General features: G+C 44.5%; 66 protein-coding genes (2 of these 66 running past the window's edge). 59 read left to right on the plus strand and 7 right to left on the minus strand.

What is annotated here, in order from left to right:
* From B5D59_RS01230 to B5D59_RS01345, 25 genes are all read left to right on the plus strand, one after another.
* Positions 1-77 carry the final stretch of a hypothetical protein gene (locus tag B5D59_RS01230; protein WP_078816557.1) on the plus strand. 346 nt of this gene lie to the left of the window's left edge, so only the last 77 of its 423 coding nucleotides appear in the window; its start codon lies beyond the left edge, outside the window; it ends in the stop codon at positions 75-77.
* A 75-nt stretch (positions 78-152) separates the two neighbouring features.
* Complete coding sequence (gene aroQ / locus B5D59_RS01235; RefSeq protein ID WP_009496801.1) at positions 153-599, plus strand: type II 3-dehydroquinate dehydratase; 447 nt, start codon at positions 153-155, stop codon at positions 597-599.
* Positions 596-1654, plus strand: a complete 1059-nt coding sequence (locus B5D59_RS01240; protein WP_078816558.1) for a M24 family metallopeptidase — start codon at positions 596-598, stop codon at positions 1652-1654. The genes aroQ and B5D59_RS01240 overlap by 4 nt, the downstream gene beginning before the upstream one ends.
* A gap of 22 nt (positions 1655-1676) precedes the next feature.
* Positions 1677-2234, plus strand: a complete 558-nt coding sequence (gene efp / locus B5D59_RS01245; protein ID WP_009496799.1) for an elongation factor P — start codon at positions 1677-1679, stop codon at positions 2232-2234.
* Positions 2235-2346: 112 nt separating this feature from the next.
* Positions 2347-2556 (plus strand): hypothetical protein, encoded by a 210-nt coding sequence (locus tag B5D59_RS01250; RefSeq protein ID WP_009496798.1) that lies wholly within the window; start codon positions 2347-2349, stop codon positions 2554-2556.
* Entirely contained in the window at positions 2556-2933 is a 378-nt protein-coding gene (locus tag B5D59_RS01255) for a SpoIIIAC/SpoIIIAD family protein (protein WP_009496797.1), read from the plus strand. The genes B5D59_RS01250 and B5D59_RS01255 overlap by 1 nt, the downstream gene beginning before the upstream one ends.
* A 39-nt stretch (positions 2934-2972) precedes the next feature.
* Positions 2973-3872 carry a stage III sporulation protein AE gene (locus B5D59_RS01260; RefSeq protein ID WP_176132467.1) on the plus strand — a complete coding sequence of 300 codons (900 nt, stop codon included), beginning with the start codon at positions 2973-2975 and terminating at the stop codon, positions 3870-3872.
* A 16-nt stretch (positions 3873-3888) separates the two neighbouring features.
* Positions 3889-4056, plus strand: a complete 168-nt coding sequence (locus tag B5D59_RS18090) for a hypothetical protein (RefSeq protein WP_176132468.1) — start codon at positions 3889-3891, stop codon at positions 4054-4056.
* 73 nt (positions 4057-4129) lie between these two features.
* Complete coding sequence (locus tag B5D59_RS01265; RefSeq protein WP_009496794.1) at positions 4130-4555, plus strand: stage III sporulation protein AG; 426 nt, start codon at positions 4130-4132, stop codon at positions 4553-4555.
* On the plus strand, positions 4542-5093 hold the full coding sequence (locus B5D59_RS01270; RefSeq protein ID WP_009496793.1) for a SpoIIIAH-like family protein: 552 nt from the start codon (positions 4542-4544) through the stop codon (positions 5091-5093). The genes B5D59_RS01265 and B5D59_RS01270 overlap by 14 nt, the downstream gene beginning before the upstream one ends.
* Before the next feature lie 302 nt (positions 5094-5395).
* Positions 5396-5905 carry an acetyl-CoA carboxylase biotin carboxyl carrier protein gene (gene accB, locus B5D59_RS01275; RefSeq protein ID WP_009496792.1) on the plus strand — a complete coding sequence of 170 codons (510 nt, stop codon included), beginning with the start codon at positions 5396-5398 and terminating at the stop codon, positions 5903-5905.
* Positions 5906-5918: 13 nt separating this feature from the next.
* Positions 5919-7265, plus strand: coding sequence for an acetyl-CoA carboxylase biotin carboxylase subunit (gene accC / locus B5D59_RS01280; RefSeq protein ID WP_078816560.1), 1347 nt, complete (start codon positions 5919-5921; stop codon positions 7263-7265).
* A gap of 16 nt (positions 7266-7281) precedes the next feature.
* On the plus strand, positions 7282-7668 hold the full coding sequence (locus B5D59_RS01285; protein ID WP_009496790.1) for an Asp23/Gls24 family envelope stress response protein: 387 nt from the start codon (positions 7282-7284) through the stop codon (positions 7666-7668).
* 340 nt (positions 7669-8008) lie between these two features.
* The gene (nusB, locus tag B5D59_RS01290; protein ID WP_009496789.1) at positions 8009-8383 is read left to right on the plus strand and encodes a transcription antitermination factor NusB; all 375 of its coding nucleotides are present in this window, start codon (positions 8009-8011) and stop codon (positions 8381-8383) included.
* Positions 8384-8473: 90 nt separating this feature from the next.
* Positions 8474-9340 (plus strand): bifunctional methylenetetrahydrofolate dehydrogenase/methenyltetrahydrofolate cyclohydrolase FolD, encoded by an 867-nt coding sequence (gene folD / locus B5D59_RS01295; RefSeq protein ID WP_040758111.1) that lies wholly within the window; start codon positions 8474-8476, stop codon positions 9338-9340.
* A gap of 137 nt (positions 9341-9477) precedes the next feature.
* Positions 9478-10827: an exodeoxyribonuclease VII large subunit gene (gene xseA / locus B5D59_RS01300; protein WP_078816561.1), complete on the plus strand. Its 1350-nt coding sequence runs from the start codon at positions 9478-9480 to the stop codon at positions 10825-10827.
* A 2-nt stretch (positions 10828-10829) separates the two neighbouring features.
* Positions 10830-11072 carry an exodeoxyribonuclease VII small subunit gene (locus B5D59_RS01305; protein ID WP_009496786.1) on the plus strand — a complete coding sequence of 81 codons (243 nt, stop codon included), beginning with the start codon at positions 10830-10832 and terminating at the stop codon, positions 11070-11072.
* The gene (locus tag B5D59_RS01310; protein ID WP_009496785.1) at positions 11065-11949 is read left to right on the plus strand and encodes a polyprenyl synthetase family protein; all 885 of its coding nucleotides are present in this window, start codon (positions 11065-11067) and stop codon (positions 11947-11949) included. Before B5D59_RS01305 ends, B5D59_RS01310 begins: the two co-directional genes overlap by 8 nt.
* Before the next feature lie 186 nt (positions 11950-12135).
* Complete coding sequence (gene dxs, locus B5D59_RS01315; protein ID WP_078816562.1) at positions 12136-14034, plus strand: 1-deoxy-D-xylulose-5-phosphate synthase; 1899 nt, start codon at positions 12136-12138, stop codon at positions 14032-14034.
* Entirely contained in the window at positions 14031-14852 is an 822-nt protein-coding gene (locus tag B5D59_RS01320; RefSeq protein ID WP_009496783.1) for a TlyA family RNA methyltransferase, read from the plus strand. The genes dxs and B5D59_RS01320 overlap by 4 nt, the downstream gene beginning before the upstream one ends.
* A 477-nt stretch (positions 14853-15329) precedes the next feature.
* Positions 15330-15779, plus strand: a complete 450-nt coding sequence (gene ahrC / locus B5D59_RS01325; RefSeq protein WP_009496782.1) for a transcriptional regulator AhrC/ArgR — start codon at positions 15330-15332, stop codon at positions 15777-15779.
* Between the two features lie 17 nt (positions 15780-15796).
* Positions 15797-17503, plus strand: a complete 1707-nt coding sequence (gene recN, locus B5D59_RS01330; protein WP_040758110.1) for a DNA repair protein RecN — start codon at positions 15797-15799, stop codon at positions 17501-17503.
* A gap of 109 nt (positions 17504-17612) precedes the next feature.
* Positions 17613-18569 carry a SpoIVB peptidase S55 domain-containing protein gene (locus B5D59_RS01335; RefSeq protein WP_078816563.1) on the plus strand — a complete coding sequence of 319 codons (957 nt, stop codon included), beginning with the start codon at positions 17613-17615 and terminating at the stop codon, positions 18567-18569.
* Between the two features lie 231 nt (positions 18570-18800).
* Entirely contained in the window at positions 18801-19595 is a 795-nt protein-coding gene (spo0A, locus tag B5D59_RS01340; RefSeq protein ID WP_009496779.1) for a sporulation transcription factor Spo0A, read from the plus strand.
* 914 nt (positions 19596-20509) lie between these two features.
* Positions 20510-21073, plus strand: coding sequence for a tyrosine-type recombinase/integrase (locus B5D59_RS01345; protein WP_078817002.1), 564 nt, complete (start codon positions 20510-20512; stop codon positions 21071-21073).
* 275 nt (positions 21074-21348) lie between these two features.
* Here the strand turns inward: B5D59_RS01345 and B5D59_RS01350 are convergent, their stop codons facing one another.
* A complete protein-coding gene (locus B5D59_RS01350) occupies positions 21349-21564 on the minus strand; it encodes a helix-turn-helix domain-containing protein (RefSeq protein ID WP_078816564.1) in 216 nt (71 codons plus the stop codon).
* Between the two features lie 170 nt (positions 21565-21734).
* Here B5D59_RS01350 and B5D59_RS01355 point away from each other — a divergent pair, with 170 nt between their 5' ends.
* From B5D59_RS01355 to B5D59_RS01435, 17 genes are all read left to right on the plus strand, one after another.
* Positions 21735-22037, plus strand: coding sequence for a hypothetical protein (locus tag B5D59_RS01355; protein WP_078816565.1), 303 nt, complete (start codon positions 21735-21737; stop codon positions 22035-22037).
* A gap of 21 nt (positions 22038-22058) precedes the next feature.
* Positions 22059-22292, plus strand: a complete 234-nt coding sequence (locus B5D59_RS01360) for a hypothetical protein (protein WP_078816566.1) — start codon at positions 22059-22061, stop codon at positions 22290-22292.
* Between the two features lie 273 nt (positions 22293-22565).
* Complete coding sequence (locus B5D59_RS01365; protein WP_078816567.1) at positions 22566-22760, plus strand: hypothetical protein; 195 nt, start codon at positions 22566-22568, stop codon at positions 22758-22760.
* Between the two features lie 216 nt (positions 22761-22976).
* Positions 22977-23231: a helix-turn-helix domain-containing protein gene (locus tag B5D59_RS01370; protein WP_078816568.1), complete on the plus strand. Its 255-nt coding sequence runs from the start codon at positions 22977-22979 to the stop codon at positions 23229-23231.
* Between the two features lie 459 nt (positions 23232-23690).
* A complete protein-coding gene (locus B5D59_RS01375) occupies positions 23691-24230 on the plus strand; it encodes a hypothetical protein (RefSeq protein WP_078816569.1) in 540 nt (179 codons plus the stop codon).
* Positions 24231-24792: 562 nt separating this feature from the next.
* Positions 24793-25029, plus strand: coding sequence for a helix-turn-helix transcriptional regulator (locus tag B5D59_RS01380; protein ID WP_078816570.1), 237 nt, complete (start codon positions 24793-24795; stop codon positions 25027-25029).
* 4 nt (positions 25030-25033) lie between these two features.
* The gene (locus tag B5D59_RS01385; RefSeq protein WP_078816571.1) at positions 25034-25984 is read left to right on the plus strand and encodes a hypothetical protein; all 951 of its coding nucleotides are present in this window, start codon (positions 25034-25036) and stop codon (positions 25982-25984) included.
* Between the two features lie 153 nt (positions 25985-26137).
* Complete coding sequence (locus B5D59_RS01390) at positions 26138-26320, plus strand: hypothetical protein (protein ID WP_078816572.1); 183 nt, start codon at positions 26138-26140, stop codon at positions 26318-26320.
* Complete coding sequence (locus B5D59_RS01395; RefSeq protein WP_078816573.1) at positions 26310-26513, plus strand: hypothetical protein; 204 nt, start codon at positions 26310-26312, stop codon at positions 26511-26513. Before B5D59_RS01390 ends, B5D59_RS01395 begins: the two co-directional genes overlap by 11 nt.
* Positions 26514-26530: 17 nt before the next feature.
* Positions 26531-27253: a hypothetical protein gene (locus B5D59_RS01400; RefSeq protein ID WP_078816574.1), complete on the plus strand. Its 723-nt coding sequence runs from the start codon at positions 26531-26533 to the stop codon at positions 27251-27253.
* Position 27254: 1 nt separating this feature from the next.
* Entirely contained in the window at positions 27255-27476 is a 222-nt protein-coding gene (locus B5D59_RS01405; protein ID WP_078816575.1) for a hypothetical protein, read from the plus strand.
* Between the two features lie 133 nt (positions 27477-27609).
* Positions 27610-27831, plus strand: coding sequence for a hypothetical protein (locus B5D59_RS01410; RefSeq protein ID WP_078816576.1), 222 nt, complete (start codon positions 27610-27612; stop codon positions 27829-27831).
* Positions 27832-27890: 59 nt separating this feature from the next.
* Positions 27891-28175, plus strand: a complete 285-nt coding sequence (locus B5D59_RS01415; RefSeq protein WP_078816577.1) for a hypothetical protein — start codon at positions 27891-27893, stop codon at positions 28173-28175.
* 181 nt (positions 28176-28356) lie between these two features.
* The gene (locus B5D59_RS01420; protein WP_176132469.1) at positions 28357-30591 is read left to right on the plus strand and encodes a tape measure protein; all 2235 of its coding nucleotides are present in this window, start codon (positions 28357-28359) and stop codon (positions 30589-30591) included.
* A complete protein-coding gene (locus B5D59_RS01425; RefSeq protein ID WP_078816579.1) occupies positions 30591-31001 on the plus strand; it encodes a DUF2577 family protein in 411 nt (136 codons plus the stop codon). The genes B5D59_RS01420 and B5D59_RS01425 overlap by 1 nt, the downstream gene beginning before the upstream one ends.
* A 53-nt stretch (positions 31002-31054) precedes the next feature.
* The gene (locus tag B5D59_RS01430) at positions 31055-31567 is read left to right on the plus strand and encodes a hypothetical protein (RefSeq protein ID WP_078816580.1); all 513 of its coding nucleotides are present in this window, start codon (positions 31055-31057) and stop codon (positions 31565-31567) included.
* A complete protein-coding gene (locus tag B5D59_RS01435; protein ID WP_078816581.1) occupies positions 31528-31968 on the plus strand; it encodes a phBC6A51 family helix-turn-helix protein in 441 nt (146 codons plus the stop codon). Before B5D59_RS01430 ends, B5D59_RS01435 begins: the two co-directional genes overlap by 40 nt.
* 200 nt (positions 31969-32168) lie before the next feature.
* Here the strand turns inward: B5D59_RS01435 and B5D59_RS01440 are convergent, their stop codons facing one another.
* Together B5D59_RS01440 and B5D59_RS01445 are read right to left on the minus strand one after the other, a co-directional pair.
* Positions 32169-32810 carry a hypothetical protein gene (locus B5D59_RS01440; RefSeq protein ID WP_078816582.1) on the minus strand — a complete coding sequence of 214 codons (642 nt, stop codon included), beginning with the start codon at positions 32808-32810 and terminating at the stop codon, positions 32169-32171.
* 458 nt (positions 32811-33268) lie between these two features.
* Positions 33269-34303 (minus strand): tyrosine-type recombinase/integrase, encoded by a 1035-nt coding sequence (locus tag B5D59_RS01445; RefSeq protein WP_078816583.1) that lies wholly within the window; start codon positions 34301-34303, stop codon positions 33269-33271.
* Between the two features lie 536 nt (positions 34304-34839).
* On the opposite strand from B5D59_RS01445, the gene B5D59_RS01450 reads away from it, so the two are divergent.
* Together B5D59_RS01450 and B5D59_RS01455 are read left to right on the plus strand one after the other, a co-directional pair.
* A complete protein-coding gene (locus B5D59_RS01450; protein ID WP_078816584.1) occupies positions 34840-36402 on the plus strand; it encodes a flagellar assembly protein A in 1563 nt (520 codons plus the stop codon).
* Positions 36395-37114, plus strand: a complete 720-nt coding sequence (locus B5D59_RS01455; protein WP_078816585.1) for a glycerophosphodiester phosphodiesterase family protein — start codon at positions 36395-36397, stop codon at positions 37112-37114. The genes B5D59_RS01450 and B5D59_RS01455 overlap by 8 nt, the downstream gene beginning before the upstream one ends.
* A gap of 19 nt (positions 37115-37133) precedes the next feature.
* Here B5D59_RS01455 and B5D59_RS01460 read toward each other — a convergent pair whose 3' ends face one another.
* Positions 37134-37376: a DUF2627 domain-containing protein gene (locus tag B5D59_RS01460; protein ID WP_078816586.1), complete on the minus strand. Its 243-nt coding sequence runs from the start codon at positions 37374-37376 to the stop codon at positions 37134-37136.
* Positions 37377-37580: 204 nt separating this feature from the next.
* Between B5D59_RS01460 and B5D59_RS01465 the strand changes: the two genes are divergently transcribed.
* The 9 genes from B5D59_RS01465 to B5D59_RS01505 all read left to right on the plus strand — a co-directional run bounded on the left by B5D59_RS01465 (position 37581) and on the right by B5D59_RS01505 (position 49174).
* Complete coding sequence (locus tag B5D59_RS01465; RefSeq protein ID WP_078816587.1) at positions 37581-38678, plus strand: Leu/Phe/Val dehydrogenase; 1098 nt, start codon at positions 37581-37583, stop codon at positions 38676-38678.
* A gap of 115 nt (positions 38679-38793) precedes the next feature.
* Positions 38794-40221 (plus strand): dihydrolipoyl dehydrogenase, encoded by a 1428-nt coding sequence (gene lpdA, locus B5D59_RS01470; RefSeq protein WP_078816588.1) that lies wholly within the window; start codon positions 38794-38796, stop codon positions 40219-40221.
* Positions 40222-40234: 13 nt separating this feature from the next.
* Positions 40235-41239, plus strand: a complete 1005-nt coding sequence (locus tag B5D59_RS01475; protein WP_009496773.1) for a thiamine pyrophosphate-dependent dehydrogenase E1 component subunit alpha — start codon at positions 40235-40237, stop codon at positions 41237-41239.
* Positions 41239-42222, plus strand: coding sequence for an alpha-ketoacid dehydrogenase subunit beta (locus B5D59_RS01480; protein WP_009496772.1), 984 nt, complete (start codon positions 41239-41241; stop codon positions 42220-42222). The genes B5D59_RS01475 and B5D59_RS01480 overlap by 1 nt, the downstream gene beginning before the upstream one ends.
* 18 nt (positions 42223-42240) lie before the next feature.
* Positions 42241-43566 (plus strand): dihydrolipoamide acetyltransferase family protein, encoded by a 1326-nt coding sequence (locus B5D59_RS01485; protein ID WP_009496771.1) that lies wholly within the window; start codon positions 42241-42243, stop codon positions 43564-43566.
* A 152-nt stretch (positions 43567-43718) separates the two neighbouring features.
* Positions 43719-45392, plus strand: a complete 1674-nt coding sequence (locus tag B5D59_RS01490) for a methylmalonyl-CoA mutase family protein (RefSeq protein WP_078816589.1) — start codon at positions 43719-43721, stop codon at positions 45390-45392.
* Positions 45385-47541, plus strand: coding sequence for a methylmalonyl-CoA mutase (gene scpA, locus B5D59_RS01495; protein WP_078816590.1), 2157 nt, complete (start codon positions 45385-45387; stop codon positions 47539-47541). Before B5D59_RS01490 ends, scpA begins: the two co-directional genes overlap by 8 nt.
* Before the next feature lie 32 nt (positions 47542-47573).
* A complete protein-coding gene (gene meaB / locus B5D59_RS01500; protein ID WP_009496768.1) occupies positions 47574-48623 on the plus strand; it encodes a methylmalonyl Co-A mutase-associated GTPase MeaB in 1050 nt (349 codons plus the stop codon).
* Between the two features lie 110 nt (positions 48624-48733).
* Positions 48734-49174: a BrxA/BrxB family bacilliredoxin gene (locus B5D59_RS01505; protein WP_009496767.1), complete on the plus strand. Its 441-nt coding sequence runs from the start codon at positions 48734-48736 to the stop codon at positions 49172-49174.
* A gap of 232 nt (positions 49175-49406) precedes the next feature.
* Here the strand turns inward: B5D59_RS01505 and prli42 are convergent, their stop codons facing one another.
* Positions 49407-49502 (minus strand): stressosome-associated protein Prli42, encoded by a 96-nt coding sequence (gene prli42, locus B5D59_RS18095; protein ID WP_150103610.1) that lies wholly within the window; start codon positions 49500-49502, stop codon positions 49407-49409.
* Positions 49503-49628: 126 nt separating this feature from the next.
* Between prli42 and mce the strand changes: the two genes are divergently transcribed.
* The 6 genes from mce to rnz all read left to right on the plus strand — a co-directional run bounded on the left by mce (position 49629) and on the right by rnz (position 55710).
* Positions 49629-50036 (plus strand): methylmalonyl-CoA epimerase, encoded by a 408-nt coding sequence (gene mce, locus B5D59_RS01510; protein WP_078816591.1) that lies wholly within the window; start codon positions 49629-49631, stop codon positions 50034-50036.
* A gap of 3 nt (positions 50037-50039) precedes the next feature.
* Positions 50040-51587 carry an acyl-CoA carboxylase subunit beta gene (locus B5D59_RS01515; protein WP_009496765.1) on the plus strand — a complete coding sequence of 516 codons (1548 nt, stop codon included), beginning with the start codon at positions 50040-50042 and terminating at the stop codon, positions 51585-51587.
* Between the two features lie 188 nt (positions 51588-51775).
* Complete coding sequence (locus B5D59_RS01520; RefSeq protein ID WP_078817003.1) at positions 51776-52903, plus strand: M20/M25/M40 family metallo-hydrolase; 1128 nt, start codon at positions 51776-51778, stop codon at positions 52901-52903.
* 47 nt (positions 52904-52950) lie between these two features.
* Positions 52951-53424, plus strand: coding sequence for a chemotaxis protein CheW (locus tag B5D59_RS01525; RefSeq protein ID WP_245799411.1), 474 nt, complete (start codon positions 52951-52953; stop codon positions 53422-53424).
* 131 nt (positions 53425-53555) lie between these two features.
* A complete protein-coding gene (locus B5D59_RS01530) occupies positions 53556-54746 on the plus strand; it encodes a DNA polymerase IV (RefSeq protein ID WP_078816593.1) in 1191 nt (396 codons plus the stop codon).
* 16 nt (positions 54747-54762) lie between these two features.
* Positions 54763-55710: a ribonuclease Z gene (gene rnz / locus B5D59_RS01535; protein ID WP_078816594.1), complete on the plus strand. Its 948-nt coding sequence runs from the start codon at positions 54763-54765 to the stop codon at positions 55708-55710.
* A 41-nt stretch (positions 55711-55751) separates the two neighbouring features.
* Here rnz and proC read toward each other — a convergent pair whose 3' ends face one another.
* Positions 55752-56561 (minus strand): pyrroline-5-carboxylate reductase, encoded by an 810-nt coding sequence (gene proC / locus B5D59_RS01540; protein ID WP_078816595.1) that lies wholly within the window; start codon positions 56559-56561, stop codon positions 55752-55754.
* A gap of 90 nt (positions 56562-56651) precedes the next feature.
* A protein-coding gene (locus B5D59_RS01545; RefSeq protein WP_078816596.1) for a TFIIB-type zinc ribbon-containing protein crosses the window boundary here: on the minus strand, positions 56652-57376 show its 3' portion. The gene runs 388 nt beyond the window's last position; the window shows 725 of its 1113 coding nt (coding positions 389-1113); its start codon lies beyond the right edge, outside the window — the gene reads right to left on this strand; its stop codon occupies positions 56652-56654.

A 57376-nucleotide genomic window follows, 5' to 3' on the forward strand; every position in this document is an offset into this window, starting at 1 on the left:
TCCCATTTGCTTGTCTACTCGCGATGGTCGTCCGATTTGTTATCGGCACATCCGTCTATATGAGAAAAACGTTTTAAAACAGAAATAGAATTAGTTTGTCAGCCTAACTCATTGTGCTAAAATAGGAAGGAAAATGAGTGGGAGGGAATTAGATGGAACTGTTACTGTTAAATGGTCCGAACTTGAATCGTTTGGGCAAGAGAGAGCCTGATATCTACGGGGCGGAGACATTGGCAGATATAGAAGCAAGAATTCAGCGGTTGGCTGACGAATCAGATATAGGACTGTCTTGTTTCCAATCCAACGTAGAAGGAGAACTCATCAATCGGATCCACGATGCAGAAGATGCGGGAATTGACGGAATCATCTTTAATCCAGGTGCGTTCACACATTACAGCATTGCGCTCCGGGATGCTATTGCATCCATATCTGTTCCAGTAATCGAAGTCCATATCTCAAATATACATACCCGCGAAGAGTTTCGTCATACCTCTGTCATTGCGCCGGTTGCGGCAGGGCAGCTTTGCGGATTTGGTACAGCAGGATATGATCTCGCCTTCCATGCATTTCTGCTAAAACGAGAGGGGAGAACGTCTTGAAAATTGAACAACTGCGCAAACTGTTAGAAGAACAAGAATTGGATGCATTACTCATTACGAGCCCTTACAACCGCCGCTATATGACCAACTTTACAGGTTCTGCGGGATCCGTGATCATTTCTCGCAACGACGCCGTTTTCATTACAGATTTTCGTTATATGGATCAAGCGAATACTCAGCTTACAGGCTATCGTATCGTGCAGCATACAGGAACGATGATTCAAGAAGTCGCCCATCAAGTGAAAGAAATGAAAATCAGCAAATTAGGGTTCGAAAAAGAGCATCTTAGCTACAGTCAATTCCAAATGTATGATGAACATGTAGATGCACAACTAGTCCCTGTTGCCGGCCTGGTGGAAAAACTTCGTCTGATTAAGACACCGGAAGAAATTGAAATATTAAAGCAAGCTGCCGCCATTGCGGATGCTGCGTTTGTTTATATTTGCTCCGTCATCAGAGCAGGAAAAACAGAACTGGAAATCGCCAATGAATTGGAGTTTTTTATGCGCCAGCAAGGTGCAACATCCTCTTCATTTGACATCATTGTCGCTTCGGGCGAAAGAGGGGCTTTACCACATGGGGTTGCTTCTGATAAAGTGATTGAGAATGGTGATTTTGTTACAATGGACTATGGTGCGCTCTATAATGGATATATTTCTGATATTACCAGAACAGTATCTGTAGGCCAGCCTTCTGCTAAACTAGTAGAGATTTATGATGTGACATTGACCGCACAGCAATTAGCGGTTGAAAATATCAAGCCTGGCATGACAGGGATTGAAGCAGACGCAATTGCTCGCGGTTACATCAAGTCAAAAGGCTACGGAGATGCATTCGGTCATTCAACGGGTCATGGGATTGGCATGGAAGTCCATGAAGCACCCGCCTTATCGTACCGCTCAGAAACGGTCTTGGTGCCGAATATGGCCGTGACGGTGGAGCCGGGGATTTATTTGCCTGGGATCGGCGGTGTTCGGATCGAGGATGACATTCTGATCACTGAAACGGGCAATGAACGATTGACTAAGTCTACAAAAGAACTGCTTATTTTATAATCGATTAATTGGAGGAATACGAATGATTTCAGTAAACGAGTTTCGTACAGGATTAACAATTGAATTTGACGGTGATATTTGGCGTGTTATGGATTTCCAACACGTAAAGCCAGGGAAAGGCGCAGCATTCGTTCGTTCGAAATTGCGTAATCTTCGTACAGGCAACGTCAATGAAAAGACGTTCCGTGCAGGTGAAAAAGTAGAAAAAGCACAGATCGATAACCGTCGTATGCAATATCTATATGCCAATGGCGATGAGCATGTTTTCATGGACAATGAATCGTATGAACAGCTTGAACTTGCTTCTTCACAGCTTGAATATGAATTGAAATTCTTGAAAGAGAATATGGAAGTGCATGTCATCTCTTATAAAGATGAAGTGCTCGGGGTTGAATTGCCGAGTACTGTAACATTGGAAGTAGCAGAGACTGAGCCTGGTATCAAAGGCGATACAGCGAGCGGTGGTTCCAAGCCGGCTAAAATGGAGACTGGATTAGTTGTACAGGTTCCGTTTTTCGTCAATCAAGGCGATAAGCTGATCATCAATACAGAAGAAGCAGAATACGTTTCACGCGCATAAAGCGATCAAACATACCCGAAACACACGAGAAAAGCTCTCGTGTGTTTTTTTGCGTCTTGTCATATCGCCCGCACGCTATTCATACAGTGGACCATGGAGGAGGCGTAGCGGGATGGAATTGAACGATTTATTGCGCATCGCCGGCGTCGGATTGGTGATTGGTGTTTTGCATGTGTTTTTTGAGCAGACAGGAAAGAAAGAATTTTCATTTTTTCTATTTTTCCTAGCGTATCTTTATATTTCGATTGAATTGCTGATGTTTCTTCGCGTGTTTTTCACGGAAATTACAGAATTCTTCAGCTGGTTGTCGATGGCGATGTAATGGCGGTCATCTTTCAACTGTTTATTGTCTACATCTTGTTGCTCTTATTATCTTTTGCCGCTCCCGCATTGCATCCGATTCTCTATACGACGCTATTTTTGCTTACGGCAGTGTATGTTCTATTTACATTTTTAGTGCCTTTTGCTACTTCTGTCCTGTCACTAGTCGAGAAGGTGCCGGTCCCTTACACCACCTTATTAGTTGTCAGCGCGGGACTGTACTATATGGGTGAGCTACTGGCACTTCAAATGAAAGATGAGGGATACGGAGCGTTTGCGCGGTTATTTCAGACGGTCATGAAAATCGTGATTCTGACGCTTTGGTTTCCGTCCATTAAACAATTGATTGAAACCATTCACGCTTTGATTCCTTGGTAGGAGGATCGGAAACTACTACAACGAATGGACGAGACGTCTATGCCTGATTTTCTGAATTCCATAATCGCCGAAGTATTAGGACCTTTTTTCCTGCTAATGGTCATGTTACTGATCACGTTACTAGTCGATTTTTTTCTGCCGGCGTTCCAAAAATGGACGAGGTTTGTGCTGCTTCTCCTCGTTTTACTTTTACTGATGGAACCGGCAACCGAAAGCTTTCGACAAATCCAACTCATCACCCACTCGATCGCTTCTTTATTTCTCGGAATGTATCCACTTATCGCAGCAATGATTTTAGCATCAGGCGCTACGTTCAGTGTGGTGAATTTCCAGCCTGCGATGTTGTTGTTTGCTCAAGGTGCTGTAGTCTTTGCGGAAAAGTTTTTGCTGCCGATTTTATCGACGGCGCTGTTACTGGATATCCTTACTCGGTTGATGCCTGAAATCGTTTTTACTAGGATGGCAGATTTACTGAGAACATCGTTGCTTGCGATAGTCTCTGCTATGGTAGCGGCCTATTCGATTTTTATTACAGCTGGCGGTGCGTTGACTTGGACATTGTCCGGTACATTAAATGAACCGATAAAGGAGTTGATCCGCCAGAATATCCCGCTGATCGGTTCACTTTTGACGGATACACTCGGCTCAATCGGCCGCTATTCTTCCGGTGCAACCGCCTATATAAGCATCTGGCTGTTGCTTTCCATTTGGACAGTAGCTTTGTTGCCGGCATTGAAGATATTATGTACTGCTTTCTTATTCAGATGGACTGCGGCGTTAATCGAACCATTTTCTCAAAAAGAAGTATGCGGATTACTTGATGATATAGGACGTACTCTTTTTGTTCTCTGCGCTATATCTTTTCTCATTTCATTTGCGTTCATCTATACGACGATCTTTATCGTAACGTTTATTAAAATGATGACGCTTGGGAAGTGAGGAGGGGGTAACTCTGATGCATCTGTTTCTAACCGGTCTTGCAAACCTGGTGTTGCTTGCGTTGATTCTCCAATTGTTAGCATCGGAGGAAATGGAGAAAGCCTTTGTTCCGTTAATTAAATTAGCGATTGGATTGTGGATCTTACAATTTTTTTTACAGGCTGCAGGTCATAAGTTGTTTTAACTCTACATACTATGCAAATGTAGAATCCCATTTGGTAACTGAATGAAAGCCACTATGAGATGGTGATGGAAACATGCAAAAAACAAAGAAAAAATCCCAAATGTTGTTAGTCGGTCTTATGATGATTGTATTTGGCATCTTGTACATCACCAGCACGGAAAGTCTAGGAGGGGAAAACCGAAAAAAAGAAGAGCAGCGTCTGCAATCCACATTAGAAGAAACGCTTGAACAAATGGAGGGACTAGGGAAAGTTACGGTTTACTTTCATTATGACGAGAGAGAAGTCGAGAGTTCATTGGCTGGGTACTTTTCGATCTCCGACACTCAGGCTAAAAATGAATCTAAGTTAAAAGGCCTGCTCGTTGTGGCGGAAGGAGCCGAAGATCAGGCTGTGCGAAACGAACTCTCACAATTACTAGCCAACGTCCTTCAATTGCCTGAACATCGTATTGTTATCGTGGAAATGAAGAAAAGGGGGAATCATCTTGAAAGCAAATAAACGAACAGTTTGGTTTTTAACATTACTCAGTCTTGTAGCAGTCATCTCCATCTACTACGTCAAAAAAGAGGCACCTATGCCGTTTGATGGAATCGCGATCTTCACGAAAGAAACAAAAGATGCGACGAAGTTACTGGAGAAAGAAGGTAAAACGGATGAAGTGAAACCAGTCTTTGCCGAATCGTATATCTTCCAGGATATGCGAATGGAAGTACGAAACGAGCGCAGTGAAATGGTGGAGCAGTTAACCGCAAAAATGACTTCCTCCGACTTTACAGCAGAAGAAAAAAATGAAATCTTTGATGAGATTGCAGAATTGCGCAAAGTAAGCTCCACAGAAGCTTTGATGGAAATGCAAATCAAAGCACTGGGCTACCCGGAAGTATTTGTCCGAGGAGAGGAAGAACGTGTAAACGTTACAGTCCTATCAAATGAAGAGCATTCACCTCAAATGGCGGATGAAATCACTCAATACATCATGTCAAGCTGGGATGGCGCGCAAACTGTCAAAGTGGATTTTGCTGAATCAAAAGAATAAACAGTTCAACCAGGGGCCTCGATGGCTTCTGGTTTTTATCTTTATTCAGCAGAAAACTCTCACTGAACAATAGAATGCAGGATAAGATCGCTACATCCTGCGTCACGCAGACCTAATCACAATTCAAAAACTGAACGCAATAAAGTCACGATGTTATTGATCATTTAGTAAAGTGTATGTTAGAAATAATTGGGACTTTTCTTTGATTAATGAATAAAATACGATTTTACTATTCCAAATTTATAGTAAAACGTCTATCATAGTAGAAGATAGGAAGAATAAAATAGTCAGGAGAATCAGTTATGTTGAAAATTCAAGAAATTCGAGAAATTATCAAACTAATCGATCAATCATCCATCCAAAAGTTCACGTTCGAATCGGACGGTGGAAAAATTAAACTAGAAAAAAGTTCTGGGGAAACGCTTACAGTGGTTTCTGATGCTCCGTTAGCAGCTCCAGCTCCACAGGCAGTACCACAAGTTGCGGCTCCAGTTGCAGCGCCAGCAGCTCCGGCTCCTGCAGAAACACCAGCACAAGCATCAGCACCTGTTGAAGTAGCAGAAGATGCATCATTGCACAAAATTACTTCGCCAATGGTTGGTACATACTACCAAGCTTCTTCACCTGACGCTGCTCCATATGTTAAAAAAGGCGATAAAGTCACAGCTGAATCCATTGTTTGTATTGTAGAAGCTATGAAACTATTTAATGAAATCGAATCCGAAGTATCCGGGGAAATCGTTGAAGTGTTAGTGCAAGACGGTCAACTTGTAGAATACGGACAACCTTTATTCCTTGTTAAAGAGAATTAAGGGGGACTGACAAATGAAAAAAGTATTAATTGCAAACCGAGGAGAAATCGCAGTACGGATTATCCGTGCTTGTAAAGAACTGGGCATTCAAACAGTGGCAGTTTATTCAGAAGCCGATCAAGAGGCGCTGCATGTCCAACTGGCCGACGAAGCTTACTGCATCGGACCTCGCTTATCAACTGACAGCTACCTGAATTTCTCGAATGTCATCAGTGTAGCGAAAGCAACTGATTGCGACGGGATCCATCCAGGCTATGGGTTTCTCGCGGAAAATGCCAGCTTCGCAGAATTATGTGAAGAAGTGAATATTGAATTCATCGGACCTACATCTGAAGCAATTTCGAAAATGGGTACGAAAGATGTAGCGCGAAACACGATGCAAGAAGCAGGCGTTCCGATTGTTCCTGGTTCTGACGGAATCGTGGATGACGCAGATCACGCTTTAAAAGTTGCAAAAGAAATCGGCTTCCCTGTTATCATCAAAGCTACAGCTGGCGGCGGGGGGAAAGGAATCCGTGTCGCACGCGATGAAGAAGAACTTGTAAAAGGCGTGAACATCACGCAAAAAGAAGCTGCTGCAGCATTCGGTAATCCAGGGGTCTATCTTGAAAAATACATCGAAGTTTTCCGTCATGTAGAAGTACAAGTATTAGCAGATAAATTCGGCAACACGATTCACCTCGGAGAACGTGATTGTTCGATTCAGCGCCGTATGCAAAAGCTAGTCGAAGAAGCGCCATCTCCAGCTTTGACTCCGGAGTTGCGTAAGCAGATGGGGGAAGCTGCTGTCAAAGCTGCTGAAGCCGTCAATTACCGCGGTGCAGGTACAGTAGAATTCATTTTCGACCATATCAATCAAACGTTCTATTTTATGGAAATGAATACGCGCATCCAAGTGGAACATCCTGTTACAGAGATGATTACTGGTGTCGATTTAATCCAACAACAGTTGAAAGTAGCCTCTGGCGAAAAACTATCGATCAAACAGGAAGATATCCAAGTGAACGGCTGGTCGATCGAATGCCGTATAAATGCTGAAAACCCAGAAAAGAATTTCATGCCTTCACCTGGTCAAGTGACTATGTACTTGCCCCCTGGCGGTTTTGGAGTACGTGTGGATTCAGCTGTTTATCCAGGGTATGCGATCCCGCCATTTTATGACTCAATGGTCGCGAAATTGATTGTACATGCCGATACGCGCGAGCAAGCGGTCGCTCGGATGAAACGTGCATTGGATGAATTCGTAGTTGAAGGTGTAAATACGACGATTCCATTCCATTCTAAATTAATGGATCATGAAGTATTCCAATCCGGTGACTTTGATACGAAGTTTTTAGAGAAATATGACGTCATGAATTAATTGGAGGAGAAGTGTAATGGCTGATAAAACAAATCCATCGTTTGTCGGAATGACACCGTCTGGAGATGCTGCACTTGGACGTGTCCAACTCGCGCCTGAAGTACTTGAAGTCATCATAGGCATTGCCACGGCGGAAGTCGGTGGTGTTGTTGCCACTCAAGGGAATTTTGCGACAGGAGTTGCGGAAAAACTGGGTAAAGTGATGTATGGTAAGGGTGTGAAGACCGAGTGGGCAGATGAAGGACTGAAGATCGATGTGTATTGCATTATCGAATATGGCCATTCAATTCCTGCAGTTGCGGCAGAAATTCAAAATGAAGTTCGCCAAGCGATCTATCATATGACTTCACTTACTACTCATGAAGTGAATGTTCATATTACGGGCATTCAATTCGATGAATAATCTATAGAAAAGTAAAAGGGGCTATCCTGAAAGAAATATCTTTCAGTGATAGTCTTTTTTATGTGATTCAGAAGAGTAGGTAGCGCAACGCACATTTCCTGACGATATCGACTGTCACGAGTTAGTTGTAAAAAAGCATTTCTTGCAGCCGGAAAATAGCCGTCTGCAAGTCAGGTGAACATATCGGGCAGCCTCTTTTTTCCTTGATCTGCATCTATTCAAAGTTCTTTGTCTCTAAATCGCAATGGTTCGCACAAAATCACAGGATTCTACTAGTTCTTTTCGTGGCTTTTGTGCTATCATTAGGTTTTGAAGATGCGCGGCAGAGGAGATAAGAAATATGAAACGACGAGAAGCACGTGAAAAGGCAATTCAAACGCTGTTTCAGCTGGACAATAGTGAAATGAATGTAGACGAAGCCATCGGATATGTAGTCGATGCGCCTCTTAATACGTTTTACGAACAATTGGTTCGAGGCACAGCGGAAAACTTGACGGAAATTGATAACGAAATCACAAATAAATTGGAAAACTGGTCGATTGACAGACTGCCGAAAATAGAACGTACGGTTCTGAGGCTTGCTGTTTACGAGCTCCTGCACAATAAAGAAGTTCCTGACCGAGTGATCCTAAATGAAGCGATTGAATTGTGTAAAACATTTGGAGACGAAAAGTCCGGTCGTTTTGTCAACGGTGTATTATCTAAATTCAACTGATTTCGGCTCACTTCCCATATGAAGTGAAGTATGCACGTTAGAGCTCGATCAACTTTCAATACAAATAACAAAATGTTTGGTGGGAAAATCATGTCTAGTAAAAAAATTGATGGAAAAGCAATTGGACAAGAAATCCGAGAAGAACTGAAAGAACAAGTGGCTTCTTTAGTGAAACAGGGCTATCAACCTGGACTAGCTGTTATTTTAGTTGGAGAAAATCCGGCATCTCAGACGTATGTTAAAAACAAAGAAAAATCCAGTATCGAAGCAGGCATGAAATCTGAGCTGATCAAATTGCCTGATACGGTTTCTGAAGAAGATCTTTTAAAAGAAGTAGAAAAATTGAATCAAGACGATTCGATCGATGGGATTCTTGTACAACTTCCATTACCGAAGCATATCGACGAAAACAAAGTCATTCGCGCCATCAGTCCTGAAAAAGACGTCGATGGTTTCCATCCGATGAACGTCGGCAAAATGCTGATCGGTCAACAAACGTTTCTGCCATGTACACCATATGGCATCATGCAATTGCTCGAACGCTCAGGAGTAGAAATCGCGGGCAAACACGCTGTCATCATCGGAAGAAGTAATATCGTAGGCAAGCCGATGGGACAGCTGCTGTTGCAAAAAGACGCCACTGTCACCTATTGCCACTCACGCACAAATGATCTTAAAAGCTTCACGAAACAAGCGGACATTTTGATCGTTGCCATCGGCATGGCAAAATTTATCACAGGCGATTACATTAAAGAAGGTGCTGTTGTCATCGACGTCGGCATGAACCGCGACGAAAACGGCAAACTTTGCGGAGACGTAGACTACGCATCTGCAGAACAAGTAGCCAGCGCCATCACTCCAGTCCCAGGCGGAGTAGGCCCGATGACCATCACTATGCTATTGAAGAACACAGTAGAAAGTGCAGAAAACAAATTGAATTCCCGGACTAAGAACTAAGAATCATGTAGTTTTATTGTCTTTTCTTAAATCAAAGGTGCATAATCAAAATAAATCAGCACTCATTTCAGTAACTTTAACCGAGAGACGCCAATCCCAGGCGCCTCTCTATACATAAAAGGGCAGGTGACAACAACATGTCCAATCAAACTTTTTTAACCGTTCAAGCGCTAACAAAATACGTCAAACGCAAATTCGACGCAGATCCACATCTGCGAAACGTCTATGTAAAAGGAGAACTCTCCAACGTCAAGCTCCATCCATCTGGGCATATCTATTTTACGTTAAAGGACGACAAAACGAGAATTCAGGCAGCTATGTTCCGCTCGCGTTCCAATACACTCCAATTCAAACCTGAAAACGGCATGAATGTATTGATAACAGGAGATGTCACGGTCTATGAAACTGCCGGGTCCTACCAATTATACGTTCAAACGATGGAGCCAGATGGGATTGGGGCTCTTTATCTAGCCTTTGAACAGTTGAAAAAGAAGCTGCAGCAAGAAGGACTCTTTGAAGCCAGGTTCAAACAACCCATCCCACAAACCCCTCAGACGATCGGGATAGTCACTGCAGAATCCGGGGCGGCTCTGCGAGATATGTACTCTACGATCACCCGCCGCTTCCCGATGACTAAGATGTACTTGTTTCCTGCATTAGTTCAGGGACGTACTGCAGCGCCATCTATCGTGCAGGCAATCGAACAGGCAAACAGAACAGCGGATATCGATGTATTATTAGTCGGCAGAGGAGGAGGATCCATAGAAGACCTATGGGCCTTTAACGAAGAAGAAGTCGCACGGGCGATCTTCTCCAGCAGAATTCCGATCATCAGTGCGGTAGGACACGAAACAGACACGACAATAGCGGACTATGTCGCAGATCTTCGTGCACCGACGCCGACTGCTGCTGCTGAAATGGCGGTTCCAGATCAATTGCAATTATTTCAGCATCTGAAGAATCAGCAGCGTTCCATGTATCTAGCTGTCCAAACATTACTCAGACAGCAAAACAAGCGTTTAGAAACCGCACGGTCTGCCTATCCTCTACAATATCCTGATCGATTGTATCGGCCATTTATAGAAAAAATGGACAATCTGGAAGAACGACTACGGCGCAGCGGCAACACATTGATCCAGGAAAAGCGGATGGTTTTCGATAATTTATATGCTGGTCTGCAGTACTACACACCTATTCGCCGCATCCAGCTCGAACAACAACAGACAAAACAGTTGGCAATGCGAATGAATCGTGCCGCCGAGCAGAACGTCAAACATCAGCAACAACGTTTTATCTCGCTCACACGCATGATGCAAGCACTAAATCCACTGCAAGTAATGGAAAGGGGATTTTCGATCGCCTATCAGGAAGATGAAGTCGTCAAATCGATTGAAAACCTTTCTGTTGGTGAGAAAATGACCGTACAAATGTCAGATGGGTCAGTTCAAGCTGTTGTAGAAAACATAATTCCGAAGGAGGTCAAGTAGGGATGGCAGAAGAAAAAGAAATGCAATTTGAACAAGCAATGCATCAATTAGAAGAAATTGTGCAAAAGTTAGAGGCTGGGGAGGCTCCCCTGGAAGATACAATTACATTGTATAAGCAAGGGATGGAGCTCTCTGCCTATTGTCAAAAGAAATTGCAAAACGCAGAGAAACAACTGATTCGAATGATTGATCAAGATGGAAAAGAAGCTCCATTTGATCCGACAGAAGGTGAATCGAATGAATGAGAAATTAAAAACGTTTATGGATGAAAAAATCCCTGAAATCGAAAGAGAATTGACGAATCAATTGGCAAAGTCGGATATTCCCGATATTTTGCATGAATCGATGACGTATTCCATACAAGCAGGCGGTAAAAGAATTCGGCCTTTACTAGTCCTAGCTGTTTTATCAGACTTACATTTGGATTCTGCAGATGCATTAAAAGTTGCTGCTTCTGTTGAATTGATACATACATACTCATTGATACATGATGACCTGCCTTGCATGGATGACGACGATTTCAGAAGAGGGAAGCCGACCAACCATAAGAAATTCGGAGAAGACGTGGCTACATTGGCAGGCGATGCGATGCAAGCTTTGGCATTCCAAGCATTGGCAGACCTGCGGGAAACACCGCCAGCTGCCGCAATTGAATTGGTCGGTTTATTGGCAAAAGCTTCCGGCGCTCAAGGCATGGTAAAGGGGCAAGTTCTGGATATGAAGGGCGAACAGCAAGTATTGCCTTTAGCTGATTTAGAAGAAGTACATCTGCATAAAACAGGTGCATTGTTGGCATATTGCATCGATGCGGGTGCAGTTTTAGCCGAAGCGACGGCTGACCAAAGATTCCAGTTGGCTCGTTTTTCTCGAAATATCGGTCTTGCCTTCCAAATTCAAGACGATATATTAGATGTCACGGCTACAACTGAACAGCTGGGTAAACCTGCAAACAGTGATATGACGAGTGAGAAATCGACCTATCCATCCTTACTTGGAATCGAAGGCGCACAAACTCAGTTAAAAGCACGTCATGAAGAAGCAATCAATGCCTTGCGTTCGATTGATTTGGAGCATTCTATATTGCATTTGTTGGCGGACTATATTATTGAGCGAAATAAGTAGAACGAGACCATTATATTTGTCACCGGCGATCTTACTGTTATAATGTAGAAAACAAACAGTAAACTCAATGTCTGGGTAAAAAAAGTTCCCTTTTGGAAGTCGCACGCAACACGTATAAGACGGTTCATGCGATTGATTGTGCAGGAATAGAAAGAATTACTTACTTGATGAAGGTGTGTGATCACGATGGATCTTACAACGATTACAAATCCATCTTTTATTAAAGAGCTCGATAAAGAACAATTACAGGGATTGGCGGCAGATATCCGCAGTTTCTTAATTGAAAATTTATCGGTGACAGGCGGTCATATCGGACCCAATCTAGGTGTCGTTGAATTGACGATCGCCTTACATCGGATTTTTGACAGTCCGACTGACAAAATTTTATGGGATGTTGGGCACCAATCATATGTCCATAAAATCTTGACAGGTCGTGCCGGAGAATTCGATACTCTTAGAAAATATAAAGGATTGAGCGGTTTCCCGAAAATGTCGGAAAGCATTCATGATGTGTGGGAAACCGGTCACAGTTCAACATCTTTGTCTGCGGCCATGGGAATGGCTGTTGCGAGAGATATTAAACATGAAAAAAGCTATGTAATTCCGGTCATTGGAGACGGAGCGCTTACCGGTGGTATGGCACTGGAAGCATTGAATCATATCGGTCATGAGAAGACGAATATTACCGTGATTTTAAACGACAATGAAATGTCCATTGCTCCGAACGTTGGTGCGTTGCATTCCATTTTGGGTAAGTTACGTACGGCTGGAAAGTACAACAATGTTAAAGACGAGCTGGAATTTATTTTGCGGAAAATACCTGCGGTTGGTGGAAGAGTTGCAACAGCTGCAGAGCGTGTAAAAGACAGCTTGAAATATTTGGTCGTCAATGGTGTGTTTTTCGAAGAATTAGGGTTCACCTATTTAGGTCCGATTGACGGACATGACTTTACCGAATTAGAACGTTCACTGCAGTATGCAAAGAAAATGGAAGGACCGGTCCTGCTTCATGTGATTACGAAAAAAGGAAAAGGCTACAGTCCGGCTGAGATGGATAAAATCGGTACTTGGCACGGCACGGGTCCTTATAAGATCGAGACGGGTGATTTCGTAAAGTCTCCGGCGAAAGGTCCAGCATGGAGCGCGTTAGTGTCTGAAACCGTTCGTAAGCTTGCGAGAAAAGATCGACGGATTGTTGCAATTACTCCTGCTATGCCTGTAGGTTCAAAACTTGAGTCTTTTGCGGCAGAATTTCCGGATCGCTTTTTTGATGTCGGAATCGCTGAACAGCACGCGACGACAATGGCGGCTGGACTTGCAGCAACAGGAATGAAGCCGTTCTTGGCTATTTATTCTACGTTCCTGCAACGCTCCTATGATCAGATGCTGCATGATATTACAAGACAAAAATTGAATGTCTTCATCGGAATTGACAGAGCCGGTTTAGTCGGTGCAGATGGTGAAACACATCATGGGGTCTTTGATATCGCATTCTTGCGTCATATGCCGAACTTGGTCATTATGATGCCTAAAGACGAAAACGAAGGTCAGCATATGGTGAAGACGGCGATCGAGCATAATGAAGGTCCAATCGCTATGAGATTCCCTCGTGGAAACGGTTATGGCGTTCCAATGGATGAAGAACTCCACACCATTCCAATCGGTACATGGGAAGTGTTGAAAAAAGGTGAAGAGGCGACCATTTTAACATTCGGTACGACAATTCCAATGGCGTTTGCAGCAGCAGAGCAAATGAAACAGCAGGGGAAAAATGTATCGATTGTCAATGCGCGCTTCATTAAACCACTTGATACCGATTTATTGGATGAATTATTCAAACAGGGCAAGCCGATCATCACAATTGAGGAAGCTGTGCTTGCGGGCGGCTTTGGCAGCGCGGTTCTGGAATACGCGGAAGAAGTGAATCACACATCTACGATTATTGAGCGAATTGGTATTCCGGATGAATTCATTGAACATGGAAATGTCGATGACTTATTAATGGAGATCCACATGACGCCGGAACATGTCGCAGAAGTCACGATGGAAGCTATTAAAAAGGCTGCAGAAAGAGAAACCGTATGAACCCTTCGATAAAAAAAGAACGTGTAGACATTTTACTGGTGGAACGCGGCTTGATCGCATCTCGTGAACAAGCAAAACGTTCCATCATGGCAGGTCTCGTCTACTCCGATTTGACAAGAATTGAGAAGGCAGGAGAAAAAATTTCTGTCGATGCGCCTTTGACCGTTAAAGGACCTGTTATCAAATATGTAAGTCGGGGCGGCTTGAAATTAGAAAAGGCATTGGAGTCTTTTCCTATTTCTGTGAAAGGAAAAATCGTTTTGGACATCGGCGCTTCCACTGGCGGTTTCACGGATTGTGCCCTACAGAACGGTGCCGCTCATTGCTATGCTTTGGATGTCGGCTATAACCAGCTTGCTTGGAAAATTCGACAAGATGAACGAGTGACTGTTATGGAACGAACGAACTTCCGCCATGCAACAGTTGATTTATTTTGCGAGGGCTTGCCTGAATTAGCTACCATCGACGTATCGTTTATTTCTTTATCTCTGATTTTGCCTGCGCTAAAGAAAATCATTGTGCCGGGCGGTCAAGTTGTTGCTCTCGTGAAGCCACAATTTGAGGCGGGGAAAGAGAAAGTCGGAAAAAAAGGAATCGTACGTGAAACGGCTACACATCTAGAAGTTCTTGAAAAAATTGCGCATATGGCGGTTGCTGAAGGGTTTTCAGTAAAAGGAGCGACGTTTTCTCCTGTTACGGGTGGAGAAGGGAATATAGAGTTCTTGTTTTATTTAGAAGCAGAAGATCCCTCTACGTCACTTTTTACATCAGAAAACTTCCATCAATTAGTCAAAGAGGCACATAACGAATTAACATAACGCGCAGAGAGTTGCGCGTTTTTTACATGCTATGTATAATTTTAAGTTAGGTCAGGTCAGGCATGTTGGTTAACCAATAATTCAGATAGTTATTTTTGAAATATGCATAGTAAATGCAGCAAGTGAGTCCTTTTAACAAGTGAGTACAGTATGGGTGTAGCTGTGGGATTTGCGCTCCAGACGGTACGCTTTCCGGAGGGCGTGGCTTGAGCCTCCTCGTCCGCTGCGTTACCTGCGGGGTCTCAAGGCACACGCTAATCCTCCCGGAGTCGACCGTCTTCCGCTCCAATCCCTAAATTGCATAAGCTAGGCAATATTATTTTCATTTGTAATTAGGAAAAACCTGTTCATATACTTGTCGTGCCTTTTCCAAAACAGCACACGAATTAGTTTGCTGAATTCGAAGTGAAGGGCCTTTAAAATAGTTGATCAACATGTTAGAAGTTAGGTATAGAAGAGAATCGGAGTGATTGAAAATTGAACAAAGGACAGCGCCATCTTCGGATCAGAGAGATTATTACGAATAATGAAATCGAGACGCAGGATCAACTGGTAGACAGTCTGAAACATGCAGGAGTAGATGTGACACAAGCGACTGTATCTAGAGATATAAAAGAATTACATCTAATTAAAGTACCTTCGCCTTCAGGCAATTACAAATATAGTCTCCCGCCTATTCATCGGTACAACACAGAAGAAAAGTTAAAACGAATGCTGGAGGATGCATTTGTCGGTATCGACAGCGCAAGTCATTTTATCACGTTGAAAACGCTTCCCGGCAACGCGCAAGCTGTCGGTTCGTTAATTGATAATTTGGATTGGGAAGAAATGCTTGGGACGATTTGCGGCGATGATACATGTCTGATCATTTGCCGGGAAGAATCGATGACCGATTACGTAAAAGATAAATTATTAGCAATGCTATAAGTGAGGTGAATAGTTCTTTGTTAAGCGAACTTTCGATAAAAAACTTTGCCATTATAGAACAACTTGAAATCACATTTGAAGAAGGCTTGACCGTTCTGACAGGTGAAACAGGTGCCGGAAAGTCAATCATTATTGATGCAGTGCAATTATTGGCAGGTGGGAGAGGCTCGCAGGAGTTTATCCGACATGGGACGACAAAAGCTGAACTTCAAGGGATGTTCACAGTTGATGTCAATCGACAGGCTGTGATGGACAGATTAGAAGAATTCGGTATAGAAGCAGAGGAAGGCGTCGTCATTTTGCGCAGAGACCTGAACGTAAATGGAAAGTCAGTTTGTCGTGTCAACGGCAAATTGGTGACCATAGCAATCTTGCGTGAGATTGGTGGTATGCTTATTGATATTCATGGGCAGCACGAGAATCAGGAATTAATGAATGAACGCCGCCATATTCATTTACTTGATTTTTATATTGGAGAACCAATTGAGCGTGCTCTGTCTACATATACCGAGATTTATGATAAATATAAAAAACTTCAACAGCTCATCGCTGCGAAAACACAGGATGAACAGCAAATCGCTCAGAAAATTGATCTTTATTCATTTCAACTGGAAGAGATCGATGCTGCAAATTTGGTTATTGGAGAAGAAGAGGAATTAGAGGCTGAACGCGTGAAATTGCAGCATTTCCATCGACTCTTTGATCGCTTGAATACTTCCTATGAGGCAATTGCCCTGGAATCTCATGGTTTGGATTGGGTTGGTAATGCGATGAGTGATCTGGAAGAAGCAGCATCGATTGACACGGAATTGGTACCGTTGTCGGAGACTGTGAATTCTTCATTTTATTCACTGCAAGATGTTTCGCATGATTTAAAACGGCTGATCGACAGTATGGAATTTCAGCCAGATCGTTTGAATTTTGTCGAAGAGCGTTTAGCGTTATTTCTGACATTAAAAAGAAAATATGGAAAATCGTTAGAAGAAATTTTATTGTATCGGGATAAAATTGCCGATGCACTTGATCAATTGGTGAATCGTGACGAAAGATTGCATCAAAACCAAGAATTATTAGCACAATACGTAAAAGACTTGGAAATAGAAGCGAATGAATTATCGATTATTCGAAAAAAAGCTGCGCTTCGTCTTGAAAAAGGAATAGAGGAACAACTGAAACAACTTTATATGGAAAAAGCAACATTCAAAGTGCAAATTCAACAGAAAGAGCCGAAACAATTTGATGCGAACGGTTTTGATGAAGTGGTTTTCATGATCTCCACCAATTTAGGAGAACCGTTAAAACCACTTGTAAGAGTAGCTTCAGGCGGCGAATTATCACGAATGATGCTGGCGTTGAAAACCATATTTTCTCAGCATCAAGGCGTGACGTCCATTATATTTGATGAAGTCGATACGGGTGTAAGCGGAAGAGTAGCACAATCCATCGCAGAAAAAATTGCAATGATTGCCAGTCACTCCCAAGTCCTTTGTATTTCGCATTTACCGCAAGTTGCCGCGATGGCAGATCATCATTATTTAATTAAAAAAGATATCCATGACGGCCGAACAACAACAGCGATTCATGATGTCATGAAGACAGAGCGGACAGAAGAATTATCTCGAATGTTGTCGGGTGCTGAAATCACACCTTTGACACTTCAACATGCAGATGAATTATTGACGTTGGCCAGCCAAAGGAAACAAGCTTTTCGTAAAGATATTTAGTTAAATTATTCCCTAACCAATTCAATTTACACGCATTGTTTATTTTACCCTTTCATACTTTCCGGGCGATCGGACATACCAAAGGTATCTTTCGTTGAGGAGGTGAATCATGGGATGGAATAAATCAATTAAGACTTTTTTGGCCACACTTCTGATGCTCTACATGCTGCCTGTAATTGCCAATGCCGAAGAGGAATTCCTTATTCCGATGGGGGATTCAATCGGAATCGAGATGGATTTAAGTGGGATTTACGTAACAAGCGACATTTTGATTGGTCAGGAACAATGGCTGAAAAAAGGGGATATCATTCAAGAATTGAATGGAGAAGAAATAAAGCAACTCGTCCATTTTGAACGGTCGGTGCAAAAGCATGATGCTGCTACGATGAAGATAAGCATTATGCGTAATGGAGAAAAGCAAACACTCCAGGCAGATTTGCAGCTCATTAAGCGCGTCACGCCTTTTTTGAAAGACCGGACTGAGGGGACAGGCACCCTGACGTATGTGGATCCGAAAACCGACACATACGGAGCGCTAGGCCATCAAATTATCGACAGTACGCTCGAATCGCCTCCTTCTTTTGAAAAAGGCGCGATCTATTTATCGGAAATTAATCAAATCAAGAAAAGTTCGCCAGGTTCCCCAGGTTATAAAATCTCTTCGATTGTAGATCCAAATAATTTGCTTGGGAATATTCGGATCAATAATGTTTATGGGATTTTTGGCAGTTGGAAAAATGCTTACAGTAAAGTGTTGGCAGAACCACTTGAAATTATGCAGCCTCTTGACCTAACGGTAGGTCCTGCAGAAATTTATACGACTGTACAAGGGTCGACCGTAGAAAAATTCACTATCCAAATCACGAAGATAGAAGAAGAACAATTCCAAATCCTGATGACAGACCAAAAGTTGTTGAAAAAGACTGGCGGCATATTACAAGGCATGAGCGGAAGTCCTGTGATCCAGAATGGAAAATTTGTCGGTGCAATCACTCATATGTTTGTCGATGAGCCGGAAAAAGGGGCCGGTTTGTTTCTTAAAACGATGAGAACGAACGAAAAGTGACAAAACTGCCTATGCAAAGTTTTTGCATAGGCAGTTTTCCATCCTATGTGCTGCCTGTTGAAAATAAAAAAGAAAAACGTCGAAATACATAGAAACCATCGTACAGAAGTATCAATTTGAACGAAATTAAAAGTTAAAGTAGAAATTGCCAGAAATTTCACTTACGATGATAAGAGGGATTCAACGAATGCTAGCATTTTTGCTCAGATATTATTTCAGGGGGAATGGATAATGGATAACGTTAAAATTGCGATTGTGGATGATAATAAAGAGTTGGTCAAAACGATGGTGTCTTATTTTGAAAAACATCCGGAGATTGAAGTGATCTGGACAGCGAATAATGGACAAATATGCTTATCGATGTTGGAGCAAGAACGCCCGGACATTTTATTATTAGATATTATCATGCCTCACTTAGATGGTATTGGAGTATTGGAAACCATACATGAAACCGGCGGCATGGGGAATATGCAGATTATGATGCTGACTGCTTTTGGTCAGGAGAATGTCATGACGCAAGCAGCTGGATTAGGTGTATCCTACTTCATGCTAAAACCTTTTGAATTTGATAGATTGATTGGACAAATCTTGAAAATTGCTGGAAAACCAAAAACGACTACACCATCATACGTTGTTCAGGAATCAACACAGACGACAGGAGCAGTCACTCAAAAAGTATTGGACACTGCCATTACATCCATGATTAAAGAAATTGGCGTACCTGCGCATATTAAAGGCTATGCATTTTTACGTGAAGCCATTCAGATGGTATATACCGACGTAGAGCTTTTAGGTTCTGTCACTAAAATCTTATATCCGGATATTGCAAAAAAATACAATACTACCCCTTCTCGAGTGGAACGAGCAATTCGACATGCAATTGAAGTGGCTTGGAATAGAGGGAATTACGATTTGATTTCCAAAACTTTCGGTTACACAGTGCATCATCTAAAAAGTAAACCTACCAACAGTGAATTCATTGCAATGATTGCTGACAAAATCCGTCTGGAGCATATGGTGAGCTAACGTTGTCACTCCGCTGTTTGTAGCGTTGAATTGTGCGTTGAATTGGCGATGAACTTTCCGCGTCATTGCAATGAATTTCGCGCATTCGTAGCGACTAATTATTGCGCAATCTGCATTATACCATAGGTTTGCGGCATGTGGCTAACCGATAAACTGGACGACCTACATTAAACTTTTACGAATAATGATTTATAAATATTCTTAAACGTTCGTGAAAAATAGCTTATTCTTAGGGTTATTGGTCCTAGAAATAGAATACAGTTGAATCGTAGAGAATATTCTAATGGCAGAGTTGACTTTCAAGTATCTGATTGGACGTTTCTAGCTGCCTAGCACTAGGTACAAGCTCGTCTGCGGTTTTGTTTGTCTAATCCTATCAATCGTCATTTGGACCCGTTCAACAACTTTGTAAGCGTGTTCAAGTGACTGACTAACGATTGTCTTAAATTTTTACAGACTGTTTAATTTACATCGGCGACGGCGACTTGCTTGCGTTGGCAGCGGGCGCAATCGTCAAATCGGCGTTAAAATAAAGCAGCAAAAAGGCGGCACACTTGCGGGAAATCTCCCCGTAGGCGTGCCGCCTTTTTTGCGTTTACAGCCAGACGATGATGCCGCCGTCGATGCGGTAGGCTATTTGACGCGTAAAGCCTGTCCGTTAATGTCCGCATAGGCTACGACTACGGCGCGTTTTAGTAAGGCGCAATCCTTCCGAATCGTTCCGAAAAACAGCGGGAAGTAGGGGCTGCGTGTAGGCCCTCTATAAACTACGGGGGTTCAGCGCAATGTACGCTTTTGAGGAAAGCTTACATCGGAAACCGCATGATAACGGCGTTTGGAGGTTGTAACTTTTAATGACGTATGATATAGTTAGCTCAATAGCAAAAGCATACATTGGAAAAGGGGCGGAACTCATGACGAATCAAATGCAAAACGTACAACCGATCAGAACAACCGAGGACATTGCGAAGTTCATCGACGCGATTATAACAGCATCGCCGAAAACAGCGGACCGCAACGTCTTACTATTCAAGTTAGGCGTCTCGACTGGCCTGCGCATTGGCGACCTCGTAAAGCTGCGCATTGAGGACGTGAGGGGGCGTGCTTCCGTACTCGTTATGGAAGGTAAGACGAAGAAGGCGCGCGAGGTCTATCTTGACGACATCATGCCGGAGATAGCGGACTACCTCGCCGACAAGCCCGCGGAAGGCTACCTATTCGCCTCGGCCAAAGGCGGCCATATCACGCCTACACAGGCATACAGGGCGCTCGACAAGGCGGCTGACATGCTCGATTGGGACTTCATCGGCACGCACACTTTGCGCAAGACTTTCGGTTACTTCTATTATAAGAAGACGAAAGACCTCGTAACGCTGTCCGAAATCCTTAACCATTCGTCGCAACAAATCACGCGCAGATACATCGGCATACGTGACGAAGACATACGCGAATCTGTTCGTGGTCTAGGCTTGTTTTAAGCTTGCTAACGCTTGATTCTAGCGCGTCTAAACGTTTGCACAACCAAATACATTACAACGATTTAAAGCCGTTTAAATGCGCTGAAAACAAGCGTAAATTGAACGGCTTTTTGCGTGCCTTGAAGTCGTAAGTCGGGCGAGGCAGGGGGGGCGTTCGTGGTGAATTCCGATTTCCCCCAAGCCGCCCCGTCGAAATGGGCGAAACTGGTGCATCGTGCTTACACGCAATATTTTTTAATCCGGGGGGTTGGCGCAGCAATAAAAAGACTCCGCGATTATTCTGCAGAGTCCTCTTCTACATATTCGATAATATCGCCCACTTTACAACTCAGCGCCTTACATAACCGTTCCAATGTTTCATACTCTATTCCACTATTTACCCCGCGCAATATCTTTGAAATTCCGTTACGGTGCATACCGGCAGCCTCCGCAAGAGTTCCGATATTGTAGCCCTGTGCTTTCATTGTTTCCTTTAGTTTAATAACGATCATTGTTATTACCTCCCTTTAGTATCTACTACTAGTATAAACCATTGAACACTAAGGTGTGTAACAATTTTAGAAATATGTATAAAAACTATTGACAATGCACACTAAGGTGTTTATAGTAAGAATTAAGAAATGCACACTAAGGTGTTCAAAACTGAAATGAGGTGAAATAAATGAGACGCATTATAGTTGTAACCGAGGATTACAGCGACGGTCCGATATTGGGCTGGACGCGCCATGATGAAGGGTTTCTTATAAATCCACGATTAGTCTTGGATGCGGACGAAATGGATTTAGACTTTCTGCTGTTTGACGAGCCAATCGCGGACGATCAGCAGTCGGTTAATGCACGTGATGCCTTGCATTTTCAAGTCGACATATTTCAGGGGAACAGTGTAGAAGATATAGACATCGAAAAACTCGCGAATATGACAATCGCGCAGTTAGGCGAGTTCTTAACGGGAACATCAAAATAAAAATTATCGGGGGAATGGGTTATGCAAACGACAGAAATCGGATTTAGAAAGACAATCGTAGGATGGTACATCGTAGTTTTAATCGAAAACGGCGCAGAGTACAACGTTTCGCGCGAGCTATTCTTGGAGCTAACGGGCGCAAGCAAGCAGGCCCGCGCAGGCCGCACGGAAATCACCGGCGCGCAACTTGTTACGTTACTTACAGATCGCTGGACGCGCAGAATTCCGAAGCCAGCCGACGCGGTGGCCGTATGAAGGCTTGGCAGTTAGTGCCGTTTGACGATGCTGAATTAACGCCGGAAGAACAGGCGCAAGTAGCCGAATTTGAACGGATGCTCGACGAAATCAGTACGCAATAATTGCAAGACTGCCGTACTCTCACATCATTATAGCGGCAGTGAATACGGTGCGTGACGGATTGCGCCAACAATCTAATATACGTTAAATGAACCGGCGCCAAACGGTGACAGCCAATTACGAGGGAGTCGCGCCAACGGCTTCCTCTTTTATTTAAGGAGAGTGGACGATATGGAACGATCAGAGCGGCTTGAACGTACGTTGAATTACCTGAAAAGTGAGTTTTATGCGGCGGGTGCGGAATACAAGAAGACGCAAGAAGTAGCGTTGCTCCGCGAATTGCACGCATTGACGGGTGCAATCAACGAAATCGAGACATTTATGTTTGACCGACGCGTGACGGTTATCAGCGATTGCTTGGGCTAGGGGCGTTTGCGGACGCCTTCTTTTTGAGTTTAAATTCCGCGTTTCCGTTTTCTATACGATATAGATAGTAAGGGACGTATATTACAGTTGCGTTACAACATGCGTTTGAAGACTGTCTTTTGACCGTTTGGTCCGCCTATATAGGTGAGAAGGGTCCGCCTATCCTTTTTATTTAATATCGTAGCTATCAAATATAACTAAAGGAGTTGATCGTATATGCTAAACGCAGACAACCTTGCAACCGTCCGCACGTTCCACGGTCTAACGCAGCGTAAACTAGCCGCCCTGCTGGACGTATCACAGCCGTACATCGCGCAAGTAGAGGCAGGAGCACGACCGTTGACCGACAGCCTACGTAACAAAATTGCGGCAACGCTCGACCTGACAGCGGATAAGATGGCGCAGATCATGGCGATTGATTCGCAACGGCAGACGCTACTAAGGGCGTATAGTTCCGCAGACTTGCGTTAGTAGAACCGTGAAAGATTAAACCGTTGTCGTCAGGGCAAGCCCTTCCGACTGTCAGCGTGTTCCATTATTGCGCCATGTTTTAAGTAACAACGCAATAGAGTGAAGATACGTCCGACGGCTTTAGCCGGAGGTATGTTCTTGACCTTGTTCTTCATCTTTTATTACTAGGTATATATTGCGCCGAAGTTTAGAGAAAGAGATTGACTGATAAGATATACAAACGTCCGCCGTAAATCACTACGAACACAATATATAGAGTTAAAACCGCGTAGGTATCACGTTTTAATACAACATGTTGTGTTTGTAATGACGGAATCAGGGGGACGTCAAAGCAGTGTATTATTGGGTTTTCGGGACGTCAAAGCAGTGTATTATTTTTGGGAATGCGATACCTATGCGATTTGTATGCCGCAAAAGTAGTCGGAAACACGAAAACAAAAACTGGGGGGAATCGGAGAAATGACAGAATTGAAGACGAGGGAAACTTCTATTCTATCGGATGACTCGGACGATTGCGTTAAACATTGTGCTTGGTGCGGCGAGCTGTTTTTCGATAATACGAAGCCGAAGAATAAAAAGACGTGTTCCAAAGATTGCGGCGATTCGCTCCGCAAGCAAAAGCAACGGGATAAGTACGCGGCAGACACGGCACACATTCCGCGCAAGCCGACGCAATACGAAATCTATCAAATGAGCCACTCGGAATATCCGTTTTGGGAAACGCGCGTGATGCAGAACCTAGCGCAGAAACATGAATCGCTGCAACCGACAGATAAAGTCGAGCGAATTATCGGCAGAAGGCAGATCGACGAGCTGATCGGCGGACGACGCAAGAAGTCGGAAGTAATTTCGTATGACGGCGACGAGAAGGGAAGTCACGGCGTTTCCGTCCGTTTTGCGGAGCATGACGACAAAGAGCCTGGCGAAGTTACAACGTATAAGATGACTGCGGAAGAAATGGACAGGTATTTTGCGGAAACTTACAGGAAACGGCGGTGAAGGAGGTACTTTAAGCGGATATATGACGTAATGTCAACGTAAAAGGTTGTAAAGCACCCGTTTAGCTACCTATATAGACGCCGAAAGAGTACGGACAAGCGCCGTCATTTAGCTTACAGAAAGTAGTCATAGGTAGGAAAATGAAACGTGCGGAATCGCTTGCCAGTATGTACCGGGCAGGCTTATTTACGTTAGTTTAAATTATTCTCGGAGTTAAATACCTAAAAATACGCCTACCGACACCTATAAGGTGAGAGGGGTATTTTGAAATACCAATTCAAATTGCAATATGTGTCTAAAATGTGAATGAATATATTACAATTGTGTTACAAATGCATTTTAATACTCTTAAAAAGGGCGTTTAGCTACTAGGAGGGGTGAAGGGAAATGGACTTTATAACTGATTTAGTAAATCGCTATTGCTAAAAAGTCTTTTAGTTGGCTGTACATTATAGAGGAAACTTTACGGATTAGCCAAAAGGTATTTTAAAGTAACGTCCATACGGGCGGTCTTTTTATTTACTGCGTTGTATTAATAAAAAACCACAAGGAGGTATGAACGATGCAACTAACGCCTGAAATCATTCGCATTTGCCGAACGAACCTGAACATGACACAAGGGCACCTCGCCCGTAAAGTAGGTATTTCCGGCGCACTACTCGGAGCTATTGAACGTGATGAGCGTCACTTGACGTCTTCGATAGCTGAAAGGGTACGCGCAGCCTTTCCAGTTGATGACGATGCCATTGCGAAAATCGTAGAGGCTTATGCCCGATTAAACAATAAAATGGGGGAATGATGATATGACTAGGCAGATAGACAGAATCCAAGAACAACAACATTGGATGGGCTTACATCCACGGATAAAACGCGGAGTAATGGCTGCAAAAGAGAATATGACGGTCATTGACGGCAAGGCGTTTGACCAATCCGGCAGAGATATAACGCACATGGTCGATGTAGTCGTAAAAACGACGGAAAAGCAAGCTCGCGGCCTAGAAGTAGTGGACGGTTTGACCGCACTCGAAAAGGAAAACGGCGGCTTCGTCTTTGCCTTCTTCAAACAATCGCGCACAATCGAGGAACGCTTTCCTTCATTAACACAGCAGGATATTGCGCGCCTTATGTATATCGGTACATTTGTCGCGTGGAAGACTGGACGCCTGCAATCGGAAAACGGCAAGGCGATCATCGACCGTGAAAAGCTGGAAAGCCTCGTAGAAATGTCGCGCAGACGGTTCAATGAGTTGTTTCGCCGATACGAAGCTGAGGGTATTTTGCGCGAGGATAAGGAAACGGGAGAAATCTTTGTGAATCCGACGGTATTCTTCCGTGGTCATATTAAGGGCAGTGGATTAGACGTCAGCCACTTGCAATATACGCGCATGTTTAGGACAACGGTACGCGATTTATATGCGAAATTCAAGGGTAGAACGCTAGGGCAGTTGGCGATAATCTATTCCGTGATGCCGTTTCTGAATTTTAATACGAATATCGTCTGTTATAACCCGAAGGAAACAATCGAGGAAATGTTGCGTCCTATGCCACTCAATAAATTGGCGACATTATTAGGCTACGATGATCCAGCTAAGTTAAAACGCGCGTTAAATGCCGTCAAAGTTGACGACAAGCCCGTATTTACTTATGTCACAAACGCACACGACCGCAGGAAGCAGAATATTATCATTAATCCACGCGTTATTTATGCGGGAGACGGTAAGGGATTAGGCGCGATCACAGCGTTATTTAACTAAGAAGCATACTAATCAGGGCATCATGTCAGCGCCAGTTCCGGCGGTGGCTTATTTATAATGCGCAAAAAACAGAAGGGGATTGATATTAATGGAGAAATCGAACAGACAAAAGAATCGCAAGCCACGCCGCCGCTTTTTGCCAGGTGAAACGGATTGACCAACGTATATTACAACGCACGCACGCGGCAGATATACGTGGACAAGCCCGGCGGCAAAACGATAACAATCGACTTGCCCGCGGAATTAGATGCCGTAGAGATTGCGTATACAGTTCAGTCGGATACTATGCGCGCTGTAATTGAGGCGCTGACAGGCGGTGCAGACGATGAACATTAAGGCTATAAACCGAGTCGATGCCGATATGCGCGCCATTGAAAACCGCAGAAGGGTAGCCGCAGCAGAAGCGGAAAGGCTGGCGCAGATACGCGCGGAGAAAGCCGAGCAGAAGGCGGAAGAAGAGCGAATTGAGCGCGAGCGTCCATTTAATGAAGAAGTGGCGCGCCGTTTAGCAGAATACAAAAGCAAATAAAAAGGGGATAACCAATTATGACAAACTTTGAAAAAATGAAAGCTGCACAAGCGAAAATGTACGAAATCAAACAAAGCACTACTGACGTAGCGCTGGAATACAAAACTGCGTTCGCGGAGAAACAAAGCGATTTGACATATGATCGCACACTTTCTCCTCACGGCCGTTTGCAAAAACTCGAGGATTTTAAAAAGGAGCAGGGCGCAAAATTTATCAAGCAAGCTGCGGCAATGCGTGCGGAATACGATAAAGCTGCAATCGAAGCGCAAGTAGCTGCTGAATTGTTTTTAAACGAGGACGCTAACAAGCCGAACGAACTGGCCGTACAGACGTTCAATCGAAAGCTATCCGAATTTGAAACGCAATTACTACTGGCGTCCGATCCCAAAAAAGCAATGACGCTAGTTAAGTCATTTGTCGAGGAAACGCAAGACCCGTACTTTGCCGCGCAGCTAAAAGGTGAACTGCCTAGTATCATCCGTGAAGTAACAGCGCTGGCCGGATCAGAAGCCCCGCTATTTAAGCCCCAACTTACAAGAGTCGCGGAAGAACTGAACACTAAGGCGACGGCAGGCGGCTACCGTGAGGCGCAGGAAGAACTGGACGCGGGCAGCAGGTTGGGGAGCGATATCTGGTTCCGAGCGGGTACGCAATTAAATACCGTTCAACAGGCCGTCGGCAGTGAGTTCTCGCAATTCGCCAATAATCCGACGGATTACGTCGGAAAAGGAGAGGATTAATATGCGAATCAGCTACGACCCACTACTCATTATAGGCGATCAGCACATTATCGACCATGCAGCCAGCCGGCAAGCGCGTGAACTAGAGCCGGTTGTATCCGTGTACACAGTAGACGAGCCAACACTGCAACGCCTGTTTAATGCGGCGGACGGCAGCCCCGACTATTTCACGGCGGCGCGTTATGCCAAGTTTAAGGAGCGTTTCGTTGAAAAATACGGTTAAGAGATAACCGCGTTCGCACCACGGCGGGACTGGAAATCTGCGCAGTGGGAGCGGCAAGCATTTCCCCTTTTTGAGAGAGCGCCTTGTCAGCGTTCTCTTTTTATGTGTAAAAAACGAAAGCAGGCGATTATTTATGCAAATTAAATACGATCCAATCACGATTACAGGCGACGATACAGTTATTGCAAGAGCGGCAGAACTAGGCGTTCATGCGAGCGAGACTGATATTGAAGGCTTGCGCGTCGATGCTGATACGTTGTCTAAGTTGTTTCTCGTAGCCGAGCGCAAAGGTGACGACAAGACGGCACTGGCGCAGTATATCGCGATGAAACAGGCATTTATTGCCAGCAATTAAGACGGCCCATTGCGGCTGTCTTTTTATTTACGGAAAAATAACGGAAAGTAGGCGAAGAAATGACGCTTAAAAAGTTTTTAGACGAGGCAAACCGCTTAATAATCTCGCAATTGGACAAGCCCCGCATTAAAAAGACGCGCATACAGCACCTTGAAAACTATCGCGCGAAGCTTGAAACATTGGACGAGCCGGCGAAGACGCTCGCCCTAACGTTCCTCGACGATATGGTTGCATTCGCTCACGCGGTAAATAGCGGCAACAGTGACGAGGCTGAACGCCGTGCGGGTGAAATTAAGGCGACGCTGGCCGAAATTGACGAGTCGGTGAAGACCTATCGCACTTGACCTCGTAGCAAGATTACGGCTAGACGATCAACTTAGTGCGCGAATGGGGCGCGTCAATTCGCATATGACACGCTTACAAAGCGTTACCGAACGCACGTCGGGCAGTATGAAGCGTTTTACGTCTTCCTTTGCGGGACTTGCAGGCGCTATCGGAGCAACGGCGGCACTAGCGGGTTCAATGATGTTAGTTAAAAACTCGATAGGCAGCGCGTTCGACCGGATTGATACGATGGAGCGATTCGAGCGCACTATGACAACTATGCTCGGCACGTCCGAAAAGGCGAAAGCCGCGCTGAAAGGATTGAGCGCAGTCGTTGACGGCACGGCGTACGGCCTCGACACAGCGGCTCGCTCCGTACAGAACTTCGTATCTCGCGGCATTGAAGTTAAGAAGGCGACTAAGTGGTTTGAAGCGATGGGCGACGCGGTTGCATTCTACGGAGACGGCTCAAACGAGCAGTTAGAAGGCGTTTCATCGGCGATGTCCAAAATGCTAAGTTCCGGAAAAGTGTCTATGCAGCAGATGGAAACGCTGTACATCGCCGGTATTGACGGGCCGGGCATATACGCAAAAGCCGTCGGCAAGTCTACCACGGAAGTTCAGAAAGCGTTATCCAGCGGCAAGGTATCGGCGGAAGAGTTCTTTGATGTCGTTACGACGGCGATGATGGAAGGCACGAACGGCACTCAAAAGATCGCAGGAACGGCAAAACAGGCGGGCGCAACGTGGGCGGGCGCTATTGCTAACATGAAATTCGCAGTAGTGCGAGGTGTTACGGCTATAATTACGTCGCTTGACGAGATGCTCGCAAACAATGGGCTACCGTCCTTGCGCGATATGGTAACTGCGTTCGGTAAAAAGTTTGAGAGCGTATTGAAGGGCGCAGCCGCCGCAATTCAGCCGTTTATTGATAAAGTGAAATCTATCTACGAAACGTTGAAACCGTATGCGTCGATATTCAAAGAGATTGCGATTGCGGTTGGCATCTTCGTTGGTGCCATGTTCGGGGTTAGCGCTACGCTGGGCGTAATCAGTGCGGTAGCGGGCGCACTCGCGTTCTTGTCGGGACCGGTCGGTCTTGTCGTACTTGCGATTACGGGACTTGCGTTGACAATCCGAGCTTTCTATAAGTATAGCGAACCATTCCGCGGTGCAGTTGATGGCATTGTCGGCGCGGTCAAGGGATTATTTCAGATGTTCGCGGGCAATAGTGCGGACGCATTCAAGACGTTCCTCGAAGCGGGCTTAAGCATGGAGCAAATCGGCAAGCTACAGCGGTTTAAGGTGGCGTTCTCTAAGACGATAGACGACGTAAAAGAAGCGTTCGACCGTCTCCGTCAGATGAAGCCATATCAAATCGCGACGTTGATTGGATTCTCACCTGACGCAATTAGCGGTATTACGAAGAACGTCGAGAGTCTGAAAAAGGCGTTCAGCGGCGTTGGTGACGGCGTGAAGCAGATTGCAGACGCAGCACAGCCGGCGGTAGAGTCGCTTATGGGAATGTTCGGAAGTATCGGCGATACGTTTATGTCGTTCATCGAGGGCATACAGCCGGGCATTGCGACGTTGATAGATAGGTTTAGCAGTTTCGGCGCGACCCTTGTAGACGTGTTCGTGTCGTTGTGGGGCTTGCTAGGGCCGATTTTTAGCGGAATTGCTACGGCATTCGGCATTATCGGGGATGCGGCGACTATCGTCTTTACGAATGTCGTAGTGCCGGCGATTGATCTTGTAATCTGGGCGTTTCAGACGTTGTGGAACGTAGCCGGTCCGCTTCTCGAATTACTGGGCGCGGCGATTGAACTGGCGTTTACTATGCTTAAAATTATGTGGGACACGGTCATATCTCCATTCGTCGGATTTTTAACGGGTGAATTTGCGTCTGCAGTAGAAAAGACAACGGGCACAGTCGATTCAATCGGAGCGGCGTTTGAGTTCGTCGGCGGCATCATCAGCACGGTCGCGGGCTACGTCAAAGACTTTGCGGGCGCCTTGGCCAACGTAAAAATACCGGACTGGATCGGCAGTATCGGCGGTAAGTTAAAAGGCGCGGCCGGCGCAGTTAATAGCTTTCTGGGCATCGGCGGCCCGGCAAAGTCGCATTATCACGGACTAGACCGCGTGCCTTATGACGGATACATGGCTCGACTGCATAAGGGTGAAACCGTCCTTACACGACAGGAAGCCGACGCCTATGCGGGTATAGACTACAAGTCATCATACGGCAATTCGTACGACAACCGCTCATACGACTACACCACCGTCAACCAAACAGAAAGCAGCGGCGGCAAAGGCGGCATCTACATCGCTAAACTAGCAGACGAAATTGTTGTGCGCGAAGAAGCGGATGTTGACCGGATCGCCAACGAAATGGTTAAGAAGATAATAGCAGCAACAGGGGCGGGTGCGTAATGCAGAGAAGAATTGGACTTGAAGGTAACACTTATTCGAAATTCACCCAATTGATTCGCGAAGTCGGCTACTCAAAGCCGGTTAATATCGAGATCGCGACCGTCATCGATGGCGAGCCGAATGTCCGCATTAAACTCGACCATGACGGTTTGGAACTCGAAAAAGAAGAACTCATTATTGCGAAGCACCTGACACAGCATGAGCGCAATAGTCAGATCGAGTGCGCAACTATCGACGGATCAACTAAGCCTGGCGGTACCGGCCCACATACGCACGGCTATGAAACTATTACAATGCGCGACGCTAAGATCACGGTAGATTCGTTGTTGGTGCCGGGAACGCGCGTCCTTGTTGCGTGTCTTGAAGAGGATATGGTCTACGTCGTGCTGGACGAAGCAGTTTGGTTTTAATTAGGCGGTGGGCTACGTGCCTGCCGTTTATAATATAGAAGGGAGACGAATTTATGAGGTCTATTGAAGAAATGCGCGCAGTAGTAGCGAAGAGTAAGCAAGAGGATATCGACCGCGGCTATTGTGCCATGCGTCAACCTACTGCGCCCGCACCGTTTACGCGCGACTTGTTGGAGATTACGCTGAAAGAAGCTAGACCGTTCTTTACGCGACTGGCAAAGTTGATTCTTGACTCGGACGAGATTCCGCATATGGATAGTGATAAGTTGCAAGAGTGGCTCGTTGATTTTCAAATAGCCGGCATGTCTAAGGAATCTACCGTAAACTGGCGGGCGAGGAGATACGAAGCGGTATTGCATCACGTCTTGCGGAATCACAAACAACCGTGGAGCGCAGCTACGGTATTACACTTACTATACGAGGCGCTAAAAGACCGCGACTGGATCAGCTTATATGACGTGGACCCGGCAGAATTAGACTATGATTTTGACGAAGAATATGCGAAAGCAAAGGGGTTGTATGATAGATGGCAAACGTTACGCTTGCAGAACTTAAACGACGACTAAAACCGAAACAATTACTTGCGGCAGAACTACTCGTAGCCAACGAATTTGAAACGAAAGAATCCCGCAGAACATATGAAGCAATCGCGGAAGAGGTCGGCATTACGGCGCGCTGTCTTTACGAGTGGCGTCAAGACCCGGATTTCATTCGCTATTCGGCGGCAGTCAGCGATACGCGGCTCGACAGTTACCGCGCGCTTGCTGATGCGCAGCTTATTAAACTGATTAGCGGCACTTCAAACAACGGGCTGGCGTCGGTCAGGGGGCTTGAATTATTCTATAAATTGAATGGCAAGCTAGTTGAGAAGCGCGAAGTTGTTACGCATGATAAGGCGGCGGGGCAGCGTCTAAATGACGATGATTTGCGCAAAGGTATCGAGGAATTGAACGAAATGTTGGATTAATAAAGAAAAGGCGACCGTTTCCTTAACCGGAGGCGGTCGCCTTTTTGCTTTATATGGACGGACATATGCGTATGGAGGCGTTTTATTGAGGGCAAGCGCCTACCGCGAAACATCGCTGTCTTGATATACTTTGATCGACCTATCAAAAATACGTTTTGACCCTTCAAAAATTCGCCGTATCAAATTTTCACTTCGGATATTTAGCGCCAACGCGATATAAACATCCCCACTCCGTCCGCTACCGATTGCGCGCTGTCTTTTACTTCATCGTAAATATACGTCAGCAGGTGAGTCCACGTCAGGTCGTCTTCATACGGATTATTCTTTCGCAAATAACGCATGACCTTCCGCAATTCTTCCATTCGTCTCTCGTCGAGTTCGCGCCGCAAGTAATCCCGCACATAGTCGTTCAGAAACTCGCTATTCCGTATCGACGCGTCAAGCAATAACGCCGTCGCCCGTGTCGGTGATACGTCCAGCGCGTAAGCAAGCGCAGAAATGCCCTCGTAGTCATGCGCATGAAACCGGATTGAAATGCGCTCCGTCTTGCCTGCGGCCACTTTGCGTTGTAAGGAAGGCCGGCTAAGATCGCCCATATACAGCGTATTTCCTAAACGGATTTCGCGCCGGAATGATTGCGCCAAGTATTCGACCACCTTGCGTGACTTCATGCCGCTAATACATATCGCCTCGCCAACGTCTTTTACCGGCGTGTCCGTAATGTAAGATAGTCGGTGGATCGTGTCCTTTAAAACAATCGAAATAGTTGGCCCAACATGCCGCTTTTTATCGCTACGTTGTTTCCGCGTAGCCTTGCGTGTACTGCCCTGCCCTGCTGACATATTACCGCCCCTTCTTCGGATTATTCCTGCCAAAGTGTGTCCGTGTGGCAGACTTAACTCTACGATATGGGCGATAGGGGAGTAGTATGCGGCGCAATGTATAAGATTAAAGCCAGCCGTCCATACTGCGAGTAACATAGTTTTGGAGGCGTTATATATGACGAAGCAAACGAAAAAGGAACAGGCACGCGAGGAAGCGGCGCGCATAATGGAACATGGACGCAAAATAGGCTTGCCGTCGAAGCCACGGAAACGGAAATAATGCCTACGGTTTAACCGTCGTTAAACGAGGTTTGAGGAATGTTTAACCGTTGTTTAACGGATTCTCCGAAATTGATTGCAAACGTAATAATTAAGGCGACCTACTCGATCTAGTTACGGTTAGGTCGCCTTTTTTCATTTGATCGAAAACGGCAGAGAACAACGTTTATATAAGTGGATTTGAATTGAGTTTCATATCACTTAAACCTCACCGCACCTCTACTTTTTTTAGTCGGGTTTAATAATGATTCAGTTGGCGACACCCTGTCGTGAACTTCTTGTAAATCTGATTGAATATAGTTTACGTAGCGTTGTGTCATAGAAATATCAGTATGGCCGAGTATTTTCATTAATGCGAATGCGTCACCGCCATTACGCAAAAATTTAACTGCGAAATAATGACGAAACGTGTGAGGGCTTACGCGGCCTCTAAAAGTTATGCCTGACCTTTTTTCGTACAATTTAAGCATCTTTTGAAAATTCTCGCCGTAATACTTATCCCCATATTGTGAGAGAAAAACGTACTCTTCACTATTTTCATCATCTAGACCGACATACTCAAAAAGTTTTCTCAATAATTCCGATGTGGTTTTACTTATTGGTATTGTTCTCGCTCTGCGCCCTTTGGCAATTTCTGCGCGAATGTGAATTTGGCGATATATTAAACTAATATCAAAACGTTTTAAAGATGTCATTTCCGTAACACGCATCCCCGTGTCTATGACTAATATCATTAATACATAATCACGAAAACCGGTATATGTGCGCTGATTTGGTGAATTCAGTAATATTTTCACCTCTTCGTCAGTAAATATCTCAAAGGTATGTTCATCTTCTTTTTGCGTACTGACCTCATGAGCGGGATTGTACGACGCTAAACGCTTCTTCACAGCCCAATTATAAAATACACGTAAAATACGAATTGAGTTATTTACTGTTCGCGCAGATACTCCGACCTGTTCAGAGATATTCGTGGGGTGGTCATCCCATTTTACTTTTTCAAACGTCATGTACTGCACATAATCGCGAACGCAGGTTGCTTCGATACCTTGGAGTTCGCGTTCTTTGCAAAATTCCGCGAAATGATCCAACACTTGCTTGTACGTTTTAATAGTTTTAGGACTCCTTTTCTGTAATCTCTTTTCATCAAGAAACTGGACGGCTGTTCTTTCGAAATTAAAATTCCGATCAATAGTCGAATCTTTCTTATTTAGGAAATCGAATTTCCTCATTTTTTTTCATCCTCTCTATAGCAATTAATTTTGCGCAATTTGTGCGATGAATTGCCGCTGAATTGCCGAAAGTTTGTCGGAATTACACGTATAGAAACGCGGTTTTAGCCCGCCTTATGAACGTTTACCCGCGAAGCCAACAGTGAATTCATTGCAATGATTGCTGACAAAATCCGTCTGGAGCATATGGTGAGCTAAAACATTGAAATGATAGCGCTTTAATTGGTTGGTAAACTGAAATATTCACAGTAGTATACTGCACTTCAATAGTGAAGCCATAGTCTTATACTTAAAAAGCTGATGAATAGTTACATTCATTGGTTTTTTATGTTCAATGTGAGAAAGAGCAATAAAGACAAAAAGACTCTTCTATTGATAAGACGGGCCATGGGTGAATAGTCAGGTTGAAAATATTTTATTAGAATAAAGATTATGTGAGTGAGTGGAAATGCTTATTTGCAAATAGTTCAAGCAGAAAGACCTTTCCCCCGGTCTGTTAATCTTCTATACTAAGGGAGAGTAGGGGAGGGATTTTGTTGTTAGTAGAAAATGAACATTTTATCCTTTTTGAAGAAAATAATAAAGTCATCATGAGAACAAAAAAAGAAGGCTTTCCTATCAAGTCCTTAGATACAGTAACATCTGGTTTCCCGAGATTGAAATTGCACTCATTCAAAGAATTAATGAAAGCGCTACAAAATGAAGGAGATCATGAAATAGGGCTTTATGCCGCTCCTTGTGAGTTGTATATTTCTCCTAGTAAAATGAAAGTCGAACTGCATATTTATGCGACAAAAGAAGAATTTGCAGAAGGTAAAGAGCATTTCTTGCTTCAGGCAGAAGAACTATTAAAGCAAAATGGAGTGGTATATCAATCTGAACAACTCCGTACAATCCCTTTTGTTCCCGGCAATCCAATGACGGCTGCTGTCGGTCAAGAACCTGTAAAAGGGCAAGATGCCGTTGTCCGCTATATCGAAATGCCGGATCGTAAGCCAATTATCCGGGATGATGGCTCGGCTGATCATTATGAATTAAACTTTGTTACCTCCATTGCGAAGGGTGATTGGATAGGAGAGAAAGAACTTGCACAAGAAGGCATCCCTGGATTCAATGTATTCGGAGAAGTGATTGCCGCTAAAAAAGGCGAAGATGTGAAGTTGTTCTATGATCGCAAGTCCGTCGGCGAGTTTGAAGAGGACGGGAAAGTGATTCTTCGTGCTCTGCACGGCGGGGCATTGGAACAGACGAACGGCGTAATCGGGGTAGGCAAGCAGCTGATTATACCGGACGATGTCGGGACAAAGACAGGATCCATTACATTTGATGGTTCTGTCCAAATCTATGGAACTGTTTTGGCGGGTTTTTCCGTGAATGCGACCGGTGATATTTCAATCGAGGGCAAAGAGGGGATCGCAAACGCTAAAGAAATCCGTTCAGAAGATGGGGATGTCTATATTAAAGGCGGTGTGTTTGGAGCAGGAGAAACGGTTATCGAAGCGAAAAATAACGTATACGTCAAACATGCAAACAACTGCAAAATTTATGGCAAGCAAGTGAATATCGGATTGTATTCATTAGGCTCTGAAATATACGCCGATCACATCAGCATCGACCCTCATAAAGGAAAAGTGATTGGGGGTATTACGGAAGCACTATTTTCGATTGAATGTGCGTTTGCAGGGAATACACACGAACGATTGACAAAACTCACTGTAAAAGGTGTCAATAAAGAGATGGAACTGGAAGAGATTCAGAGATTGGCCGAGCAATTGAAGAACGAACATGAAGATTTAAAGAAAATAGAGCTTACTTTGAAGAAGATGGAAGGGGCCAGGGCAAGTTTGACTGGTGAACAACTCAACATGTTGGAGAAGATGAAAACGACCATGCAAGCAAAACAACAACAGATCATGGATCTAGATCAAATGATCAAAACAAAATTGCTGCTCGTACAAACAGCAAGCTCTCCAAAGATCAACATAACGAAAGAAGCTTATCCTGGAGTGAACATCCAAATTGGAAAGATTTCTACGATGTTGAATCGTGTCACAAAAGGGGTTTTTGAACTAACTAGCGAAGGAGTATTGAATGTCTAAAAGTCAGGTGTTTGCACATCGAGGTGCATCTGGGAGTCATTTCGAGAATACGATGAGTGCTTTTCAGGCAGCAGCAAAAAAGGGAGCAGACGGCATTGAATTGGATGTTCAGCAAACAAAGGATGGACAATTGGTCGTCATTCATGATGATAATCTGCTGCGCCTGGCAGGGATTGATCAGCAGGTTGATAACTTAACCGCAGAAGAGCTGGGGCAGATCAGGATAGGGAAAGGTGGAAGTAGATTTCTTTTCGGGCACCCTATCCCGATTTTATTTGACGTAATTTCTTTTTGTCAGCAAAACGGCCTATCGTTAAATATCGAGCTGAAGGAAACTGTCTATGGGCAGCCAGCTGTCATCGAACGAATTTTGCATTATATCGAGGGAGTACCAGATGTTCATATATCCTCTTTTGACTATCCAACGCTGCAGCTGGTCAGACAACAAGACCCTTCTGTGGAAACGGCCCTGCTTTTGAAGAAAGCAACAGTGGATTGGGAGTGCTTACCTGCATATGATGTGGATGCTTTCCATTTCCATAAGCGTTTATGGAAAGAACCTTATCTGACGCCTTTGTTGGAAAGTCAGAAGACGCTGCGAATGTATGGCGTGACGGGCAAGGAGTCGTTCTTAAGTCAGTCGCCCCAAATAGAGGGATGGATCACTGATTACCCTGCGCGTGTTCAGAGAAAAATAAAAGGATCAAGGTAGTTGAAATACCTTGATCCTTTTATTTCATGTCTTTTTTAAATCGGTCAGCCACTCTGCCGTTTCTCCGATCGCGTCGCAGCAAAAATCCTGCAAAGAATCCTAACCCTGCTGCGAATAATAGAAAACCGCCTAAAAACTGCAGCCAGATGAATGGAAATGGCTGAAAAAGTTGCCCGAACAAAGAATCACGCATTAATTTAATACCGAGCGCTGCTGCAATTCCTGGAATTAAAAGAACGATAAACGCAGCTAGACGTGCCATAAGATTCAACCCCTTATCCTATTTAATTTTACCGTGTAAGGATGGATTGTCAAGGCTTGCGGCATCATGTAGGATGGAGATATAGACATTGTGTTAACAAGCATGAAAAGTATATTGATATTTGTCAAAGTTGCTTTCTTGCGGTAAGAAATCTAAAATTAATTACATACAAATACTATTTTACTAACTTGGAGGGATATACGAATGGAAATGTTTACTTACATGGAAGATCACGACTACGAACAATTGGTGCTTTGCTATGATAAAACATCTGGATTGAAGGCGGTCATCGCGATTCACGACACAACACTTGGGCCTGCATTAGGCGGTGCGCGTATGTGGACTTATGAGAGCGAAGAAGCAGCGATTGAAGATGCGTTACGTCTAGCAAAAGGAATGACATACAAAAACGCGGCGGCCGGTCTAAATCTAGGTGGCGGAAAAACGGTCATTATCGGCGATCCGAAAAAAGATAAAAATGATGAATTATTCCGTGCGCTAGGACGCTACATCGAAGGTTTGAATGGTCGGTACATTACAGCTGAAGACGTAGGAACTACTGAATTCGATATGGACTTGATTCACTTGGAAACAGACTATGTAACAGGCATTTCCTCCGGTCAAGGCACTTCAGGGAATCCATCTCCGGTCACGGCTCTTGGGATTTACAAAGGGATGAAAGCTGCTGCCAAAGAAGCTTTTGGCGATGATTCATTGAAAGGCAAAACGGTTGCGGTCCAAGGTGTCGGAAATGTAGCGTATACTTTATGTGAGTATTTACATAATGAAGGTGCTCATCTGATCGTTGCTGATATAAATAAGCAAGCAGTTCAACGCGCAGTAGAAGCATTCGATGCAAAGGCTGTCGAGACGGATGAAATCTATTCTCAGGAAGCAGATATCTTCGCTCCATGTGCACTAGGCGCCGTCATCAATGATGAAACGATCCCGCAATTTAAAGTGAAAGTGATCGCTGGATCAGCCAATAACCAATTGAAAGCACCAGAGCATGGAGATCGCCTGCATGAAATGGGAATCGTTTACGCACCGGATTATGTCATTAATTCTGGCGGCGTCATCAACGTGGCAGACGAACTCATAGGATACAATAAAGAACGCGCATTGAAGCGTGTCGAAGGAATTTACGATACAATCGCCAAGATCTTTGAAATTTCAAAAAGAGACAGCATTCCTTCCTATCAGGCTGCCGATCGTTTAGCAGAAGAACGGATCGCAAGAGTGGGCGCAACGAGAAACACCTTCTTGCGCAACGAAAAGAACATTCTTTCAAATAAAAAATAAATAGTACTACCTAAGTAAAGGAAGCGGCAGACAGCTAGTAAACTGTATGCCGCTGAAATTGCGTGCTTTCTTTACAGTAGGACATTCAAAACATAGATGGAAGGGGTCCTATAATTTGAGCAATGAATACGATTTAGTGATCTTAGGCGGCGGAACTGGCGGGTACGTGGCAGCCATCCGTGCAGCCCAGCTCGGCTTAAAAACAGCCATCGTGGAAAAATCAAAGCTAGGCGGAACGTGCTTGCATAATGGATGCATTCCAAGCAAGGCGATGCTGAAAAGTGCAGAAGTATACCGCCTTGCTCGTGAAGAAGCGGACGAATTTGGTGTCAAAACAGGTGAGGTCTCGTTAGATTTCCCTCAAGTGCAAAAAAGAAAGAATAAAATCGTGGATCAATTACATGCAGGCATCCAAAGTTTAATGAAAAAGGGAAAAATTGACGTCTTTCAAGGAAAGGGAAGAATCCTTGGAGCTTCCATTTTCTCTCCTATGCCTGGAACCATTTCAGTAGAGATGGACAATGGTCAAGAAAATGAAATTTTATTATTAAAGAATTTAATCATAGCGACCGGGTCAAAACCGAAAACGCTGCCTGGACTGGACATTGACGAACAACAAGTGTTGACTTCAGACGGTGCACTTGCAATGAAGGCCCTCCCAGCTTCGATTACAATCATAGGCGGTGGAGTGATTGGTATTGAATGGGCATCCATGCTGAATGATTTTGGTGTCAAAGTAACAGTTCTTGATCGTTTGAAGCAGATTTTAGCTACTGAGGATCGCGAAGTGGCGCTAACTGTACAAAAAGCATTAGAAAAGCGTGGCGTCACATTTGCATTAGGGGCCGATATCAAGACCGACACTCTCCAGAAAAGCACGGATAGCGTGACGATCTCTTATAAAATAGGGGAAGACGTACAGTCGGTCAGCAGTGAAAAACTGCTTGTTTCTGTTGGACGGTCACCGGTCACAGATGACATCGGGCTTCAGAACACGGATATTCAGGTAGAGAATGGGTTTATTCAGACTGCCAAAACCTATCAAACGAAAGATCAGCATATTTATGCGATCGGCGATGTCATCGGTGGCCTTCAATTAGCGCATGTCGCGGAGCATGAAGGACTATTTGCTGTCGATCATATCGCGGGGATCACGCGAGATTCGATCGATTATGAGTTGGTACCTAGATGTGTCTACTCATTTCCTGAAACAGCTGCTGTAGGTTTGACTGAACAGCAGGCAAAGAACAGCGGCTTAGCAGTGAAAATCGGTAAATTCCCGTTCAAAGCGAATGGAAAAGCTTTGGTAAATGGACATTCGGATGGATTTGTCAAAATTATAGTGGATCAACAATCCAATGATATTTTAGGTGTTCATATGGTAGGTCCGCATGTCACGGACCTCATTTCTGAAGCGGGGCTCGCCATGGTGCTGAATGCGATACCTTGGGAAGTTTCCACGACCATTCATCCCCATCCAACACTGTCAGAAGCATTCAGTGAAGCGGCACTAGCTGTAGAAGGACTCGCCATTCATATGTAAAGGGGGAAGCGAAATGAACAATCGGCACATTGAATTAGGATTGACAGATGAAGCGGTTTTACAAATGTACGAGACCATGTTAATGGCTCGTCGCTTGGATGAACGGATGTGGTTGTTGAATCGTTCAGGAAAAATCCCATTTGTCATCTCGTGTCAAGGGCAGGAAGCGGCTCAAGTTGGCGCTGCATTTGCGTTGAATCATGAGAAAGACTGGATTGCACCTTATTATCGGGACATGGGTGTAGTCTTGCATTTTGGTATGACACCTAAAGAGTTGATGTTGTCAGCTTTTGCAAAAGCCGAAGATCCAAACTCGGGTGGTCGACAAATGCCAGGTCATTTCGGCCAGCGTAAAAATAGGATTTTAACAGGTTCATCTCCTGTTACGACTCAATTACCGCATGCAGTTGGAGTGGCGCTTGCGGCTAAAATGAATAAAGAAGATTTCATCACTTTTGTGACGCTAGGCGAAGGTTCATCGAATCAAGGAGATTTCCATGAAGGGATGAACTTTGCAGGAGTCCATAAATTGCCGACTGTAGTGATGGTCGAAAACAATAAATATGCCATTTCTGTTCCAGCCAGTAAACAACTTGCTTGTGAACATGTTTCGGATCGCGCAGTAGGCTATGGCATGCCTGGCGTAACGATTGACGGTACGGACCCTCTGAATGTCTATGAAGCAGTTAAAAAAGCGGCAGACCGCGCAAGAAGCGGAGAGGGACCAACATTGGTAGAAGCGGTGTGTTATCGTCTGACAGCACATTCATCTGATGATGATCAACGCCTGTACAGAGATGCGGAAGAATTGGAAAACGAAAAGAAGTTGGATCCGTTACTGACATTTATCCATTACTTACAAGAAGCAAATGTATTGACCGAGGAAAAGCACAATGAAATAGAAGAACGGGTCAACCAAATTGTAGATGAGGCCACGGAATATGCGGAATTGGCTCCTTACGCAAAACCTGAACATGCATTGCGCTATGTGTATGATGAAAAGGGAGGCGAAGCCTAATGACCGTTCGTTCATTTATAGATGCCATCAACTTAGCGATGAAAGAAGAAATGGAACGTGATGATCAGGTATTCGTACTAGGGGAAGATGTCGGACGAAAAGGCGGTGTATTTAAAGCGACGACCGGACTCTACGATCAGTTTGGAGAATATCGTTCTCTTGATACGCCTCTTGCGGAATCGGCAATTGCTGGTGTTGCGATTGGTGCAGCGATGTATGGGATGCGTCCAATTGCGGAAATGCAATTTGCAGATTTCATCATGCCTGCAGTCAATCAAATCGTTTCTGAAGCGGCAAAGATTCGTTATCGTTCGAACAATGATTGGTCTTGCCCAGTCGTGATACGAGCTCCATTCGGCGGTGGAGTGCACGGTGCGCTCTATCACTCGCAATCGGTTGAATCGATGTTCGCCTCGACGCCGGGGTTGAAAATCGTCATCCCATCCACGCCTTATGACGCCAAGGGACTGTTGAAAGCAGCTGTGCGGGATGAAGATCCAGTGCTATTCTTTGAACATAAGCGGGCTTATCGTTTAATCAAAGGGGAAGTTCCGGATGAAGATTATGTTCTTCCAATCGGCAAGGCAGATTGTAAACGTGAGGGGGATGATCTTACCATCATCACCTATGGTCTGTGTGTCCATTTTGCTTTGCAAGCAGCAGAACGATTGGCGGAAGACGGCATTTCAGCCCATATCCTGGATTTGCGTACTGTCTATCCGTTAGACCGTGAAGCGATCATCGAAGCAGCTTCGAAGACGGGGAAAGTGTTGCTAGTGACGGAAGATAATCTCGAAGGCAGCATCATGAGCGAGGTTTCCGCTATCATTGCCGAACATTGCCTATTCGAACTGGATGCTCCGATTAAACGGTTAGCAGCACCTGATGTACCTGCCATGCCTTATGCACCTTCTATGGAGAAGTTCTTCATGATGAATCCGGAAAAAGTAGAGCAGGCGGCGAGGGAATTAGCAGAATTCTAGTTTAAGGAGGCGTGTGTTATGGGGATTGAAAAAATTACCATGCCACAGCTCGGTGAGAGTGTGACAGAAGGTACGATTGAAAAGTGGTTAGTCGGAGTCGGTGATACGGTTAGCAAATATGATGCATTAGCGGAAGTTACAACGGATAAAGTGACAGCCGAAATTCCATCTTCATTTGCTGGTAAAATCACTGAAATTGTCGCACAAGAAGGCGAGACGATAGAAGTTGGCGAAACGGTTTGTCTGATTGAAGCAGAAGAGACCGGGCAAAAACCAGTTGTCGAAGCATCTGTTCAAAAAAATGTCCAGCCAGCTGAAGATCAAAGAGCAGAACAGCCGAAAGAGAAACAACCTGCGAAACCAGCAGCTATAGGGAAAGCGGCTGGAAGATATTCGCCTGCTGTCTTAAAACTGTCGCAAGAACACGATATTGATCTGAAGCAAGTGGTAGGAACAGGTCGTGAAGGCAGAATTACGAGGAAAGATATTCTAGCGTTCATTGATGGCGGAGGAAATTCCGCGTATGAACAGCCGGAAGTTCCTTCCAAACAAGAACAGCCGGCACAGCAAGAATTAGCTTCTTCTAACGATAGACAGTCCGGAATTGAGCAAGACATTACACCAACTATTCAACTCGAAAATGGGGATATCGAGATTCCTGTGACGAGTGTCCGACGTGCTATCGCCAAAAATATGGTTCGTTCAGTAACGGAAGCTCCGCACGCATGGATGATGTTGGAAGTAGATGTAACAGACCTGGTATTGTTGCGAGAAAATGTGAAAGCTGAATTTAAAGAAAAAGAAGGCTTTAATTTAACCTACTTTGCATTCTTCATCAAAGCTGTTTCCCAGGCATTGAAGGAATTCCCTGCCGTTAATTCTATGTGGGCAGGGGATAAGATCATCATGAAAAAAGATGTCAATATCTCGATTGCTGTAGCGACAGATGATGCTTTGTATGTACCGGTCATCAAACAAACAGATGAAAAAACGATCAAGGCACTTGCGCGTGATATACATGAACTGGCAGGGAAAGTCCGCAACGGCAAATTGCAGACGAAAGACATGCAAGGCGGCACATTCACCGTTAACAACACAGGTTCGTTCGGTTCTGTACAGTCTATGGGGATTATAAATTACCCTCAGGCCGCTATTTTGCAAGTGGAGACGATCGTTAAGCGGCCAGTTGTCATGAATAATGGGATGGTAGCTGTGCGTGATATCGTCAATTTATGCTTATCTTTAGATCATCGTGTATTGGATGGTTTAGTATGCGGTCGTTTCCTGGCACGCATAAAAGAGTTATTGGAAAATATGTCAAAAGAAACGACATCACTTTATTGAGAAAAAACAACTTTCAGTCTAACACCTGAAGGTTGTTTTTTAGGAATGATTTAGAAGATCAGGAGAAAACTTCTGATTTTTCTCTTTCTTCATATAGCTCTCTACGGTACACTAGAAATATAGATGGTTTAAAAGAGGGAAGGAGCACCATTATGCCTATACATAAAATGAAAACATTCACATTTACAGCACCTTCTTACGAAGACTGGGAACATGCTGCTGTGCAATCATTAAAAGGGAAACCTTTTGAATCGCTACGTACAAAGACGGCAGAAGGAATTGATTTGATGCCCCTGTACACGAAAGAGCATCTGGATCAGCAAAAGGTTTCACGCGTTACGAAGCCTCATTTTGGATGGACGATCGCGCAACCTGTCAGTGCAGAAAATGGGCAGCAGTTTCTGTTGAATTTAAAAGAATCATTGGAAAGAGGCAACCAAGCTATCGTTTACAATGGTTTAACGCCTCTGTCCTGGCGTGAGCAGGATTTGCGGGAGTTGGCGGAGTTGCTGACGAAATATCCGATTCTTTTTACAGAGATTGAAAAAGAGGATCCTATTTTGCAAGCCTTTACATTTGTGGACTTACAGGATCGTGGAAATGTAAAGGGTATCTTTACTAGCAGCATCGGCGTTTTGCCAGAAGGATTTTCTGAAATCAAGACGAAAGGGGCAGATCTCTGGTTAGCGCATCATGAAGGAGCCGATGCGGTTACGGAACTAGCTGTAAGTCTGGCTATTGCCGCTGAACTTGCCGAAGAAGCTGCGACTTTTGAAGAATTTACAAATGGATTTTATGCCCGTTTTGCTACAGATACGCATTTCTTTATGGAAATTGCGAAATTCCGTGCTTTCCGTGTGTTATGGAAATTATTTAATGAAGCGTACGGAGTCGAAGATCCGAAGCAAGTCCCATTACTTGCGATTACTTCCTTGCGCTCTTATTCGAAACTCGACCCATACGTTAATTTATTGCGTGGCGGGAATTCCGCGTTCGCTGCTGTTCTTGGAGGAGCGGATTGGTTGACGGTGCTTCCGCATGACGTGCTGACAGGCACTTCGTCCAGCTCGAATCGCTATGCGCGGAATATCCAGTTGATATTGAAGGAAGAGACGCATATCGATCAAGTACTCGACCCTGCAGGTGGTTCGTATTTTATCGAGACATTGACAGCGGACTTGATTCGCAAAGCGTGGAACAAATTTTTAGCGATAGAAGAGAGCGGCGGCTATCAATCATTTTTGCAGTCTGGCGAACTTAGTGTGTTGTATGCGAATCGGCAAAAAGAGACAGCTAGCGGTAAAAAGTCACTGATCGGAACGAATGTCTATGCGGAATTGACCGAGGCGAATTTTGATCATTCCCCGGCTATTGCGGTTTCCAAACGCTTGGCTGAGCCATTTGAAAATCTACGTGCGAGCCGAAAAGAGGAACTGCCTAAGACCGTTTTACTGAACTTTGGTGCGTTGAAAGATTATAAGCCTCGTGCGGACTTTGTCAGTGGATTTCTGGCAGTTGGAGGAATCGAAGCGATATGGAGCCCTTCTTTTGATTCAATCGACCAAGCGCTCGTTTGGATTCAAAAAGAACGGCCGGATTACGCAGTGATTTGCGCACCCCCAACACAAGTAGAAGATATAGTTGCAGACTTCTTGAAAGAAAAATCAGCCGAATGCATCGTCGATGTTGCTGGAAAATATGATCAAAAAGTTTCCGGTCAGTGGATTGCAAATGGATTGCATGGCTTCATTTTTGCCGGTCAAGATAAAATAGCTAAGCTAAATGAAATTGCAGACATCAAGAAAGGAGGTCATTCAGTTGAGTAAACCAAATTTTCGTAAAGTGGATCTTGAACGATCATTGAATGAGCTGTCACAACAGACGCAGTCTAAAGAAGCTTTTACGACCAATGAAGGAATTGCTGTATCGCCGGTTTATACTTCAAAAGACATTAAATCAACGGAACATTTATCCGATTATCCTGGAATCGCACCGAATACACGCGGTCCCTATCCAACGATGTATGTGGCACGGCCATGGACGGTTAGACAATATGCGGGCTTCTCGACTGCTGAAGAGAGTAATGCTTTTTATCGCCGAAATCTCGCAATGGGACAGAAAGGATTATCTGTCGCTTTTGACTTGGCAACCCACCGAGGTTACGACTCCGACCACCCGCGTGTAACAGGTGATGTGGGAAAAGCAGGTGTTGCGATTGATTCAATTGAAGATATGAAGATTTTGTTTGACGGAATCCCGCTTGATCAAATGTCTGTCTCGATGACAATGAACGGCGCAGTCTTACCGATAATGGCATTTTATATCGTAGCGGCAGAGGAGCAAGGCGTCTCTCCTGAAAAACTGTCAGGAACTATCCAAAATGATATTTTAAAGGAATACATGGTGCGGAACACGTATATTTTCCCACCAGCCATGTCCATGCGGATTATCGCAGATATATTCGCTTATACTTCCCAAAACATGCCGAAGTTTAACTCCATCTCTATTTCAGGCTATCATATGCAGGAAGCCGGAGCGACAGCGGATATTGAACTTGCTTATACGCTCGCGGATGGTCTCGAATATGTCCGTACCGGATTGCAGGCAGGAATTGACATTGATTCCTTTGCTCCGCGATTGTCATTTTTCTGGGCGATCGGTATGAACTACTTCATGGAAATAGCGAAAATGAGAGCGGCACGCAAAATTTGGGCGCAGATGATGCAGTCGTTTGATCCGAAAAACCCGAAAACGCTTGCTTTGCGTACTCATTCACAAACTTCCGGTTGGAGTTTGACAGAGCAAGATCCATTCAATAACGTCACACGTACGCTAGTGGAAGCAAATGCAGCAGCGATGGGCCATACTCAGTCCTTACATACGAATGCGCTGGACGAAGCAATTGCATTGCCGACAGACTTCTCTGCACGAATCGCACGGAATACTCAATTGTTCTTGCAAGAAGAGACGATGATGACAAAAGTAATCGATCCGTGGGGCGGCTCCTATTATGTAGAGAAATTGACGGAAGAATTGATGGAGAAAGCTTGGGACTTAATAGAGGAAATCGAGTCGTTAGGCGGCATGGCAGAAGCAATCGAGACAGGGTTGCCGAAAATGAAGATTGAAGAAGCGGCTGCGAAACGCCAAGCTAAAATTGATTCGCGTGCAGAAACAATCGTAGGCGTAAATAAATACCGACTCGATACGGAAGATGCAATCGATATTTTAGATATCGACAATACGCTTGTGCGCCAAAAGCAAATAGACCGCATTAACGAGATGAAAGAGAATCGTAATGAACAAGATGTCCAAGCTGCACTGTCGGCGCTTAAGCAATCTGCTGAAAGTGGAGAAGGCAACTTGCTGGCATTGGCAGTCGATGCAGCGAGGGCGCGTGCGACAATCGGTGAAATTTCAGATGCAATTGAATCTGTATCGGGCAGACATAAGGCGGTGATCCGTTCAGTGAGTGGTGTATACAGTTCCAACTTCTCCAATGAAGAAGAGATTCAGGAAGTTAAAGACATGACAGACGAGTTTCTTGAAAATGAAGGGCGCCGTCCGCGGATCTTGATTGCCAAAATGGGGCAGGATGGACATGACCGCGGAGCGAAAGTAATTGCATCTTCATTTGCAGATTTAGGATTCGACGTGGATATCGGACCCTTATTTCAGACTCCGGAAGAAACCGCGCTGCAGGCAGCAGAAAACGATGTTCACGTGATCGGAGTTAGTTCGCTGGCGGCAGGTCATAAGACATTGGTGCCGACATTGCGGGAAGAGTTGAAGAAAATCGGGCGCGAAGATATTTTAGTCGTCGTCGGTGGGGTAATACCTGCGCAAGATTATGATTTCTTGCGTAAGAATGGCGCTTCCGCAATCTTTGGGCCGGGTACGGTGATTCCGGTGGCGGCTCAAAAAGTAATTGAGGAAATCTACCGACAGTTAGGTTATGAGGAAGTGATGGATTGACGAACAGGCAAAACGGACGAGATGATTCAGCAATGCATGTGATGCGCGGAATAGAATCGACACATGATGGGTTTGTTGCCTCTTCACGTAAACGCTTTGTTAAGAAAGATCCCACCGATACAAACCTTGATTCTTTACGCACGGAAATTGAAAATGGTTCACGCTTGCATTTGGCCAAGGGAATTACATTGCTGGAAAGTACAAAACAGAGTGATAAGCGATTAGGACAAGATATTTTGACAAAACTGTTGCCGAAGACTGGTAATTGTATTCGAATTGGCATTACAGGAGTTCCCGGTGCAGGTAAAAGTACATTTATCGAAGCCTTTGGTTTGATGCTTGCCGATATGGGCTATAAAGTCGCAGTGCTCGCGGTTGATCCTAGTTCGACGTTGACCGGCGGTAGCATATTAGGTGATAAAACCCGTATGGAGGAGCTGGCACGTCATCAAAATGCATTTATTCGGCCTTCTCCTTCCGCTGGTACACTTGGCGGGGTGCATAAGAAAACACGTGAAACGATGCTGCTTTGTGAAGCTGCGGGTTATGATGTCATCTTGATTGAAACGGTAGGCGTTGGGCAGGGTGAAACGCTCGTTCGAGGCATGGTCGATTATTTCCTGCTCCTGGTGTTAACAGGCGCAGGAGATGAACTTCAAGGGATGAAAAAAGGGATTATGGAGCTGACAGATGGCATCGTTGTCCATAAAAACGATGGAGGCAATAAGCCGCTTGTGAAGAAGACTGTCAGAGAATACAATCGTATTTTACACATGTTACAGCCGGCTTCTCCTGGCTGGACGTCCACTGCCCAGGCGGTTTCTTCCATTGAGCGAACTGGTTTGAAGGAAGTGTGGGAGACCATTCTGCAGTTTCAACAAGAGATGATCGATACGGATTATTGGCAAACTAGACGCCAACTTCAAACAAGAGATTGGTTCCACTCGATGATAAAAGATCATTTGATTGATTCGTTTTTTGCGGAACAAGGTCGGAAAACTCAAGTTAAAGGGTTGGAAGAAGAATTATTGGAAGGTACAGTCACTGTATCCGGTGCAATCGATCGATTGTTTTCTTCTTGATTACTTCTTGATTTCTAGTCTAATATGCTATGATTGAAGAGGATGGCCAATCGTTGTTTAACGGTTACGGCTATCACAATTATACGTAACAAGAAGGGAGATATTGTAAAATGACAATGAACTTTGATTTTTACATGAATGATATTACAAGCCAAGCGAGATCTGAGATGGAAGCGAGCGGCTATGAGCAATTGCAAACACCTGAACAAGTGGAGGAAGCATTCAATCGTCCAGGAACTACTCTCGTTATGGTGAATTCAGTTTGCGGCTGTGCCGGCGGAATTGCACGCCCGGCAGCTGCACATGCGGTTCATTATGATAAGCGCCCGGACCATTTGGTAACCGTATTTGCAGGGCAAGACAAAGAAGCGACAGCTCAAGCACGTATGCACTTTGGTGAAGACCATATTCCATCCTCACCTTCATTCGCACTATTGAAGGACGGAAAACTCGTCTCTGAGGTAGGTCGTTTCGAAATTGAAGGTCACGATCCAATGTCCGTCGTCGTGAACTTGCAAAGTCAGTTTGAAGAGTATTGTGAAGAACTCTAACAAGAAACAAAAGCGGAATGCGCTGTTTAGCCTCGACAGACGCTGGAGGTCCGACAGCAAAAGGCGTCTCTTTGCCTTTTGAAGTTGGACTGAAGCGATCCGAGAGGCTAGCGCATGAAGCTGGATGAAACAAAAGCGGAATGCGCTGTTTAGCTTCGACAAACGCTGGATGTCCAACAGCTGCAAAATAAAAACAGTTCGCATGTGTATACATGCGAACTGTCATTATAGCTTAAAGTAACATACTGAGGCCCATGACTAGAGTGGAAGCAACCATAGCCGCCACCATAATATAGACAACTACTTTTTGAATTTTTTTATTACTCACGCAACAAGACTCCTTACACGTTGAAATAGGTTTAGCTCTATTTTAACAGAATCATGGATTTTCACAACTAGAATGACTGTTCTATAGAAAGAATCAATTACAAGTTGCCAAGGGGAGAGATGTCCTATGAATAAGGTAGATCATATCGGGATTGCGGTTAAGAATATAGAAGAATCAATGGACTACTACATACATACACTCGGATTGGAAGTCATGGCGATTGAAGAAGTGGCGAGCCAAGGTGTCAAAGTGGCTTTTATCGATGCGCATAATGTGAAAATCGAATTGCTTGAGCCCATGACGGAAAGCAGTCCAATCGCTAAATTTATAGCTAAGCGCGGTGAAGGAGTACATCATATTGCATTTGGCGTCTCGGACATTCGCACTAGAATGAAAGAATTACATGAAAAAGGGGTTCAGCTGCTGCAAGATGAACCGAAACCTGGTGCTGGCGGAGCGGAAGTTGCGTTTTTGCATCCGAAATCATCTTATGGTGTGCTGTATGAATTATGTGAAAAGACAAAGGGGGAGTAAGGGATGGATATTTACGATAAAATTAATGAGTTGTATGACAAAAAGCGAGAAATTGAGCTGGGCGGCGGGGACGAGCGAATCATTAAGCAACATGAAAAAGGCAAGCTGACAGCGCGGGAACGAATTGAACTATTGGTGGACGAAGGATCTTTCGTGGAATTAAACCCATTCGTAGTCCATCGTACACGTGATTTTGGCATGGACAAGCAAGTAGGGCCTGGGGATGGAGTGGTAACAGGATATGCAAAAATCCACGGCCGTCCAATTTACTTGTTCTCACAAGATTTCACAGTGTTCGGTGGAGCTCTTGGAGAAATGCATGCAATGAAAATAGCGAATGTGATGGATTTGGCAGCTAAGAATGGTGCACCGTTCATTGGATTAAACGATTCGGGTGGCGCGCGAATCCAAGAAGGCGTATTATCTCTTGATGGATATGGAGAGATTTTCTATCGTAACTCGATTTATTCCGGCGTGATTCCACAAATCTCTGTTATTTTAGGGCCTTGTGCAGGTGGCGCAGTTTATTCGCCTGCTATTACGGATTTCGTCATTATGACAGATCAAACGAGCCAAATGTTTATCACAGGACCGAAAGTTATTGAAACCGTTACAGGTGAGAAAATTACTTCAGAAGGTCTTGGCGGCGCGAAAGTGCATAACACAATTAGTGGGAATGCACACTTGCGTGGTGAAAACGAGGAAGTCGTACTGAATAAGGTGCGTGATTTACTGTCCTATCTGCCGCAAAATAATAATGAAAAAACACCGGTTCAGCCATATGAAGAGCAGGATGATTACCGCGAGAATTTAGCGGACGTTGTACCTTACGAGACGATCCGTCCATATGACGTGCGTAAAGTACTTGAGCAGGTAGTGGATGAAGGTACGTTCTTTGAAATTCAACCGGAATTCGCAAAAAATGCGGTCGTTGGGTATGCACGTATGAAAGGTGAAACAGTTGGCTTCATTTGTAATCAGCCGAAAGTCATGGCTGGGGGGCTGGATATCGATTCTTCCGATAAAATCGCACGTTTTATTCGCACATGTGATTCATTCAATATTCCGTTGATCACGTTTGAAGATGTGACGGGCTTCTTCCCGGGCATCAAACAGGAACATGGGGGGATTATCCGTCACGGAGCGAAGATTCTTTACGCATATTCTGAAGCAACCGTGCCGAAAATCACATTGATTTTGCGTAAAGCATTCGGCGGTGCCTATGTCGCACTGAACTCCAAGTCCATCGGTGCAGATGTTGTCTATGCTTGGCCAAATGCTGAAGTAGCGGTTATGGGAGCAGAAGGTGCGGCAAATATCATTTTTGCGCGTGATATTGCGAAAAGTGAAGATCCGGAAGCAACTCGTACAGCGAAAATTGAGGAATACCGTGAAAAGTTCGCCAATCCATATGTAGCAGCTTCACATGGTATGATTGATGATGTCATCGATCCTCGTGAAACACGTATTAAATTATTGCAAGCATTGGAAATGATGCGCAATAAAACAGAAGACCGTCCGAAGAAAAAGCACGGCAATATACCTCTATAAATCAAGCACGCCTTAGCGTAATTGCTTCCAGATTTTGAATTGTGCAAGCCCAATTCAAAATCTGTGGAGGTATAATCTTTGTTCAGCGGGTGTTTGGACACCCACTGAACAGGAAATATACCAGCATTCATCTCAACAGCCATAGAGGTGTGAGTCTTTTGCTGAATAAAGATAAGGGAGTCTTTCTTTTGAACAAACAACGATTACTAGATGAATTTTTGGAATTAGTGAAAATTGATTCAGAGACGAAAAATGAACGACAAATTGCGGATGTCCTGACGAAGAAGTTGGAAGCGCTCGGTTTTGAAGTGACGGAAGATGATACAAGTGAAAAAACTGGTCATGGCGCAGGAAATTTAATTGCCAATTTGAAAGGCTCTATTCCTAAAGCAGATCCGATTTATTTCACTTGTCATATGGATACGGTCGTACCGGGCCAGCAGATCCAGCCGGTAGTTAAGGATGATGGATACGTCTACAGTGACGGCACAACGATTTTAGGTGCAGATGATAAAGCCGGGATTGCAGCACTTCTTGAAATGGCGAAAGTTCTTCAAGAACAAAACAAACCGCATGGCGATATTCAGTTCATTATTACGGCAGGCGAAGAAAGCGGATTGGTCGGCGCAAAAGAAATGAATCCCGATGCATTAAAAGCAAAATACGGCTTTGCAATTGATAGTGACGGGAAGGTTGGCGGAATTGTTACCGCAGCTCCTTACCAATCAAAACTATGGACAACAATTTACGGCAAAACCGCGCATGCAGGCGTAGCTCCGGAAAAAGGAATCTCTGCAATTTCACTTGCGGCTAAATCCATTGCGGGGATGAAACTTGGACGAATCGATCACGAGACGACAGCGAATATCGGACGATTTGAAGGCGGACAAGCAACGAATATTGTCTGCGAAGAAGCATTCATTCTTTCGGAAGTTCGCTCGATTAATCCTGAAAAAATGCAAAAGCAAATTGATTCCATGACAGAAAAGTTTGCAACGACTGCCAGCTCGTTAGGCGGTCAGGCGGAAACGAAGACAGAGCTGATGTATCCGGGCTTTAATTTAACTGAACAGGAACCGGTCGTACAAGTCGCAATGAAGGCGATCCGAAAAATTGGCCGGGAGCCGAACATCATGACGAGCGGCGGCGGAAGTGATGGCAATGTGTTTAACGGAATGGGTGTTCCGACAGTGACGTTATCTGTAGGATATGAAGAGATCCATACGAAAAATGAGCGCATGCCAATCGAAGAACTGAATTTGCTGACGGAATTATTGCTTGAGATTGTCGAGCAAGCGGCTACGACTGCTGAATAACAAAACTACTAAGAACTTACTTCTCCTGTATGAAAGAAGGTGCAGCTATGCAAACTGTTATTGTGCGAACTGGCAATGAAGAGTACGCGCTACCAGTAGAATCGGTCGTCTCTATCGAAAAACTTGAATACATCACACCCATTCCTCATTTACCCGATTATTTACTAGGTCTGATGAAGTCACGTGGGGAATTGGTGCCTATTTTAGATTTCAGTCAAATTCTTTATCACAAGCCAACGGCACGAGATGAAGAATCTCATGTCGTTGTGCTGGCAACTGATCAGCTGGAAGTGGGACTACTCGTGCTGGATGCGAAAGAGATACTGGATCTGCCTGAAGAAAAGTTGACTTCAACGGCTCTCAAAGCCTATTCCAAAACACCTTACTTCACGACAGTCGCGAACTTAGAAAATCGTGTAATTACTGTCATCGCCCCTAATTTATTGGCCAGTTCTCTTGCAGGTATGGATGAAATATCTGCATATGTGAACGAACAGCGCCAATCGTCAGAAACGGATTGATTGAATATCGCATGAATAGAATGTCGACATATTAAGAAAAAGCGGCAAGCTAAATTTGGCTTGCCTTTTTTCATTTCTTTGGATGTTTGATATACTATAGGGAGAGAATTCAGTGAAAGTAAGGTGTACATATGACGGATCTGATAGCAGCAAATCCACGAGTCATCATGCATCTTGATATGAATAGCTTTTTTGCTTCGGTGGAACAGGCTGCCAATCCGGCATTAAAGGGAATTCCCCTTGCGGTGGCAGGTAATCCAAAGGAGCGAAGAGGGATTTTAGTGACGTGTTCGTATGAAGCGAGGGCTTTTGGTGTCTATACTACAATGACGATAGGTGAAGCCAAGCGACTCTGTCCTAATTTACATATCGTACCGCCGCGCCATGAACTGTATCGCCAAATGTCCGATTCTGTCTTTGAAGTGCTGCGTAGTTATACAGAATGGGTAGAACCCGTTTCCATTGACGAGGCGTACATCGATACGACAGAAATCGGCGGCTTAACTCATGCTTATGAACTCGCCCGCGAAATACAGATGCGTATTTTTCAGGAACTTGACTTGCCGTGCTCAATCGGTATTGCACCCAATAAATTTTTGGCGAAAACAGCTTCCGACATGAAAAAACCAATGGGTATAACCATTTTGCGGAAGCGTGAAGTAGCAAGAAAACTGTGGCCGTTGCCTGTCCTCGAAATGCATGGCATTGGAAAGCGAACTGAAGAAAAGTTGCATAGTGCAGGTATCCATACAATCGGGGAACTTGCGGTCGCTGAAAAATTAAAAATAGAAGCACTTCTAGGAAAGAATGGTATGCGCCTGCAGCAATGTGCAAATGGAGTCGATACACGACCGGTCGATCCGGAACGTGCGGATGAACGCAAAAGTATTGGGAGCTCCACTACATTACCCGTTGACCTCACGGAAATGGAGGACTGCATTCCTATATTCGAAAGACTGGCAGCCAAAGTGGCGACCCGGCTAGCTGTTAAATCACTGGCAGGCGTCACCATCTCAATCCAAATCCGCTATGCGGACTGGCAAAACACCACGAGAAGCCGAACCATTCATCAGCCTGTCTATCTAGCTGAAGACATTACAAAAATTGCTTTGGAGTTATTTCGTAGACATTGGAACAATGAACCTATCCGCCTTCTGGGTGTCACTGTCGGCAATCTCATCGAACGAAATGAGATGGTCGAGCAACTAACCTTCGATAACTTCGAACAGCAAGAAAAGGAATACCAAATGGATCAACTTGTATCCAGCCTAACCGACCGCTTCGGAGAGGGAGTCATTAAAAAAGGTTGGACAAATAAATAGAAAGGAGCCTGACTAAATGGATATTGAATTTTTAGGCACAGGAGCCGGAATGCCTTCCAAACAGCGAAACACTTCCTCACTTGTTCTGGACCTTACAGATGAAAATAGAGAAAACTGGCTATTCGACTGTGGTGAGGCAACCCAGCACCAAATGCTTTACAGCGCAATCAAGCCAAGGAAAATCACGAAAATTTTCATTACCCATTTGCATGGCGACCATATTTTTGGTTTACCAGGATTTCTCAGCTCACGCGCATTTTTAGGTGGTGAAGCCTCGGTCGATTTATACGGTCCGGCTGGGTTAAAAGAATGGCTCCAGCACACCTATCAAATCACCGGCACTCATCTGCCTTACGAGCTAAACATCCATGAAGTAGCAGATGGACTGATTTTTGAAAGCGATCAATTTAAAGTGTATGCAATGGAAGTCCAGCACGTCGTAAAAAGCTACGGGTATCGGATCGAGCAGAAAGATTTGCCGGGCACGTTATTGATTGACCGAGCCATTGAACAAGGGGTTCCAAAAGGTCCGTTGTTGCAGCGCTTGAAAGAAGGTCAGGATATCGAACTGGACAACGGCAAGACAGTGTTCAGCCGAGACGTGACGTCGGAACGGAAAAATGGCTTTATCATTACCGTGATTGGAGACACATCCTATTGTCAATCATCCATCGATCTTGCCCAAAATGCAGACATTCTCATTCATGAGGCCACATTTACAAAGGAATATGCAAAAGGTGCTCGGGAATACGGTCATTCAACGATCGTCGATGCAGCTCAAATTGCAAAAGAAGCACATGTCAAAAATTTGATTGTCAATCATATTAGTGCTCGCTTTATGCCAGGTGAAATGGCCGCATTTTTTGCTGAAGGCGAAGCGGTGTTTCCGCAGTTGTCCATCGCAGAAGATTTCATGCGTTTTCAATGGAAGAACGGCCAGTTGACTTGCCTGACAAAAAAATAAGCATCCATGCCCGCCTTAGGGGATGGATGCTTGTTTTTCTATTAGGTTAATGCACCTAACTCGCGTGATCTTGCCTCCGCGCTGTTGATGCAATCTGCAATCACCGATTTGAATTGACGATCTTCCAGTGCTCGCAATCCGGCAGCTGTCGTGCCGCCTGGACTCGTAACATTCGTGCGTAACGTACTAGGTTCTTCGCCGGTTGTTTTCAGCATAGCCGCAGCACCTTCAAGTGTTTGTACGATTAGTTCACGGGCATCATGAGCTTCCAAACCTCTTGCAACAGCAGCTTCTTCCAATGCCTCGACTAAGTAATAAATATAAGCGGGACCGCTGCCGGAAAGAGCCGTCACCACATGTAGATCATCTTCCTCCACCACTTTGACGATGCCGATCGCACCGAGCAGGCTAAGGATCGACTGCTTCATTTCAATAGAAACTTCGTCATTGAATGCGATGCCGCTAGCCGATTTTCCGATCGTTGCGGAAGTATTCGGCATTGAACGGGCGATGGGGCGTTTACCAAGACCTTGTTCAAATGTGTCAATCGAGGTTCCCGCAATGACTGAAAGAATTGCTGTGCTGTCGGCTAGGAACGGATGTATATCAGCCATGACTTGCTGAATATCTTTTGGTTTCGTTGCCAAAACAACCAAGTCGATTTCTTCCATGAACGAGCGATCTTCGCATACTTTCGTGATGCCGTAACGAGATTCCAAATCACATAGCCTATTCGCATCGGAACGATTCATTACATAGATTTGTTTGCCGGGGAGTACGTCCTGTTCCACGATTCCCGCAATAATTGCTTCCGCCATCGAACCGGCGCCTACAAATAAAACTTTCTCCATTTCTATCCATCCTTACTGCTCGTACGTTTTTATTTTCACTGAATTATGTCATGCACCTAACGAAATGTCAAACAGAGGTCGGATGGGCCGTCAGCTGTCAATAAACAGATAGACGATGAATAAAACAACTAAGACACTGATCGATACTAGAACTACCTTTAAAATACTAATAGGATAGTTTCCTGATACTTTACCTGTTTGCCCATTCACTATAAATTGATAGACCTTTTGATTGAATTGAAACGATGAAATCCATAATGGCAGCAAGACATGTTTATATGTAATATCCGAGTAATCGGTCGAGACATTCACGACCTCGACAATATCACCCGCAATGCTTCCTTCGATTCCATTGATGATCCGCTGTTTCATATAATCCTGTGCTTCCGTGAATCCTTGTTGCAGGGAGACAGAGTAGCGTTCTGCCAAAAATCCAGACATATAATCTACTTTGTAATCCGTTAAGCTGGCCATTTGGAAAGGCTGCACTTTTTGCAGTAATTTAGGTTCTACTCTAGTAGAGGCTTTTATGAGCACATCATCGAAAAATTTTCGATAAATCCCGCTCTCCCTATGCCAGCGGATTTTACGCACTTGCTCCGTCACTTGTTTTGCCTTGCCATCCTCATAAACGGTACGCGTCTCTGTAACGTAATAATAATTTCCTACACGTACAACATAACGGGAACTGGTCTCGCTATCATATGTCCAGTAGGGTAGATAGGCTCCTGAAATTTTTTGAAGACGATAGGACACTTTTAGTTTTGAAGGTGCAAAGAAATGTCCTTTGATCCATTCCTTGAATTTGGCATGTG

The sequence above is a fragment of the Sporosarcina newyorkensis genome, assembly GCF_900167515.1.
Lineage (GTDB): Bacteria > Bacillota > Bacilli > Bacillales_A > Planococcaceae > Sporosarcina > Sporosarcina newyorkensis.

Excerpts from the sequence above, each read along its gene's own strand:
- aroQ (WP_009496801.1), top strand. The coding sequence starts at position 153 with ATGGAACTGTTACTGTTAAATGGTCCGAACTTGAATCGTTTGGGCAAG.
- efp (WP_009496799.1), top strand. The coding sequence starts at position 1,677 with ATGATTTCAGTAAACGAGTTTCGTACAGGATTAACAATTGAATTTGAC.
- B5D59_RS01250 (WP_009496798.1), top strand. The coding sequence starts at position 2,347 with ATGGAATTGAACGATTTATTGCGCATCGCCGGCGTCGGATTGGTGATT.
- B5D59_RS01255 (WP_009496797.1), top strand. The coding sequence starts at position 2,556 with ATGGCGGTCATCTTTCAACTGTTTATTGTCTACATCTTGTTGCTCTTA.
- B5D59_RS01260 (WP_176132467.1), top strand. The coding sequence starts at position 2,973 with ATGCCTGATTTTCTGAATTCCATAATCGCCGAAGTATTAGGACCTTTT.
- B5D59_RS18090 (WP_176132468.1), top strand. The coding sequence starts at position 3,889 with ATGCATCTGTTTCTAACCGGTCTTGCAAACCTGGTGTTGCTTGCGTTG.
- B5D59_RS01265 (WP_009496794.1), top strand. The coding sequence starts at position 4,130 with ATGCAAAAAACAAAGAAAAAATCCCAAATGTTGTTAGTCGGTCTTATG.
- accB (WP_009496792.1), top strand. The coding sequence starts at position 5,396 with ATGTTGAAAATTCAAGAAATTCGAGAAATTATCAAACTAATCGATCAA.
- accC (WP_078816560.1), top strand. The coding sequence starts at position 5,919 with ATGAAAAAAGTATTAATTGCAAACCGAGGAGAAATCGCAGTACGGATT.
- B5D59_RS01285 (WP_009496790.1), top strand. The coding sequence starts at position 7,282 with ATGGCTGATAAAACAAATCCATCGTTTGTCGGAATGACACCGTCTGGA.
- nusB (WP_009496789.1), top strand. The coding sequence starts at position 8,009 with ATGAAACGACGAGAAGCACGTGAAAAGGCAATTCAAACGCTGTTTCAG.
- folD (WP_040758111.1), top strand. The coding sequence starts at position 8,474 with ATGTCTAGTAAAAAAATTGATGGAAAAGCAATTGGACAAGAAATCCGA.
- xseA (WP_078816561.1), top strand. The coding sequence starts at position 9,478 with ATGTCCAATCAAACTTTTTTAACCGTTCAAGCGCTAACAAAATACGTC.
- B5D59_RS01305 (WP_009496786.1), top strand. The coding sequence starts at position 10,830 with ATGGCAGAAGAAAAAGAAATGCAATTTGAACAAGCAATGCATCAATTA.
- B5D59_RS01310 (WP_009496785.1), top strand. The coding sequence starts at position 11,065 with ATGAATGAGAAATTAAAAACGTTTATGGATGAAAAAATCCCTGAAATC.
- dxs (WP_078816562.1), top strand. The coding sequence starts at position 12,136 with ATGGATCTTACAACGATTACAAATCCATCTTTTATTAAAGAGCTCGAT.
- B5D59_RS01320 (WP_009496783.1), top strand. The coding sequence starts at position 14,031 with ATGAACCCTTCGATAAAAAAAGAACGTGTAGACATTTTACTGGTGGAA.
- B5D59_RS01335 (WP_078816563.1), top strand. The coding sequence starts at position 17,613 with ATGGGATGGAATAAATCAATTAAGACTTTTTTGGCCACACTTCTGATG.
- spo0A (WP_009496779.1), top strand. The coding sequence starts at position 18,801 with ATGGATAACGTTAAAATTGCGATTGTGGATGATAATAAAGAGTTGGTC.
- B5D59_RS01345 (WP_078817002.1), top strand. The coding sequence starts at position 20,510 with ATGACGAATCAAATGCAAAACGTACAACCGATCAGAACAACCGAGGAC.
- B5D59_RS01350 (WP_078816564.1), bottom strand. The coding sequence starts at position 21,564 with ATGATCGTTATTAAACTAAAGGAAACAATGAAAGCACAGGGCTACAAT.
- B5D59_RS01355 (WP_078816565.1), top strand. The coding sequence starts at position 21,735 with ATGAGACGCATTATAGTTGTAACCGAGGATTACAGCGACGGTCCGATA.
- B5D59_RS01360 (WP_078816566.1), top strand. The coding sequence starts at position 22,059 with ATGCAAACGACAGAAATCGGATTTAGAAAGACAATCGTAGGATGGTAC.
- B5D59_RS01365 (WP_078816567.1), top strand. The coding sequence starts at position 22,566 with ATGGAACGATCAGAGCGGCTTGAACGTACGTTGAATTACCTGAAAAGT.
- B5D59_RS01370 (WP_078816568.1), top strand. The coding sequence starts at position 22,977 with ATGCTAAACGCAGACAACCTTGCAACCGTCCGCACGTTCCACGGTCTA.
- B5D59_RS01375 (WP_078816569.1), top strand. The coding sequence starts at position 23,691 with ATGACAGAATTGAAGACGAGGGAAACTTCTATTCTATCGGATGACTCG.
- B5D59_RS01380 (WP_078816570.1), top strand. The coding sequence starts at position 24,793 with ATGCAACTAACGCCTGAAATCATTCGCATTTGCCGAACGAACCTGAAC.
- B5D59_RS01385 (WP_078816571.1), top strand. The coding sequence starts at position 25,034 with ATGACTAGGCAGATAGACAGAATCCAAGAACAACAACATTGGATGGGC.
- B5D59_RS01395 (WP_078816573.1), top strand. The coding sequence starts at position 26,310 with ATGAACATTAAGGCTATAAACCGAGTCGATGCCGATATGCGCGCCATT.
- B5D59_RS01400 (WP_078816574.1), top strand. The coding sequence starts at position 26,531 with ATGACAAACTTTGAAAAAATGAAAGCTGCACAAGCGAAAATGTACGAA.
- B5D59_RS01405 (WP_078816575.1), top strand. The coding sequence starts at position 27,255 with ATGCGAATCAGCTACGACCCACTACTCATTATAGGCGATCAGCACATT.
- B5D59_RS01410 (WP_078816576.1), top strand. The coding sequence starts at position 27,610 with ATGCAAATTAAATACGATCCAATCACGATTACAGGCGACGATACAGTT.
- B5D59_RS01415 (WP_078816577.1), top strand. The coding sequence starts at position 27,891 with ATGACGCTTAAAAAGTTTTTAGACGAGGCAAACCGCTTAATAATCTCG.
- B5D59_RS01420 (WP_176132469.1), top strand. The coding sequence starts at position 28,357 with ATGTTAGTTAAAAACTCGATAGGCAGCGCGTTCGACCGGATTGATACG.
- B5D59_RS01425 (WP_078816579.1), top strand. The coding sequence starts at position 30,591 with ATGCAGAGAAGAATTGGACTTGAAGGTAACACTTATTCGAAATTCACC.
- B5D59_RS01430 (WP_078816580.1), top strand. The coding sequence starts at position 31,055 with ATGAGGTCTATTGAAGAAATGCGCGCAGTAGTAGCGAAGAGTAAGCAA.
- B5D59_RS01435 (WP_078816581.1), top strand. The coding sequence starts at position 31,528 with ATGGCAAACGTTACGCTTGCAGAACTTAAACGACGACTAAAACCGAAA.
- B5D59_RS01440 (WP_078816582.1), bottom strand. The coding sequence starts at position 32,810 with ATGTCAGCAGGGCAGGGCAGTACACGCAAGGCTACGCGGAAACAACGT.
- B5D59_RS01445 (WP_078816583.1), bottom strand. The coding sequence starts at position 34,303 with ATGAGGAAATTCGATTTCCTAAATAAGAAAGATTCGACTATTGATCGG.
- B5D59_RS01455 (WP_078816585.1), top strand. The coding sequence starts at position 36,395 with ATGTCTAAAAGTCAGGTGTTTGCACATCGAGGTGCATCTGGGAGTCAT.
- B5D59_RS01460 (WP_078816586.1), bottom strand. The coding sequence starts at position 37,376 with ATGGCACGTCTAGCTGCGTTTATCGTTCTTTTAATTCCAGGAATTGCA.
- B5D59_RS01465 (WP_078816587.1), top strand. The coding sequence starts at position 37,581 with ATGGAAATGTTTACTTACATGGAAGATCACGACTACGAACAATTGGTG.
- B5D59_RS01475 (WP_009496773.1), top strand. The coding sequence starts at position 40,235 with ATGAACAATCGGCACATTGAATTAGGATTGACAGATGAAGCGGTTTTA.
- B5D59_RS01480 (WP_009496772.1), top strand. The coding sequence starts at position 41,239 with ATGACCGTTCGTTCATTTATAGATGCCATCAACTTAGCGATGAAAGAA.
- B5D59_RS01485 (WP_009496771.1), top strand. The coding sequence starts at position 42,241 with ATGGGGATTGAAAAAATTACCATGCCACAGCTCGGTGAGAGTGTGACA.
- B5D59_RS01490 (WP_078816589.1), top strand. The coding sequence starts at position 43,719 with ATGCCTATACATAAAATGAAAACATTCACATTTACAGCACCTTCTTAC.
- meaB (WP_009496768.1), top strand. The coding sequence starts at position 47,574 with ATGCATGTGATGCGCGGAATAGAATCGACACATGATGGGTTTGTTGCC.
- B5D59_RS01505 (WP_009496767.1), top strand. The coding sequence starts at position 48,734 with ATGACAATGAACTTTGATTTTTACATGAATGATATTACAAGCCAAGCG.
- mce (WP_078816591.1), top strand. The coding sequence starts at position 49,629 with ATGAATAAGGTAGATCATATCGGGATTGCGGTTAAGAATATAGAAGAA.
- B5D59_RS01515 (WP_009496765.1), top strand. The coding sequence starts at position 50,040 with ATGGATATTTACGATAAAATTAATGAGTTGTATGACAAAAAGCGAGAA.
- B5D59_RS01525 (WP_245799411.1), top strand. The coding sequence starts at position 52,951 with ATGCAAACTGTTATTGTGCGAACTGGCAATGAAGAGTACGCGCTACCA.
- B5D59_RS01530 (WP_078816593.1), top strand. The coding sequence starts at position 53,556 with ATGACGGATCTGATAGCAGCAAATCCACGAGTCATCATGCATCTTGAT.
- rnz (WP_078816594.1), top strand. The coding sequence starts at position 54,763 with ATGGATATTGAATTTTTAGGCACAGGAGCCGGAATGCCTTCCAAACAG.
- proC (WP_078816595.1), bottom strand. The coding sequence starts at position 56,561 with ATGGAGAAAGTTTTATTTGTAGGCGCCGGTTCGATGGCGGAAGCAATT.